This window comes from Pseudomonas luteola NBRC 103146 (assembly GCF_002091675.1).
Taxonomy (GTDB): domain Bacteria; phylum Pseudomonadota; class Gammaproteobacteria; order Pseudomonadales; family Pseudomonadaceae; genus Chryseomonas; species Chryseomonas luteola.
This window is the reverse complement of record NZ_BDAE01000023.1, coordinates 1-57228: the sequence shown is the minus strand read 5'-3', so window position 1 is coordinate 57228 and position 57228 is coordinate 1. Positions and strand designations below refer to the sequence as shown.

Below are 57228 nucleotides of genomic sequence, written 5' to 3'. Positions count from 1 at the left end.
GTCTTGACAGACCCTGTATATGGTGGTGTTTCGGCAAGTCTTGCCATGTTGGGTGATGTGATTGTTGCTGAGCCCAAGGCACTTATCGGATTTGCAGGCCCTCGCGTCATTGAACAGACTGTGCGTGAAAAGCTTCCGGAAGGTTTCCAGCGCAGTGAGTTCCTGCTTGAGCATGGTGCGGTGGATATCATTGTGCCGCGCGCTGAGCTGCGCAGTCGTCTCTCCAAGTTACTGGCTACCCTGCAGAACGTTCCTAGCCCGGCGGCCTGATGAACAACAAGTCCCTGGCCGATTGGCTGAGTTACCTCGAACAACTGCATCCCACTGCCATTGACATGGGCTTGGACCGCTCGCGCAAGGTGGCTCAGGCACTTGCGCTGGGGCGTCTGGCGCCTCGAGTCGTTACGGTTACAGGAACAAACGGCAAGGGATCGACATGTGCGTTCCTGGCTCGACTGTTACGTGCCTCGGGGTTGCGTGTCGGGGTTTACAGTTCGCCGCATCTGTTGCGCTATAACGAGCGTGTCTCCATTGATGGGCAGGACGTAGACGATCAGACGTTATGTGAGGCATTTGCTGCCGTTGAGGCGGCACGTCAAGACACCTCGCTAACGTATTTTGAAATGGGCACGCTTGCTGCCTTCTGGCTGTTCGCGCGTGCGGAGCTCGATGCGGTCATTCTCGAGGTTGGGCTTGGCGGTCGCCTGGACGCAGTTAATCTGGTCGACGCTGACTTGGCACTTGTCACCAGCATTGGGTTGGATCACGCCGAATGGCTCGGTAACACGCGAGAAAGCGTTGCGTTTGAAAAGGCGGGTATTTTTCGTTCGGGAAAACCTGCCCTCTGTGGCGACCTTGATCCGCCTGTTCCACTGCTGGAGCAGGCGGAGCGTCTGAATGTTCCGCTGTTTTGCCGGGGTAAAGACTTTGATCTTCTTATGGAGCCCCATAGTTGGTTTTGGAAGGGCGTAGCCGCTGATGGCGAGGTGTTGACATTGCCCGGCATCCCTTTCCTTGATCTTCCTATGGAAAACGCTGCGCTGGCTTTGCAGGCGTATGTGTTGCTAGATATCGAGTGGGTGCCTGAAAAGATAGTCCAGGCTCTTGTGGACACAGCCGTAGTAGGGCGGCTGGATCGCCGTCAGGTAAGTATCGATAACAAGCAAATTCACTTGCTTCTGGATGTGGGGCATAACCCCCACGCAGCAGAGTATTTGGCTCGGCGATTATCTGTACGCAAACCCAGCGGGCGTCGCCTAGCTGTATTTGGCCTGCTTTCTGACAAGGATTTGCACGGCGTTATTACCCCACTGCTTGCAGTAATCGGCGAATGGTTTGTGGCTGAGCTGCCAACGCCTCGGAGCCGTTCTGCGCAAGAGCTACATGCTGCGTTGCGCAATCAGGGGCAGGCCGTGCATTGTCACGACACTATAAGAAATGCATTAAGTGCAGCGGCTGAAATGGCTACGGAAGACGATGAAATCATCGTATTGGGTTCTTTCTACAGCGTGGCAGAGGCGCTAGGCTGGTTGCATAGCCAAGCACAAGGGGAATAAAAAATGGATCGAGTGCTCAAGCAGCGTATCGTTGGTGCCTTGGTGCTGGTTGCCCTGGCCATTGTATTCATACCAATGCTTTTTACTCGTCAGGATGAGACCCGCCAGGTGGTTGTAGAGCCAGCACCTCGACCCCAGGCCCCTGCAATGCCTGAAGTAGCTGTAAAGCCGGTAGAGACGCCAGAGGTGATACCGGACAAGCCTGAAAATGCAGCTTCGTTACCCAGTGCGCCAATTGCATCCGTGCCGGAGATTTCCAATGCTGATGCGCCAGTTGCTCAATCTTCACAACCCAATGCTCCTGCCTCTCAGGCCAGCGCACCTGCTGTAGCGCAGGCACCCCAGGCCAAGGCTGCACCAGCGGCGCCTCCGTCTACGCAGCCAGCGCCCGCCGCTCAGCCGGAGAAGCGGCTGGACAACAACGATCTGCCTGTAAGCTGGTCCGTGCAATTAGCCAGCCTGTCTAACAAGGCTCGTGCAAATGAGCTGCAAAACACGCTGCGCAGTCAGGGTTACAATGCGTATGTACGCAGTGTGGATGGGATGAATCGCGTGTTTGTAGGTCCTGTCGTTGACCGAGGGGAGGCAGACCGCTTACGTGACCAGTTAAGCCGTCAGCAAAAGGTAAATGGCTTTGTAGTGCGTTTCCAGCCGGAACGCGGTTAACCAAATCGAAAGGCTCTGCTAATATGCAGGGCCTTTTTTAGTTGTGGGTCTCACCGTGGGCTTCACCTGGGCGGATTGGGCGATCATTGGCGTTATCGCTATTTCCAGTTTGATTAGCTTGAAGCGTGGCTTTGTAAAGGAAGCGCTTTCATTGCTGACATGGATAGTGGCAGGTGCTGTAGCATGGCTGTTCGGCGGTGCGCTGTCTCAATACTTCAACGACTATATCCAGATTCCTTCAGGGCGTATCATTGCTGCATGCGCGCTGCTATTCATTGCTACGTTGATGGTCGGTGCTCTGGTCAATTTCCTGTTGGGAGAGCTGATTCGGGTCACCGGGCTTTCAGGTACTGACCGTTTTCTCGGAATGGCTTTCGGGGCCGCACGTGGCGGCTTGTTGATCGTGGTACTGGTAGGGCTGCTGAGCCTGGCTCCAGTACAGCAGGATCCCTGGTGGAAGCAATCCGTATTGCTTCCCCATTTTCTTTTGGTGGCTGACTGGTCCAAGAACTTCATGTTGGGGTTTGCAGGGAACTGGATGACTCAGGCAGCCGTGCCGCACACGCTTAATGAGCTGGGTGGTATTGCCAAGTAAACGATGCGTTCACGCATCCAATCGAACTAGTCTTAACAGTGGGGTTCCGTCACATGTGTGGCATCGTTGGCATTGTGGGCAAATCAAACGTCAACCAGGCGTTGTATGACGCGCTCACCGTCCTACAACATCGTGGTCAGGATGCAGCTGGCATAGTGACCAGCCTGGACGGAAAGCTCTATCTGCGTAAGGACAACGGGCTGGTTCGGGATGTGTTTCAACAGCGACATATGCAGCGTCTAGTTGGCAACATCGGTATCGGCCACGTCCGTTATCCCACTGCCGGCAGTTCATCCTCTGCTGAGGCCCAGCCGTTTTACGTCAATTCGCCCTACGGTATTACACTGGCGCATAATGGCAACCTGACCAATGTGGCTCAGCTCTCTCAAGAGATCTATGAGTCGGATTTGCGTCACGTAAACACCAATTCCGACTCGGAAGTGCTGCTCAATGTTTTTGCACATGAGCTGGCAGTGCGTAACAAGCTGCAACCCACTGAAGATGATGTATTTGCTGCCGTCTCTGGCGTACATGAGCGGTGCCGGGGAGGGTATGCCGTTATCGCCATGATAACCGGGTATGGCATGGTAGGTTTCCGGGACCCCCATGCCATTCGGCCAATCGTGTTTGGGCAGCGTCATACCGAAAAAGGCGTCGAGTACATGATCGCCTCGGAAAGCGTATCGCTGAATGTACTGGGGTTCACCCTCATTCGTGACCTGGCTCCTGGCGAGGCGGTTTACATTACGGAAGACGGTCGCTTGTTCACGCGCCAGTGCGCGGCAAATCCCAAATATGCGCCGTGCATTTTCGAGCATGTTTACCTGGCTCGTCCGGACTCCATTATCGATGGTATTTCTGTATACAAGGCGCGGTTGCGCATGGGTGAAAAACTGGCTGAGAAGATTCAGCGGGAACGCCCTGATCATGATATCGATGTAGTTATTCCCATTCCGGATACGAGCCGCACTGCAGCACTGGAGCTGGCGAATCACCTAGGCGTCAAGTTTCGTGAAGGCTTCGTCAAGAATCGCTATATCGGCCGCACGTTTATCATGCCGGGGCAGGCTGCACGCAAGAAGTCGGTTCGCCAGAAGCTGAACGCCATTGAGCTGGAGTTTCGAGGCAAGAATGTCATGCTGGTTGATGACTCCATCGTTCGGGGTACTACTTGCAAGCAGATTATTCAGATGGCCCGTGAAGCTGGCGCAAAGAATGTATATTTCTGTTCAGCGGCGCCTGCGGTGCGGTATCCCAATGTCTATGGTATCGATATGCCCAGCGTCCATGAGCTGATCGCACACGGTCGCTCTACAGAAGACGTTGCACGCTTGATCGGTACGGATTGGCTCATCTATCAGGATCTCAATGATCTAGTCGATGCCGTTCGTGGTGGCAATCCAAGTATCGAAAACTTCGACTGCGCAGTGTTTGATGGTCAGTACATTACAGGCGATGTCGATGAGGCATACCTGCTCAATATCGAGCAGGCCCGTAATGATGCCGCTAAAACCACGTCACATGCGGTGCATGCCATCATCGACCTGTACAACGACTGAGGAGCTTTTGCATGAGTCATGACTGGGACGCCGGGCGGCTTGATAGCGACCTGGACGGTGTAGGTTTCGATACCCTTGCCGTTCGCGCAGGCTATAACCGCTCGCCTGAGGGTGAGCATGGTGAGGCGCTGTTTTTGACATCGAGTTATGTCTTCCGAAGTGCAGCCGATGCGGCCAAACGTTTCGCTGGCGAAGTACCGGGTAACGTTTACTCGCGTTACACCAACCCTACGGTACGGACCTTTGAAACGCGAATTGCAGCGCTTGAAGGGGCAGAGCAGGCGGTAGCTACCGCTTCCGGTATGTCGGCCATTCTGGCGTTGGTGATGAGTCTGTGCAGTGCAGGTGATCACGTGCTGGTCTCGCGCAGCGTGTTTGGCTCCACCATTAGCCTGTTCGAGAAGTACCTCAAGCGTTTTGGTGTTGAGGTGGATTATCCGCCGTTATCAGATATCGAGGCATGGCGTGGTGCCTGCAAGCCGAACACTAGGCTTTTCTTTGTCGAGTCACCTTCTAACCCGCTTGCCGAGTTGGTCGACATCGCAGCGCTCGCTGAAGTAGCCCATGCCCAGGGTGCACTATTAGCGGTCGATAACTGTTTCTGTACGCCCGTACTGCAGCAGCCGTTGGCGTTGGGCGCTGATATCGTGGTGCATTCAGCAACCAAGTATATCGACGGACAGGGTCGTAGCATGGGGGGGGTGGTCGCAGGACGTGCCGAGCACATGAAGGAGCTGGTGGGCTTTTTGCGTACAGCAGGCCCCACGCTGAGTCCTTTCAATGCATGGCTGTTCCTCAAGGGACTTGAAACGCTGAAGATTCGCATGCAGGCGCACAGTCAGTCAGCACTGCAGCTGGCGCGCTGGTTGGAAGCGCAGCCCGGTGTTGAGCGAGTGTTTTACGCTGGCCTGGAAAGTCATCCACAGCATGAACTCGCCAAGCGCCAGCAAAGCGGCTTTGGTGCCGTGGTCAGCTTCGAGGTGGCAGGTGGCAAAGAGGCCGCATGGCGTGTCATTGATGCTACGCGCATGATCTCCATAACCACTAATTTGGGCGATACCAAAACGACCATTGCTCATCCTGCTACCACGTCGCATGGTCGTTTATCGCCAGCTGAGCGGGCCAATGCGGGTATCAGCGACAGCTTGATTCGCATTGCCGTTGGGCTGGAAGACATTGAGGACATCAAGACCGATTTGGCTCGAGGTATAGCAGCGTTGTGAATGAGGCATATCAAATGTTGACCGGTAGCAAGGTAGCGCTGGTTACAGGGGCGGCGCGTGGTATTGGGCTGGGTGTCTCGGCTTGGCTCATTACCGAAGGATGGCAGGTGGTTCTGGCTGATATCGACCGTAGCCGTGGGACGCGTGTGGTGGAAGCGCTTGGCGATCGTGCCTGGTTCATGGAAATGGACGTGGCGAACGAAAGTCAGGTGGAGGCCGTCATTGCCGAGGTGGTGGGTCAGTTTGGCCGATTTGACCTTCTGGTGAATAATGCCGGCCTCTCCGACCCCCATAACGAGCCGTTGGAAACACTGACATTGGCACGCTGGAATCAGGTGCTATCGGTTAATCTGACGGGCGCTATGCTGACAGCTAAGTATGCCGCTCCCTATCTTCGTGCCAATCGTGGTTCCATCGTCAATGTGGCATCGACGCGCGCGCAGCAGTCAGAAATATCCACCGAAGCCTATGCTGCCAGCAAAGGAGGTCTTGTTGCACTTACCCATGCGCTGGCCATGAGCCTTGGGCCAGATATTCGTGTGAACGCTGTCAGCCCTGGCTGGATTGATTCCCGGGATCTTTCTCAGCAACAGGCTGAGCCGTTGACGGAGCTGGATCATGAGCAGCATCCGGTAGGAAGGGTAGGCACCGTAGAAGATGTGGCAGCGCTGGTAGCCTGGCTTGCATCAGAGGAAGCTGAATTTGTTACCGGTCAGGAATTTACCGTTGACGGTGGAATGACCAAGAAAATGATTTATTTGGATTAAATGATAAATAAATCTTGACGGATCAAAGAGGTATGCGCAAAATGCGCGCCATCCAAGAGGGTGACCTCTTGATTCTTCCGGGCGTTAGCCCGACCGACGCGCAGCGGTAGTTCAGTCGGTTAGAATACCGGCCTGTCACGCCGGGGGTCGCGGGTTCGAGTCCCGTCCGCTGCGCCATTTTATCTTTGCTCTCATTAACATCCTTGTGCCATCTCCGAGCAACTCGAAGCATGACATGCCACTTGGATGATTATCTCAAAAGCTTGCTTCGTTAACTGTCAGGTTTAGTGAGCAAGCACTACTGCAAACATAAACGCTTAACCTTCCTTGCGAATAGCTTTGCGGAAATCTCCTGGAGTCAGGAGTGTCCAACGCTTGAACGCTCGCTGAAACGCAGCGGCAGAGGCAAAGCCAAGCACGTACGCCACTTCTCCAAAGCTTAAATCTGTATCGCGAATATAGCTTATAGCAAGCTCTCGACGCGTATCGTTCAAAATATCCAGATAACGTGTTCCCTCATCTGCCAGCTTTCGTCGCAGTGTCCAGGCAGGCATCTGTAGACGCTTTGCAATTTCTTCAAGCGAAGGTTCTCCGTTTTTTAGCAGAGGGCCGAGTATAGATACGATACGCTCGGTTAGACTGTGTTGCCGTGTAATCTGCTGCAGCTCAGTTCTGCAGATGTCCAGAAGCGCTTTCCAGGTGCCTGGAAAATAACTAAGACCTGGAAAGGCCAACGTCTTGGCATCAAGCATGATTGCATTGGTTTCTGCACCGAACTCCACCATGCAGCCAAAGCGTTCGTCGTAAGATGCCGTGCAGGAGGGGCGGGGATATTCGATCAGGACCCTGGTTGGCCTTACAGGATTACCTGTGATGTTTCCTAGCATTGCGATCCATCCAGACAGTACTTGGTCTACCACGAATCGGTTGTAATCGTTGTAAGGACTGATGGAGTAGAAATGCATCCAGGCATGGCTGTCTTGGCGAGTGAAGCGAGACTGTCCACGGTAATTGCTGCCGTACAACAATTCATAATCCAGCAGCGTACGAGCGGCGTCTCCCAGTGTTGGTGCATGCAGGCTGGCTATGCCGGCAAGGCCCAGATGGACAGGCAGGCTCTGCTGGCCGATATCCAGTCCTAGAGCAGGCTCCTGGGTAAGTTGAATGGCAGCATGTCCCAGTCGCATGTATCGGGGAATGGACAGGCGTGCATTTGGTGTTGCAAACGTCGAGTCATCAATGCCGAAGCGGAGCAACAGCGTCGTTGGATCGTGGCCTCTGGCACGTACCGCGTTGGCCAGGGCGTGGACAAATCCTACTGATAAATCACCCAGGCGCAGGCGCTTTCGATTCATAGCCAGAGGTTTAGCAACTTGGCGCCGCCCTGTGGGGTATCGAGTGGCGTGAGAATCGGTTGCTCCTTGAGCATAAGCTTGCTCTGAGGCGTTGAGCGAAGCCCCCATGCTTGACCGCTGGCAAACACCTGAACGCCAGCATGCGCCCCGGTAGCCTGAAGTGCCTGGCGTATGTCCAGCGTGCTGCGCTCGCTCAGGGCGGGTATGACCAAAAGGTCCGTCTTTACGTTCGCCTGCATGTCAATTGAGTCGCTGCCTAGGATGACGCCTAGCTTACCGGCAGCAGTTTCGATGACTTGTGGCGTGATGCCAGGATGTTCTTTGCCGGATAGCCAGGGGCTGCGATACGGTTTTGCCAGTGGATGGCCCGTTGGATCAAACACTACGCAGGTGTTGTAGAGCTTACCTGTGCCAACCCGTAACAGGCCTTCCTTCATGCGTGGAGAGGGTAGAACGATCGAGCCCGCCACAACAGTAACCGAAAACTGGCGAGCCAGCCCGCCAAACAGGATCTGATAATTTCCTGCCATATCCCAGGCTTTCATTCTCAGCAGGGCTTCATCGAATCGCTGATCGCTTTTTGATGCAAGCCAGGCACGGGTGAACTTGACGGGGTTGCTGAGGGCTAGCCACTGGCGAGCTTCGTTTAGCTGGGCAGTGTTGTAAACGATAGGTTTCTCGCCAGTAAGCATAAGCCCTGTTCCAATATGCTCGGGGAATACCACAATCGTCTTGTCATTGAGCAATCCCTCGCGCTGGGCTTTGGCGAGGTAGCCTTCAAGCTTCAGTCGCAGACGCTCAGGGGTCTGGTAGTCGAGTGCAAACAGCTCCGGCTGAATCGCCAGCAGGTTGCCGTGGCCCTTGGCTTCGCCTGCATTGATTGCCAGCTCGCTTCGCAAATCCGATAAATAATGAAAGGTCGGCCGTTGGGCTATCCAGCCTGCGACTGCAGCGAAGATGCAGATGATGAATAGAAATACAAACTTGCGCATTAAAGCTCCGCGTTGAACCAGGCGTGCCCAAGGGCTTGAACACTCTGACTGAAAATTCCACGTCAGGGTAGGGAAAATGCCTTTAAAAGCCAAGCCGGGGGTGTGCACCATGGTTAATGAGTTGTCATTTACGGTGATTGAGTCTGCGGGACAGGCAGCTTATGTTTTTCCCATAACGTCCATAACAGGCTTTTAGCCATTGGCCTTGGAGATTCCCGTGACTGCTATTCATTACCCTCACTTGCTTGAGCCGCTAGACCTGGGTTTCACCCAGCTGCGAAACCGAACACTAATGGGATCCATGCATACAGGGCTTGAGGAGCGGCCGGATGGCTTTGAGCGCATGGCGGCTTATTTTGCCGAGCGTGCCCGCGGTGGAGTTGGTCTGATCGTGACTGGAGGGATTGCGCCCAACGAGGAGGGTGCGGTGTATAGCGGTGCGGCCAAGCTTACTACTGAGGAAGAGGCTTACCGCCACAAAACAGTCACTCAGGCGGTTCATGACTGTGATGGAAAGATCTGCCTGCAGATTCTTCATGCAGGACGTTATGCCTATACCCCAAAGCTTGTCGCCCCTTCGGCTCTTCAGGCACCTATCAACCCTTTCAAGCCAAAGGCACTGACTACCGAGGAAGTCTACAAGCAGGTCGATGACTACGTCCGGTGTGCCCGATTGGCTCAACTCGCGGGTTACGACGGTGTAGAGGTGATGGGGTCGGAAGGATACTTCATCAATCAGTTTATCGTGGCGCGAACCAACCACCGTGAGGATGAGTGGGGCGGATGCTATGAGAACCGTATCCGCCTGGCTGTAGAAGTGGTACGGCAGATTCGAGAAGCAGTGGGTGAGGCGTTTATCGTAATCTTCCGTCTGTCTATGCTGGATCTGGTAGAGGACGGCAGTGGTCCGGAAGAAATTGTGCAACTGGCCCAGGCGATCGAGCGGGCTGGCGCCACGCTGATCAATACCGGCATTGGCTGGCATGAGGCGCGCATTCCCACGATTGCGACACTGGTGCCAAGGGGAGCATTCAGTCAGGTAACTGCTCAGCTGAAGGGTAGAGTGAATATCCCCTTGATAGCTACCAACCGCATCAATATGCCGGATATGGCAGAGCGCATACTGGCAGAAGGGCAGGCGGACATGGTCTCCATGGCGCGCCCGTTCCTGGCTGATCCTGAGTTCGTTATAAAGGCTGCTACAGGACGGGCAGATGAGATCAACACGTGCATCGCCTGTAACCAGGCCTGCCTGGATCATACCTTTGCGGGCAAACTGACCAGCTGTCTAGTCAATCCAAGGGCGTGCCATGAAACCGAGCTCAACTACAGCCCTGTCAGTAAGACCAAGCGTATCGCAGTCATTGGTGCAGGGCCGGCGGGTTTGGCGGCAGCCACCATAGCAGCACAGCGGGGCCATTCAGTGACTCTGTTTGAGCGCTCCGAAATTATCGGAGGGCAGTTCAATGTTGCCAGGCGTATACCGGGCAAGGAGGAGTTCAACGAGACGCTTCGCTACTTTGGTAAACGTCTTGAGCTTACAGGCGTTACCGTAAGGCTGGGGCACGAGGTACGGGCTGAAGAGCTGATTCAGGGAGGCTATGACGATATCGTTTTAGCGACAGGAATCGTACCGCGTACGCCATCCATCCCGGGTATTGAGCATCCGTCTGTCATCAACTATCTGGACGCCATATACGGACATAAGAACATTGGTGCACGGGTAGCGGTTATTGGTGCGGGAGGAATAGGATTTGATGTGGCTGAATTTGTCACTCATCAGGCGCATCTGGATACCTTGAGTCCGACAGCCTTCTGGCGAGAATGGGGAATCGACACGACCCTACAGGCCAGAGGGGGAGTTACAGGTATTTCGCCTGAGCCTACACCCCCTGCTCGAGAGGTTTATCTGTTGCAGCGTAAAGCGACCAAGATGGGCGAAGGCTTGGGCAAGACAACAGGTTGGATTCACCGCACCAGCTTGAAACACCGTCAGGTAAGAATGCTGAACGGGGTGGAGTATCTCCGTATTGATGATCAAGGGTTGCATATCCGGATTGGTGAAGACGTTCGGGTTCTGGCCATTGATACCATCATTGTCTGCGCTGGGCAGGAGCCCAAACGAGACCTGATGGATGCCCTGTCTTCGGCTGGACAGCGTGTGCATGTTATTGGAGGGGCGGATGTGGCTGCAGAGCTTGATGCCAAGCGGGCCATCAATCAGGGTGCCCGCCTGGCAGCGATGTTATGAAACCTGACTGCATGCACTGAAACAGCTTGCCAAACAATAATGTGCATAGGTGCTGAGTCGTTCACATAAGCCACCTAGTCTTTTAACTGAAAGGCCCTAGACTGTAGCAATGGGTTTAGGGCCGATGTGCCTTAAATAAAAGTGTTGTGCTGTCCGGTTGTACGTCCGGTGCCAAGGCGCCTATGAGTCATGCGCTTTTCCAATGGGTCGAGGACTGCCCCATGAATACATTGAATAAGGCTCAACGAGCCGAAGCGGTGCTGTTCTTTGATGAAGAAGGATCAGTCATCAAAGAAATGCTCTATCACGAATTCGAAGCATTGCTGGATGCTTTCTTTGCATTGCCCCAATTCGCCCAGCGGCGAGTTCGGCTGGCCTATGTGACGATCGATCTACAGCTGTGCATCCGATCAGGTGTCTTTTTCTATCTGGATTTCACCCGTACGGGGGCTGCAGATCCCAATTGGAACATTCCGCTACGCGAAATGGCCGAGCGCGCCGGGCGTGGCCCGGATCTGGGTGCAGGACCTATCAGGCTTGCCTGTCGCAGTCAGTGTCCGATTTCCTGGCATCAGCCCAGCCTGTGGGACCCTGAACTTGTCGCAGGTCGAAATGACCTGATTGAGCTTCGAGAATGCATCAAGCGTAATCAGCTTGGGCTGGCCCGTACCGAGGCTGTCGTTGACGAAGTCAAACCTGAACAGCTTCATATGGCAGAAGAGCATCAGTGGTATGTTCAAGAGCCCTCTGCGTCGACTGTACATGTTGATCTGGCCAATCTCGAACAAGAGCATCAGGCAAAGATGGACCACCTTGTGCGCCAGCAGCGGCTGCGTATCCTCGCCCTGACGCGCAAGCATGAAGAGGAGCTGGTTCAGCTCAAGCAGGAAGCCGAGCACCTGCAGACTGCCTTGGCTGAGCAGGAGCGGATGAACGGTATGCTGATGAAAAAGCTGGAGCAGGAGGCCAGTCAGTATCGTTCGACTCGAAATGAGCTGACTCAGCAATTGCGAGCCCTGGAGAAAAACAGCGAATACAAGCTCGAGGCGTTCAAGATTCAATTCGAGGCCGAGCAGCAGGCCCGTATCGAAACGGCAGTAGCCGACTACAAGGAACAATTGGCCATCCGAGAAGTTGAGCTGGCTTATCGGGAGGAGCTGGATTCGCAATTGGAAGAAGAGCTCGAGCAGCTCAAGGCGAAATGTGCACGGCTTGAAGCGGGGAGTGGCAGCAAGCTGCTTGAAAGAATGGCAGACAGTGGCGTCATATTCGTGACTTACCAGCCTGGTGCAGGGCACATGACACTGTCACGCACGGATGTCATGCGGTTTGTTGAAAGCCCATTGGCTTACACAGCTATGCACTGCCGGGTGACACAACCGCATTACGAGCAATGGCTCTCTCATTACAAGCATCCTGTTTGCCAAAGGGCATTACCGGGTGGCATGCCGTGTAGTAAGCCGCTCCAACGTGTTGATTCACCTAGCCAGTTCATTCGAGGCGAGTCTGACTGCTGTCTTCAGCATCAAACAGCGGCGTTTCTGAAAAACCAGGCAGGTTAACATTGGACTTGTTGTTAAAAAGTCCACCGCTGGAAGAAGTTGCAACCACATGGCTGAGCAAGGCGGGAGTCCGATTGGCACTGCTTCGCCTTGATGAAGTAGACCCTCTGGTTTCCGGCAACAAGAGTTATAAGCTGACGGCTTACCTCCAGCAGGCGCATATCGAACAGGCTTCAGGGTTGATTAGCCTCGGTGGCTCGCACTCTAATCATCTGCATGCACTTGCAGCTACCGGACAACGGCTCGGCTTGAAAACTGTAGGGCTCCTGAGAGGCGAGCCGCAGGATACGCCAACAGTTGATGACCTGCGCAAATGGAAAATGGAGTTGCACTGGTTGGGTTACGGAGGTTATCGGGCCCGACGCGATGACGAGTTCTGGGGTGAATGGCTGGCACGTTATCCAGGCTATTTGCCAATTCCCGAAGGGGGCGGCGGCTCGCTGGGCATGCAGGGGTGTATACCTCTGGTTGCTTATATCAGAACGCAGCTAAACACGATTGGTTGGTCTGATTATGATGCGCTGTGGGTGGCTGCCGGGACGGGCACGACGCTGGCCGGTCTGGCTGTAGGAGAGTCTGGCAGACATCCTGTTATCGGGACGCTCTCTGTCCCGCTGCGCTACAACGTTCCCGAGCAGGTCGCGCGTTGGCTGCGCGAGGCGGGTCAATCTGATGCTGATGTCCGTTGGCTCGATGCGAGCCTGGGAGGATTTGCACGTATTGATGCCGCATTGGCCAACTTTATGGCCTCGTTCGAGGCCGAAACACAAATACCGCTTGAACCACTTTATACAGGCAAGCTATTGCTGGCGCTTCGCGATGCGGTTGAAGCAGGAGACATTTCAGCCGGACAACGCATCATAGCCCTGCATACGGGCGGATTACAGGGGCGTCGGGCCATGCAGAACAACCTGTCAAAGCTGTTGAAGTAATAGATCAGTGTTTGGCCTTCTCCGGTATAAAAGGCCATGTTTCAGGTACCCAGAATAAACGGCGATCTTCCTGCCCGTCTTTGTCAAAGTGCACAAGCAGCCGGGGCCAGTAAGGCTCGACGTTGAAGTCGAATGGAGCATGTCCATCACCCAGGTGTGCAGGTGCAAGCCAACGCTGCTTGGGAAGTAGTTTCCATACGGTTTCCTCTTCGGGTTTCGCTTTACCAAAAGGTTGCCAAAGACCCCGCAGATGGTTTGGGGAGCAGCTGGGAAACGGTGTGGCACCCGAGGGTGGGTAAAAGAGATAACCGCCCATCCATAGCCAGGACTGGATAGACGCGATATCGAGCGTTTTAAACAGAACGCGTGCTTCCGATGATTGCGATAGGGGCAACTGCCGTTTCAGGAAATGACTTAGCTTGCGTTCGAGTCGATCTTCGCCTCCCGGCCCCAGCCATTCCGGTGATTGCGGAAGGCCTGTTGCCAGATAATATTTAACTGCTACTTCAAGATGATGAACGCCTTCATCATCGCGGATCAGGAGATCAAGTTCACCCAGCGTATGAGTCGCCGTACGGAGCGGCAGATTGGCCCCTAGTAACTCAACCCCAGGGGCATGGGTGAGAACAAATTGCCAGAGTAATTCGTAGTACCGTCCAAGGCGACGGTCGCTTCCCTGGGTAAGCCAGCCTGTCAGCATTGCAGGATTTCGATCAAGTTCATGGAGCCAGGCGGCTAATTTGCCAGGGTTTGCTGTCCAATCGCTTGCAGCCAAGGGATGACGTTGTTCGGCTCGGTCCAGGATGGGGGGAGAGATGATTACCCAGGCCAGATCACGCACCGCGGGATGGCGAAGCGTATAAGGCAGTACGGCCAGTGCTTGGAATGGATTGCTCATTACTCAAGCATACGCCGAGTTGGACAAGGGCGTACGGTTTGCTGTGCCTTGCCGCTTGCCCGCATAATTTATCGACATTCCTGCCATAGAAGGGCTACGGCCGCGTATGGACTCTTTTCAGAAAATCGGCATTATCGGCCGTCTGGGCAGCACTCAAGTGCTGGATACCATTCGCCGGCTCAAAACATTCTTATTGGCGCGGCGCCTGCATGTGATCCTGGAAGATATCATCGCCGAGGTCATGCCCGGTCACGGTCTGGAAACCTGCTCGCGTAAAACCATGGGCGAGATCTGCGATCTGGTTATTGTGGTAGGAGGCGACGGCAGTCTGCTGGGGGCGGCACGTGTACTGGCGCGCCCGCGTGTACCTGTTCTGGGTATCAACCGTGGCAATCTGGGTTTTCTGACCGATATTCGCCCGGATGAGCTTGAGACCAAGGTAGCCGAGGTGCTTGAGGGGCAGTATATCGTCGAGACACGTTTTCTTCTGGATGCTTTTGTCTGCCGTGAGGGAGAAACGATTGGTCAGGCCGATGCTCTGAATGATGTTGTCCTGCATCCGGGCAAATCGACCCGCATGATCGAGTTTGCCCTGCATATCGATGGCAAGTTCGTCTGCGCTCAGAAGGCCGATGGGCTTATCGTCGCGACACCCACAGGCTCGACAGCCTACTCGCTGTCAGCCGGAGGGCCCATCATGCATCCCAAACTGGATGCGATTGTCATCGTGCCGATGTACCCACATACCTTGTCCAGCCGCCCCATTGTAGTCAGTGGCGACAGCGAGCTGAAAATCGTGGTCTCGCCGAACATGCAGATCTATCCGCAGGTCTCATGTGATGGACAGAATCATCTTAATTGCGCGCCTGGTGACGTCGTAACCATCCAGAAAAAGCCGCACAAACTGCGACTCATCCACCCACTGGATCATAACTATTACGAGGTTTGCCGGACGAAGCTCGGCTGGAGCAGCCGTCTGGGGAATGATTGATGCTTGACCCTGATCGTGGCTATGACCTGATAGGCGATATTCACGGCTGCGCTCATGTGCTTGAACGTTTGCTGGACCAAATGGGCTATCGCCGACACAACGGTGTCTGGCAGCATCCGCGAAGGATGGCGCTCTTTCTAGGGGACATCCTTGATCGTGGGCCTCATGTGCGAGAGTCGCTGCACTGCATTCGTGACATGGTGGAGGCAGGCCAGGCAATGTGCCTGCTGGGTAACCATGAAATCAATGCCTTGAGCTGGCACACGCCGGCGCCGCCAGAAAGTCACAAGCGATACGTTCGTGAGCATACCTCTCGTTACGAGCGGGTGATCCAGACGACCTTGGTGCAGTTCGATCACCATTCTGCGGAGTGGAATGACTTTCTCACATGGCTGTATGAGTTGCCCTTGTATATCGATGCCGGACGTTTCAGGCTGGTACATGCCTATTGGGATTCGTCCCTGATTGCTGCCATTGATGAGGTCTATCCGGGTGGGTATATCGATGAGCGATTCATTCAGCAGTCGGCCATTCCGGGGAGCCTGGCTAATCGCGCCTGCTCTCGGCTGCTCAATGGCGTTTCCCTGCCGCTGCCCAACGGCATGAAAATGACGGGGCGTGATGGCTTCACACGCGGTCGGTTCCGAACCAAATTCTGGGAGGAAGACCCGCAGACATACGGCGATATTGTCTTTCAGCCAGATGGTTTGCCGGATGATGTGGCCTGCGAGCGGCTAAGTGAAACCGAGAAGTCCAGCCTGATGTGTTATGGCATCGATGAGCCGCTGCTGTTTGTAGGGCATTACTGGCTCGACGGTCATCCTGAACCGATACGGCCTAATCTCGCCTGTCTGGATTACAGTGCCGTGAACAACGGAAAGCTGGTGGCGTATCGGCTGGATGAGGAGCATCGTCTGGATCCAAAGAAATTCGTCTGGGTCGATGTGCCGTTAACAGGAGGTGCGGAATGAATGCACAGCCTGCGTTACGTGTAGGGCTCGAAACGGACCTGCTAGGGTTTACGCAACTACTCCGTCGTCTGCATATTCCTCACCGGGTGACTGAAGAGCGTGATGCACAAGTGGTGTGGGTTAATGATCCGGGACTGGTAGACGAGGTGCGTAACCTGTATGCACGCTATCCGCAGGGGGACGCGGCCGGTGAGATCTCTGATGTTCGGCCTGCTGTAACTCGGCCTGGCTTCAAGGAGCAGCTACGGGCAAGTCCTGTAACTGCAGGCGTCCTGATCATCACACTGGTCGTGGCTGCGATTACCTTGTTGGGCGATCGTTATGAGGCTGTTCGCTGGCTTACCTTTCTGGACTTTCGGCTTTACGATACGTACATCGAGTTCTATCCCATCTCCTATACCCTTGAACAAAATCAGTGGTGGCGGTTTGTTTCACCCATGTTTCTGCATTTTGGCGTTTTGCATCTGGCCATGAATTCCCTGTGGTATTGGGAGCTGGGGCGCCGCATTGAGTTTCGTCAAAAGGGGTGGATGCTATTGGCGTTAACCGTCCTCTTTTCACTGGCAGCCAACCTTGTGCAGTACTGGTGGAGTGGCCCGGCACTGTTTGGCGGATTGTCAGGTGTGCTCTATGGCCTGCTGGGCCATTGCTGGTTATTCCAGCTGTTGGCACCCACCCCGGCGTATCGAATGCCAAAGGGCGTTGTCATCATGATGCTTGCCTGGCTGGGTATATGCCTGACCGGCGCCATTGATGTGCTTGGCTTTGGTGCCATTGCTAATGGCGCTCATGTAGGAGGTCTGCTGGCCGGCTGTGTAACGGGCGTTCTGGGTGGCCTGATTGCCAGGACGCGCCGCTAGACTGGACGAGTGCATCTGACGTTTCGTGGGCAGAGCTGCAAGGCTACACTATGCCGCTGAAAAGGAGCCCTAGATGACCGAATCCCGTTTACGCACTCTTCGTGACTATATCCGTTGGGCGGTGAGCCGCTTCCACGCCGAAGGGCTTTATTTTGGCCATGGCACCGACAATGCGTGGGATGAAGCCAGGCAGCTGGTGTTAGGCGCCTTGCATCTGCCTTGGGAAATGTCTGACAGCTACCTGGATTGTCGGTTGGAAGATGATGAACGCTACGACTTGAGCGTCCTGCTTCACCGACGGATTCAGGAGCGCATTCCGACGGCTTATCTGTTAGGCGAAGCCTGGTTTTGTGGGCTGCCGTTTATGGTTGATGAGCGTGTGTTGGTGCCAAGGTCACCGATTGCCGAATTGATCGATGCCCGCTTTGCGCCTTGGCTACCCCATGAGCCTGCTCGAATCCTGGACCTCTGTACCGGCTCGGGATGCATTGGTATTGCCTGTGCTTATGCGTTCCCTAATGCAGAAGTCGCGTTGGCCGATCTCTCCTTTGATGCATTGGAGGTCGCCTGGCAGAACATAGAGCGGCATGACCTTGAAGACCGGGTTTATACCGTGCAGGGGGATGGGTTTGCTGGATTGCCAGGGCAGCGTTTCGACCTGATCGTGTCAAATCCACCTTATGTGGACGCAGAAGATTTTGCCGATATGCCGGCTGAATATCACCACGAGCCGGAAATGGGCCTTGCCTGTGGCTCAGACGGGCTGGATCTGGTGCGCCGAATGTTGGCTGAAGCCGCGGATCACCTCACTGACACCGGCACGTTGATCGTTGAGGTGGGCAATAGTCAGGTACACGTCGAAGCGCTTTATCCTGAAGTCGACTTTACGTGGCTCGAGTTCGAGCGGGGCGGTCACGGGGTCTTTCTGCTGTCTGCCAAGCAGTGCCAGGAGCATCAATCGCTGTTCCAGAGCCGCCTCTAGTAGGCGGCTCGAATACCTAAGCTGCCTGCGTCTTCTCGACCAGGCGCTCCAAAAACATGAGCAGGGCGACTTCCTCTTCGCGAAGTCCCTTGCGTTTGCGCGGCTTGGGTAGCGAGCCGAGTTCGCCAGCTATAAATGCATCCATGACGCCCGGGTGGATATAACACTTGCGGCATACTGCTGGTGTGTTGCCCAGCATACTGGATACTTGCTTGACCATCTCCTGAAGGTGCTTTTTGGCTTCAGTTTGAGTTTCGTAGCGCAGTGACTTGAGCGTAGAAAGAGCCAAGGCGCTGCCTGCCCAGGTGCGGTAATCCTTGGCAGTAAAATCGGCACCACTGAGTTCGTGCAGGTAGGCGTTTACGTCTGACGAAGTGACTGTATGCCGATCGCCATCTTCATCCAGATACTGAAACAAGTGTTGGCCGGGTAGCTCAAGGCAGCGCTTGACAGTACGTGCAAGCCTTGGATCTGTCAGCTTGATGTTGTGCTCGACGCCGCTTTTGCCGCGGAAGTGAAAGCGAATCGTATTGCCGGTAACGTCTGCATGTCGGTTACGCAGGGTTGTCAGGCCGTACGATTTATTGCTTTTGGCATATTGCTGATTGCCTACGCGAATCAAGGTGGCGTCCAGCAGGCTGATAACGGTCGCCATGACCTTTTCCCGGTTCAGCTTGCGTTGCGCCAGATGCTCTTCTATCCGCTTGCGCAGTTTGGGAAGGGCATTGCCGAACTCCAGCATCCGTTCGTATTTGTCAGTGTCTCTGATTTCGCGCCAACGTGGGTGATATCGATATTGCTTGCGTCCTCGGGCGTCCCGCCCCGTTGCCTGTAAATGGCCACAAGGATCGGCACAGATCCAGACATCCGTATAGGCGGGTGGAATGGCCAGTTTGTTGATGCGGTCAATTTCAGCCTGATCGCGAATACGTTCGCCTTGGGCATCCAGGTAGATAAATTTCCCGCGCAGCTTTTTTCGCCGCAGGCCCGGCTGCGTGTCATCCACATAGTGAAGGTCCGAGGGTAGCGGGGGGCACAGGGCTGTACCGGTATCGTCGCGCTCGTCTCCAGGGGCGGGCAGCGTACCCTCGGCGGTCGGGGGAATAAATGAGGCACTCTCTGACATGAAAACACCGGCTGTGGACTGCTTTCTATGAAGACCGCAGGGCTAGTAGCCGGTTCGTCGCTCTAGACGAGAGGCAATATCTGATCCTTTAACCGACCGCTTTCGGCAAGCTCCAAAAACTCATCACCTAGCCGCTGGCTTTCCGCCATGGCTGTATACCAGTGACGTTGCCGTGTGGCAGGGTCGGTTGCATAACGGGTGAAATCCTTGCGGTCGGGAAGCTTTCGACCAGGTAGCCGCTCAAGGTAAGACCGTGAGGGTGCCAGTAGCACCACATTTCGCAGGTTATGTGTATTGGCCTTGCGCCAGAAGATGCTCTTGTCGAACCACCCAGGAATGATGCGATCGATAAAATGTGGATAGAGCACAATGTCATTCCCGCGATAGGGAAGATCCAGATGGTAATCGAGCAGTCCCCCGTCACGGTAAGTACCGGAGCCAAAGCCAGGGATATCTGTTACGCCCTCCATGACCAGTGGAATGGAGCCTGACGCCAGCAACGACTGGCGAAGGTTGTCGGGGCGAAGCGCATGGTACTGCGTTGGGAAATCATTCAGTTCATCCAGCGGCGGCGCCTGGCGCAAATCATGGGCCACGATACGGCTGAAATGGCGAATCAGACGAGACCGTGCTATCAGGTTGTCGCGGATCACAGCGCCCAGGCCAAGGCTTAATGTTCGGCGCTGGTCACTGGCCAGAGGGCCCAATGCCTGAACAATCATGATGTTCAGGCGATAGCCTGGTGCGGTCAGAATCGCCTCGTCACGCCCTCCCAGCAGTTCATCCAGCATGCTTTCGCAAATCTGACTGATCTGCCTGATTCCAATACCTTTGGGAAAATGCGATCCGGTATAGAGGTCGCCCAGCCGGCGTAATGAGTCTGCCGGATCCGGTAGGCAGACACATGCGGAGCGCCAGGCCCCAATGGATGCGCCAACCAATGCGCGCACCCGTGGTGAGCGAGGCAGCCATTCACCAAACAGCGCGATGTCTAGCCCTTGCAAGCCTAGTGCTTTCGGGCCGCCTGCTGCGCCTGGGATAATACCTACGTCTGCGGGTGACAGGCCCTGTTGGCGAATATTCGCCAGCGCCTGCGTGCCCGCGCGGATAACGAGGGAAGGAGATTTGATGTGAATAGCTGTCATGAGGACTCCATACGGACAGCCAGTATACAAACGCACCGCCGCAATGCGAGCAGGTATGGCATTGATTGCGAAAGACCGTTGGGCTGACCATGTAGTTCCAAAATGAGATTAAGGCTGAATTAAGGCTGCCTCGTTAAGGTGAACTCACTGAATAACCCGTGAGGACATACACATGAAAGCACTGACTACATTGATTGCCGCTGCCAGCCTGACCGCCCTGGCCGGTGCGGCCCAAGCCCGCGACCTGGGACCTGACGAAGCGCTCAAGCTGCGTGATGCAGGTACCATCAAATCCTTCGACGTATTGAACAAGGCGGCTATCGCCAAGCATCCTGGCTCGACGACTCACGACACTGAGCTGGAAGAAGAATATGGACGCTATATCTATCAGGTTGAGTTACGTGACCAGAAAGGTGTGACATGGGATCTGGAACTCGATGCCGCAACGGGCGAAGTGCTCAAGGATGTACAGGACGATTGAGCCTGGGTAGCAGCATGATGAAAGGCCTGCTGGTATTGACATTGCTGTCAGCCAGCGGGCTTTCAATCGCTCGCGACCTTGACCAGGATGAGGCGTTGCGGCTTCGTCAGGAAGGAAGAATTCGTCCTCTTGAGCAGCTTATCAACCAGGCTTATGCGCGCTATCCAAAGGCAACATTGCTGGAGGCGGAGCTTGAGGAGGAAGATGGTGTTTATGTCTATGAGATCGAGTTTCTGGTAGACAAGGGCGTTGTGCGCGAGCTGGAAATCAGCGCCACTGACGGTACGATTTTGAAGGACGAGGTAGACGACTGATGCGTCTGTTGTTGGTAGAGGACAGTGTTCCCCTGGCGGATGAGTTAATGGCTAGCCTGACACGACAAGGCTATGCCGTAGACTGGCTGGCTGATGGCCGTGATGCGGCATACCAGGGGGCAGTCGAACCTTATGACCTTATCGTACTTGATCTGGGACTGCCGGGGCGTTCTGGGCTGGATGTGCTCAGAGAGTGGCGCACGCAGGGACTTTCTACGCCGGTACTGATTCTGACGGCGCGCAGTGGTTGGGCCGAGCGTATCGATGGGCTCAAGGCTGGCGCCGATGATTACCTGACCAAGCCGTTCCACCCTGAAGAGCTTTCCTTGCGGATTCAAGGATTATTGCGGCGTGCCCGCGGGCTGGTGAATCAGCCGACATTGCAGGCTTCCGGTCTGAGCCTGGATGAGTCACGGCAATGTGTTAATCGCGGGGATGAAAGCATCGAGCTGACCGCCGCAGAGTTCAGGCTGCTGCGGTATTTCATGTTGCATGCAGGGCAGATCCTGTCCAAAAGTCATTTGGGTGAACATCTCTACGACGGTGAAAGCGAGCGTGACTCCAACGTCATCGAGGTGCACGTGAACCATCTCAGGCGTAAATTGGGGCGCGATATTATCGAGACACGGCGAGGACAGGGCTACCGCTTCGGGAAATCTGCATGAAGTCCATTCAGCAGCGATTGGGCATTGGCTTGGCCTCCGCTCTGCTGATATCCGGACTTTTATTGATACTGGGCGCACGCTGGCTGGTTGATACGGCGCTACGGGATTATCTGGGAAGCGGACTTCAGACAGAGAGCGAAAACCTCCTGGTGGCTATTGCGCGGGGGCCAAACGGGCTGCAGCTGGATGAGCAGCGCCTTAATCCCGCCTATCAACGGCCATTTTCCGGGCGTTATTTCGAGATCGACATAGGAGAACCTCGCTGGCGCTCCCGGTCGCTATGGGATCATGTGCTTGAGAGACCTACGCACGTAGGGCTGACCGGACATCTCGTCAATGGCCCCGAAGATCAGCGCCTCCTGGTCTATCGCGCGGATTATCAGCGGTTGGGGCAAAAGCTCAGCATTGTCGTTGCACAGGATTACAACCCGCTCCTGACCAGTTTCAGTCGAATGCTACGTATAGGTGCCGGTATTGGGCTGGTTGCGTTAATCGTAATCCTTTTTCTACAACGGATTACGGTAAGGCGCGCCTTAAAGCCACTTGAACGGGTCCGGCAACAAGTGGCTCAACTGCAACAGGGGCAGCGCAGCCAGCTGGATACGCAGGTTCCCCAAGAGCTTGAGCTGCTGGTGGAGCAGATCAATCATCTGCTGCGTCATACCGAGGATAATCTCAAGCGTGCCCGCCATGGCATCGGTAATCTGGGGCATGCGCTAAAAACGCCTCTGGCCGTGCTGGTAAGTCTTGCGGAGCGGCAAGAACTGAGTGCGCATCCTGAACTGCAGAGCATCCTGCGCGATCAGCTTGAGCAGATCCAGCAGCGTCTTGAGCGGGAGCTGCGCCGTGCTCGACTGGCCGGTGACCAGCTTCCCGGCGTCTATCTGGACTGCGAGGCTGAATTGCCTTCGCTCTGCGCCATGCTCAAGCAGATCCATGACAACGACCTGACGATCTCCTGTCATGTGCCTTCCGGTTTGAAACTGCCCTGGGATCGCGAAGACCTGCTTGAATTGCTGGGTACGCTGTTGGATAACGCCTGTAAATGGGCGAGCAGCCAGGTAGAGCTGACGGTACTGAAGAAAGATGCCTGTTATGAGATCAGTATTGATGATGATGGGCCAGGTATCGCGCCTGAATCCAGGCAGGATATTCTCGAGCGAGGCGCGCGTCTGGATGAGCGAGTCATGGGACATGGCTTGGGCCTTGGTATTGCGCGTGATATTGTGGACAGTTGCGCAGGTACGCTCAGCCTGGAAAGCAGTTCCCTGGGCGGGCTGAAAGTTTTGGTCCGGCTGCCGCTCCGAGCCTCCCGATCTGCTCCCGGTGATTGAGACCATACGGATAGAGCACTATCGATCGACCTTCATTTTCGTTTCGCTTGGCCGAAAACCTACTTAGATAACAACCTAAGAGGTCTCAGTGATGAGTTTAAAAGCTAAGGTGCTCCTGCTGGCGCTCCTACCTGTTGTAATTACTACCCTGATCATCAGCGGTATTTCCTATGTGATGCTGAGCAATAAAGCCGAGCGCGATATACAGACAACGCGTGATCGCTTGATGGAGCAAAGCAACGTAACCCTGAAGAATTACGTGCAGGTTGCCCTGACAGCGGTCAAGCCGCTCTACGATGCTTCAGCCGACGGTGATCAGGCGGCCCGCGCCGAGGCAATCAGGATTTTATCTGGCATCACCTATGGCAAAGATGGCTATATGTTTGGCTATGACTCAAATGTCATCCGCCTTTTCAAGGGAAACGACGCTGAAGGCATAGGCAAGAGCTTTCGTGATAACAAGGATCCGAACGGCGTTTACCTGAACCAGGAACTGGTCCGGGCAGGCAAGGATGGCACTCATTATGTCCGCTATTCCTCTACATTGCCTGGCAAAACTACCTTGGTTCCCAAGTTGAGCTATACCGAGTACCTGCCCAAGTGGGACATGGTCCTGGGCTCTGCCATCAACCTGGATGGCGTTGAGGAGCGGCTGGGCAAGATCGAGGCCGATGTACGTGCGCAGACCTTGACTCAGCTGTTCTCCATCATCGGCGTCTCGCTAGTAGTGCTGGTCATCATCGCCATTGCGGCTCATCTATTTGCCATGCGAGTGTTGCGTCCGCTTGAGCTCATGCGTGCAAACCTTGATGACATTGCTGATGGCGAAGGCGATCTGACACGTCGACTGCCGGTGCAGAGTAACGACGAGTTGGGCCGGCTTGCTGGCTCGTTCAATCGATTCGTTGGCAAGATTCATGGAACCGTACAGCAAGTAATCGACATCACTCAGCAGCTCACCGGTTTGCTGGATGAGGTGGCTGCCCAGGCTCGTCGTACCGAGCAGGCCATGCAGCGCCAGCGTAGCGAAACCGATCAGGTTGCCACGGCTATCAACGAGATGTCCGCAGCGGCTCATGAAGTAGCGCAAAGTGCCCAGCAAGCGGCAGAAGCTGCCCGTGAGACCGATGAGCAAGGGCGTGTAGCCAAGCGTGTGGTTGAGGGTAGTGTGGCAGGCATCCATTCTCTGGTCGATGAAGTGCGTGACAGCGGCATGTCGCTCGACAGTCTGCAGCAGGACGTACAGTCTATTGTCAGCGTACTGGATGTTATCCGTTCCATTGCCGAGCAAACCAACCTGCTGGCCTTGAACGCTGCTATCGAGGCGGCTCGGGCTGGTGAGGCGGGTCGTGGTTTTGCGGTCGTGGCCGACGAAGTTCGTGCCCTGGCAAGCCGTACTCAGCAGAGTACCCAGGAGATCCAGGGAATGATCGATCGCCTGCAACAGGGTACGCAAAAGGCGGTTGAGTCGATGCGTCGCTCTGGTGCGGCAGGTGAAAGTACGACTGTCCAGGCCAGTCAGGCAGGCGCCTCGCTCGATACCATCAGCCAGCTGATCGGTACGATTAATGCCATGAACGCCCAGATAGCCAGTGCAGCCGAAGAGCAGACGGCGGTCTCCGAGGAAATCAACCGTAGCGTCCACGAGATTGCTGGCGCGGTTGAAACCATGACGGCAGGGGCTGAGCAGAGTGCGACCACTACCCAGGGGCTAGTCTCGCTAGGGGATCGCCTCCACGGCCTAGTCAAGCAGTTCCGCGTTTAAATCGACATTCCTGAGGGCTCTGGCTGAGCCCTCAGGAACAAGTGCGTGGTATCCAGTGTTCTAACCAAAAGCGACGCTCGTTGCTCTTGAATGGACTTTGGAACCCTGATGAAAAGCACGCGACTTGAAAATAGAACATTTATCTTTCTTCTGATTATTGTCTCGATCGCATTTGCCTGGATTCTGTTGCCCTATTACGGCGCGGTATTTTGGGGAGCGATCCTGGCGATTATTTTCGCCCCTATGCAGCGCTGGTTTCTCAGGCGCTACAACAATCGTAAAAACCTTGCCGCGCTGAGCAGCTTGGGTGTTTGTTTACTCATCGTGATTCTGCCGGTCACAGCGATTAGTATTTCTCTTGTTCAGGAAGGCAGTGCGCTGTATCAGCGAATCAACAGCGGCCAGCTGAATTTCGGCGAATATTTTCAACACATGTGGCAGGCACTACCGAACGGTATCAAAAGTGTACTGCACCGATTCGATATCACTGACCCAGAAAGTATTCGCGAGCGCCTGACGCAAAGCGTTGCCCAAGGTAGTCAGGCATTGGCAAGCAGGGCCTTGTTGGTAGGGCAGGGGACGTTTCAGTTAGTCATCAGCTTTGGCATCATGCTGTACCTGCTGTTTTTCCTGCTTCGAGACGGGCAATACCTCGTAGGGCTGATCCGCAAAGCCATTCCCTTGAGCGAGATTCACAAGCGCAGCCTGCTACGCAAGTTCACGGCCGTTATCCGGGCCACTGTCAAAGGCAACATTATCGTGGCCGTTGTTCAGGGTGCGTTGGGTGGATTTATCCTGGGAGTACTCGGTGTTGAGGCTGCTGTTCTCTGGGGCGTAATAATGGCGTTCCTGTCGTTGTTGCCGGCAGTAGGCGCTGGGCTGATCTGGGGGCCGGTTGCGGTTTACTTCCTGCTGACAGGCTCGATATGGCAAGGGGTTGTATTGATTCTGTTCGGCGTTATCGTCATCGGCCTGGTAGATAACATTCTGCGCCCTATCTTGGTAGGCAAGGACACCAAGCTACCCGACTACGTGGTACTGATTTCCACACTAGGCGGAATGGCACTGTTTGGTCTCAACGGGTTCGTCATTGGCCCATTGGTGGCGGCGCTCTTCATGTCGGTATGGGACCTCTTCATGCACCGTGAAGAGGAATAAAAAGTTCAGGCAATAAAAAAGCCCCATCACTGGGGCTTTTTTATGAGAGACCCTTACAGGCCTGTATGTTGAAGCACTTGCAACAAGGGCTGCGGGTAAACACCCAACAGCAGCGTCAGGGCTGCAATGGCGATAAGCATGATACCGCCGGCACGCTCACCCCAGTTCATGGGTGCATCGTGACGGCTCAGACCTGGTTGTACCAGATACATCGTTACCATGACACGCAGGTAATAGAACAGGCCGATGGCGCTACCAATAACGACCGCCGCGGTCTGCCACCACAGATGGGACTCGACACCCACCGTAATAATGTAGAACTTGCCGATAAAGCCCGCCGTCAGCGGAATACCTGCAAGCGACAGCATCATCACTGTTAGAACGGCGGTCAGATACGGGCGTCTCCAGAACAGTCCGCGGTACTCAAACAGCGCATCGGCATCACGTGTGCCATTGCTTGGGCTGGACATAAGCACGATCACGCCAAAGGCTCCCAGGCTGGTAACGACATAAGTCGCCAAGTACACCCCAATCGCCTCTACCGCAATACCATTGCTGGCAGCGAGGGCTACGAGCAGGTATCCAAAGTGTGAGATGGAAGAGTAGCCCAGCAGACGCTTGAGGTTGCTTTGCATCAGGGCCAAGAGGTTGCCGACCAGAATGGAGATGATGGCGATGAAAGCGATCAGGTTATGCAGCCATGTATCGTTCAGCGCAGCGGGCATGGTCTGGAACAGACGAACCACGACAGCGAAAACGGCAACCTTGCTCGCAGTAGCCAGATAAGCGCCCACCGGTGCCGGTGCGCCTTCATAGACATCTGGCGTCCACAAATGGAAGGGTACCAGCGACAGTTTGAAGCCCAGACCTACGATCATCATGCCGATACCGAGTTCCAGCAGCAGGCCGGCCGAGGCTTGCTGAGTCAGCTGCGCACCGATTCCGCTAAAGCTCAGGGTGCCGGACTGTGCATACAGCAGGGCCATGCCAAACAGCAGAATGGCCGAGCCGGCAGCAGATAGCACCAGATACTTCATGCCAGCCTCAAGGGAGCGGCGATTGAAGTAGGAATAGGCCACCAGGCCATACACCGGTACGGACAGCAGCTCGAGGCCAATGAACAGCGAAGCCAGATGCTGCGAGCTTACCAACACGATACCGCCCGTACAGGACAGTAAAAGCAGTAGGTAAAGCTCCTCACGGTTGCTGGAGTATCCCTCCATGTAAGCATGCGACAGCGTCATGCATGCCAACGTGGTAATCAGGATCAGTGCGGTATAGAAGTAGGTGTAGCCATCCATGCGCATGAGGCTGGTGACGTCGATATCGACGACCCGCATCGAGTACACAATGGACAGCAGGGCCAGGTTCAATCCGATTACCGACAGTGTCGGAATCACGGTGTGGTTGCGCCGCCAGGCTATCGCCAGCATCACCACGACGGCGGTCAGACCGGTGATGAGGAGCGGCAGAAGTGCGATGAGATGTTCCGTTGTAAAGGTCATGGCGCTACTACCGGGCAGAAACAATGGAAGAGAAAGCTGTACCCAGCCACTGGTGTACACCACTCATGCTGGCTGCCGACGTATCCAGAATGGGCTGCGGATAAACACCCAGGAGGATCAGCAGACCGACCAGAAGCAGTACCATGGACAGCTCGCGTGCATTGAGCCCCGGCAATTCCCCTTCAGACTTCGCAGGACCGAAGTACGCACGGTGGATCATGATCAATGAGTACACCGAAGCCGCAACCAGACCGAATGTAGCTATCACAACGGTCAGCGGCACCATTGGGAACGCACCCATTAGAATCAGGAACTCGCCTACGAAGTTACCGGTACCCGGCAGGCCCAGAGACGCCGAAGCGAAGAACAGGCTGAGGGCCGGCAGGTAGGGGAGGCGACCCCAGAGTCCACCCATCTCACGCATGTCGCGTGTATGCAGACGCTCATAGAGCTGACCGCACAGAATGAACAAGCCTGCTGCCGAAAGACCATGGGCGATCATCTGTACCACGACACCCTGCAGTGCATGCTGGCTGCCGGAGTAGATACCGATTAAGACGAAGCCCATGTGCGAAACGCTGGAGTAGGCCACAAGACGCTTGATGTCAGTCTGTGCGAAGGACAGGAACGCACCGTAGAAGATTCCGATGATCCCGAGCCACATGGCAATGGGCGCAAACTCGGCCGAGGCATTGGGAAACAGCGGTACGGCAAAGCGCAGAAGACCGTAAGCGGCTGTTTTCAATAGAATACCGGCAAGGTCTACGGAACCGGCTGTTGGTGCCTGTGCGTGTGCATCGGGAAGCCAGGAGTGAACCGGCACGGCAGGCAGCTTCACGGCAAAGGCAATGAAGAAGCCCAGCATCAGCAGGTATTCAGTCGTTGGATCCATCTGCGTTTTCAGCAGGTCTTCATATTCAAAGGTCAGCACACCAGTTGCGCTGTAGTGCACCAGCACTAGGGCCACGATGGCCACCAGCATGATCAAGCCGCTGGCCTGGGTGAAAATGAAGAACTTGGTAGCAGCGGTAATTCGGCTCTTCTTGCCGTCGGCGGAGCTATGACCCCAGAGTGCGATGAGGAAATACATCGGCACCAGCATCATCTCCCAGAAGAAGAAGAACAGGAACAGGTCGACAGCCAGGAACACACCAACCACACCACCTAGAATCCATAGCAGGTTCAGGTGGAAGAAGCCAACATGCTTCTGGATCTCGCGCCAAGAGCAGACAACAGCCAAAAGACCCAACAGACCAGTCAGCAACACCATAAGCAGCGATAGGCCGTCCATGGCGAAGTGCAGGCTGATACCAAAGCGTTCAATCCAGGGATACTGGAATTCAACGGTCCAGTTCTGCTCGCTACCCGGAGCGGGGGCCAAGCTGAAGTCACCGTGCCACCAGACCCATAGGCCAAGCACCAGCTCCAATAGCATGGTTAATAAAGCAATCCAGCGTGGCAGGAGATTGCCGGAGCGATCTCCCAGCCAGCACAGCAGACCGCCTATGAAGGGGATCAGGATTAGCCAAGGCAGAATCATGACGGGCTCAATTCCTTTCGTAGATTCAAGTCAGGCCAGAAGCAGTGCGGCCAGAAGCAGCACTGCACCACCCACGATGGAGGCAGCATACCAACGCAGGCGGCCGTTCTCTGTAAGGCTCAGCGTGAGGTTACCGGCACGCGCGAGGATCGGGACAATCAGGATCGCCTTGTCGATCGGATCGCTACGCAGCAGTCGGGTAATCGCCAGGTAAGGCTTCACGAAGATCCAGTTGTAGAGCCAGTCGAAGCCCCAGGCGTGATACCACCAGGTACCAAAGAATCGACCCGGAGCACTCTTGGCAAGTGCACTGACAAAGCGACGCTTGCCCAGGAAGAGCAGGGCCGCCAACAGGATGCCGGCCAATGCAATGGCGCCTGAGGCAATTTCCAGACTGTGCTTGGCTTCGCCACCTGCATGGCCAGCCGACTGAGGCAGTACACCCGACAGCGGTGGTGTGATCCAGGCGCCGATAAAGGTGGACAATACGATCAGTACGATTAGTGGCAAGTGATGTGCGATCCCATGACCACCATGGGCCTCAGTCTTGGCTTCACCGTGGAACACGATAAAGATCAGGCGGAAGGTGTAGATCGAGGTCAGGAAGGCACCTACCAGGCCTGCAATCAGCAGATTCTGATGACCGCTGGCAAAGGCTTCCCAGAGGATCTCGTCTTTTGAGTAGAAGCCAGCCGTAATCAGCGGTAGCGCTGCCAGCGCTGAACCACCAACCAGGAAGCTTGCATAGGCCAGCGGAATTTTTTTCCACAGACCGCCCATCTTGAAGATGTTCTGCTCGTGATGGCAGGCCAGGATGACCGAGCCGGATGCAAGGAACAGAAGCGCCTTGAAGAACGCATGGGTCATCAGGTGGAAGATCGCACCGCTCCAGGCGCCTACACCCAGGGCTAGGAACATGTAGCCGATCTGACTCATGGTGGAGTAAGCAAGGATACGCTTGATGTCGGTCTGTACCAGTGCTGCAAAGCCTGCCAGAACCAGCGTAACCGCACCCACGATACCCACTAGATGCAAAATCGAAGGCGTCAGCTCGAACAATCCATGACAACGGGCGATCAGGTATACGCCGGCAGTCACCATGGTCGCTGCGTGGATCAGCGCCGATACTGGGGTCGGGCCTGCCATCGCATCGGCCAGCCAGGTTTGCAAAGGCAGCTGGGCAGATTTACCTACCGCACCACCCAGCAGCATCAGCGTAGCCAGCATCAGCAGTGGATCGTTCATCGTGAACACATCTGGCGCACGAGCCAGCAGTTCCTGGATATCCAGCGTGCCCAGTGTCATGAACAGGATGAACAGACCGAAGGCCATGAACACGTCACCCACGCGGGTCACGATAAAGGCCTTGAGTGCTGCATTACCGTTGGCACGCTCGCTGTAGTAGAACCCGATCAGCAGGTAACTGCACAGGCCTACACCTTCCCAACCAAAGTAGAGGAAGAGCAGGTTATCGCCCAGTACCAGGAACAACATGCTTGCCACGAACAGGTTGGTATAGGCAAAAAAGCGTGCATAGCCTGCTTCACCGCGCATGTACCAGGAGGCAAACAGGTGAATCAGAAAGCCTACACCGGTGACCACACACAGCATGGTTACCGAGAGACCATCCAGGTACAACGCGATGTTGGGTGCAAAGCCATCAACGGTCATCCAGTTCCACAGCACCTGGGTGACAGCGCCGGAAGGCGGCGGGCTGGACAGGAACTGCCAGCTAACCAAGGCGGCTGTAAGCGCAGATAGCCCGATCGAGCCTACTCCAATCAGGGCAGACAGGTTTTCGGACCAGCGGCTACGGGAAAACGCCAGCAGCACAAACCCGATAAGGGGAAAGACGAAGGTAAGAGGTAACAGGTTCATCCGCGCATCTCGCTGGCAGCATCGACATCGAGGGTTTGGAAACGGCGATACAGTTGCAGCAGGATCGCCAGGCCAATACTCGCCTCGGCAGCAGCAAGGCTCAGTACCAGAATGAACATCACCTGACCATCCGGTTGCCCCCAACGGCTGCCACCGACCACAAAAGCCAGGGCGGAAGCATTCATCATGATTTCCAGACTCATCAATATGAACAGGATGTTGCGCCGTACCATCAGGCCAACCAGACCCAGGGCGAACAACGCGCCGGCAAGTGCCAGACCATGTTCCAGAGGTATCGCATTCATAGGTCCATTCCTTAACGAGTTACTCGCCGACGCCTTTGACGTCTTGTTGCCGGCCTAGGTGATAGGCCGCAACCAGCGCAGCCAGGAGCAGCATCGACGCCAGTTCGACCGCTAGCAGATAGGGGCCGAACAGGCTGATACCAACCGCTTTTGCATCAACCGTGGTATGACCGATACTTGCACCGCCGGGCATTCTGCCCAGCACCAGCAGCAACTCGACCAGCAACGCGATGGAAAGAATCGAAGGGCCAACCCAGATGCCAGGCGTTAACCACTTGCGTTCCTGCTCAACCACGGCAGGGCCGAGGTTGAGCATCATCACGACGAATACGAACAGCACCATGATGGCGCCAGCGTATACGATGACCTCAAGCGCACCGGCGAATGGAGCGCCAAGGCTGAAGAAGGTCATCGAGACCGCTAGCAGCGAGATGATGAGGTAGAGCAGGGCATGTACCGGATTACGGTTGGTAATCACCCTGAACGTGGCCAGTACGGCGACACCGGCAGCGAAATAGAAAGCAAATTCCATCTTTCCGTCCTTACGGCAGCAGGCTCTTGACGTTGATTGGCTCGGCCTCGTTCTTCGCAGCACCCTTAGGTTTGCCCGCAATGGACATACCGGCGACGCGATAGAAGTTGTAGTCCGGGTACTTGCCGGGTCCGGAGATGAGCAGATGCTCCTTCTCGTACACCAGGTTCTGACGCTCGTACTCGCACATCTCAAAGTCCGGTGTCAGCTGGATAGCGGTGGTAGGACAAGCCTCTTCACACATGCCGCAGAAAATGCAGCGGGAGAAGTTGATACGGAAGAACTCCGGATACCAGCGACCGTCTTCTGCTTCGGTTTTCTGCAGGGAAATACAGCCTACCGGGCACGCTACCGCACACAGGTTGCACGCCACGCAGCGCTCCTGCCCATCGGGATCACGGGTCAGGACAATCCGGCCTCGATAACGAGGCGGCAGATAAACCGGCTCCTCGGGGTACTGCAGGGTGTCGCGCTTTCTAAAGGCATGGGAAAAGATCATCAGCACGCTTCGTAGCTGAGTCCATGTGCCATGCACGACATTGACTATTTCTTTGAACATGGCGGCTCTCCTCAGTGAACCACGGCCGGGGTGGCGTTATACAAAACCACCGCACCGGTAACGAGCAGATTGATCAGGGTCAGCGGCAGACACACCTTCCAGCTGAACGCCATCACCTGGTCATAGCGCGGACGTGGGATAGACGCACGCAGCAAAATGAACAGCATGATGAAGAATGCAGTCTTCAGGGCGAACCAGATGAAGGGTGGCAACAGCGGACCATGCCAGCCACCAAAGAACAGCGTGACGAGCAGGGCAGACACCAGCACGATGCCAATGTATTCGCCTACGAAGAACATGCCCCACTTCATGCCGGCATATTCAACGTGGTAACCATCTGCCAGCTCCTGTTCTGCCTCCGGCTGGTCAAAGGGGTGGCGGTGAGTCACCGCAACGCCTGCGATCAGGAAGGTACAAAAGCCGAAAAACTGAGGGATGATGAACCACAAGCCCTGATGCTGCGCTTCAACAATATCTCGCATGTTGAAAGAGCCGGTCACCGCGACGACGCCCATGAGCGAAAGCCCCATGAACACCTCGTAGGAGACGGTTTGGGCTGAAGCGCGCATGCTACCCAGCAAGGCGAACTTATTGTTGCTAGACCAGCCTGCGAACAGCACTGCATAGACTGCAAGGCCAGCCATCGCAAAGAAGAACAGAAGACCAATGTTCAGGTCCGCCACACCCCAGGTAGGTGTGATCGGTACCACGGCAAACGCGATCAGCAAGGCGCTCATCGCAATGACGGGTGCCAGCATGAACGTCGTCTTGTCCGCGAACGGTGGCGTCCAGTCTTCCTTGAAGAACATCTTGATCATGTCGGCGCCCAGCTGGAAGGCACCGAAAGGACCGACACGGTTTGGCCCGTGACGATCCTGCCAAAGGCCAAGCAGACGGCGCTCGACCCAGCTAAGCAGCGCGCCGCAGATAACGACGGCCAACAGGATCACGATGGCCTTCACGACGGCCAGGATAATGGCGATGACGGAAGGGGTTAACCAACTCATTGCGCAGCCTCCTGGACGCGATCGATGGTAAGACCCGCCAGGCGGGCTGGGATGCCTTCAAACCCCACCGGCAAGCCGATCAAGCCAGCAGCCAGACCAGGTTTGACCATCAGCGGCAGGCTCAGCGCCTGACCAGCAACCGTAACGCTGACCTTGGCACCAGGATTGACGCCCAGACGGTCTGCATCAGCTTTTGCAAGCGCGACGTAAACTTCGGGGATACGCTCCTGGAAAGTCTCCGAGCGAGCCGAGGTCTCTTCACTGCCGAACAAATGATGGATCGGTACGGCTTTCCACTGGTTCGCCTGAGCGGAATAGGCTGCCGGAATGGCGTTGAACCAGCTCAGGCGATCGCCAGAAGACTCAATCAGACGAATACCAGGATCGCCCGCACGCAGATGTCCGCCTACCTCGTCCTGGAACTTGTTCCAGGCTTGCGGCGAGTTCCAGCCAGGAGACCAGGCAAATGCGATCTGCTGACGGGGTTCGGCGCTGCCGTAATAGCCTTCCATGGAGAAGGCGAAGGCAGAGTCTATATCCTGTGGCGTACGCGGCTCGTGAACGCTGATATTGGCGCGCATTGCGGTACGACCGCTGTAACGGTGAGGCTCACGGGAAAGCTTCTGGCCCTTGATACGGAACGATGCGCTGGGCGCTGCATCCCGAATGCCAGCCAGGCTCGGATGGCTTGCTGCACACGCCTCGGTAACCTGGTCCAGCTGCGTCCAGTCCACGGCCTTGCCCTGCAAGGTGCTGTGCAGTGCATGTAGCCAACGCCAGCCTTCACGAATCAGGCTGCTCGGATCGTAATAAGTAGGCTCGTACACCTGGAAGAAACGCTGGGCACGGCCCTCCTGGCTTACCAGGGTGCCATCACCTTCCGCAAAGCTTGCGGCTGGCAGGATCAGGTCGGCACGCTCTGCCGTAGCTGTACGCTGATGGTCCAGTACGATCAACGTTTTGGCTGCCTTGAGTGCTTCTTCTACGCGTGCAGAGTCGGCGCGACGGAACAGGTCGTTTTCCAGCACGACCAGCGCGTCGGCTTTACCCGCTGTCAGCGCGTCGAACGCATCATCTACCGACTCGCCGCCAAAAATGGCCAGGCCCATGCTGTTGGCTTCGGGAACGACAAGGCTCAGCGAGCCGTTCTTTTCCTTCAGCGCCAGTGCCTTGGCAATGTTGGCAGCAGCCTCGATCAGCGCGCGTGATCCCAGTGAAGTACCCGAGATAATGAGCGGACGCTTGGCATTGAGCAGGGTGTCGGCCACCAACTTGACCTGCTGCGCTACTTCATCGCTCAGACCTTCTACTGCCGGAGCGGAAGCGTCGAGAGCGTTGGCCAGTGCAAAGCCGAAGCGAGCCAGATCTTCCGGCGCACCGTGGATAGTCTGCGCAGCGATGTCATCCAGACGTGTCTCAGCCAGGCTGGCCAGAAACACGGGGTTTTTGCTGGATTGCCCGATGGTCTGGACAGCCGCCTTGTGCCACTCAGGAATACGAGCTGCCGCTGCAATATCGGTTGCCTTGCCTTTGGCTGCCTGACGGACTGCCAGGGCGACACGGGCTGCGGTCTGGGTCAGGTCTTCGCCTAGCACCAGCACAGCGTCATGGTGCTCGATGTCGCGGATGGTGGGTACAGGAAGAGGGCTGTTACGCAAGACATCCAATACAAGGCGGACATGTTCAAGCTCATGCTTGGCCATGCCGCTGTAATAGTTTTCTGCACCTACCAGTTCACGTAGTGCATAGTTGCTTTCCAGGCTAGCACGGGGAGAGCCGATACCGATTACCCTACGCCCACGCAATAGCTCGGCAGCCTTATCCAGTGCAGCATCTACCCCTGCGTTGAGCGAGCCGTTACGCAGCAGCGCCTGGCGAGGGCGATCCTTGCGGTTCACATAGCCATACCCGAAGCGGCCACGGTCGCACAGGAAATAATGGTTAACCGAGCCGTTGTAACGGTTCTCGATACGACGAAGCTCGCCATAGCGCTCACCGGGGCTGATGTTGCAACCAGACGAGCAGCCATGACAGATGCTTGGTGCAAACTGCATGTCCCACTTGCGGTTGTAGCGCTCGGAGTGGGTCTTGTCGGTAAAGACGCCGGTTGGGCAGACTTCGGTCAGGTTTCCAGAAAACTCGCTTTCCAGCGTGCCTTCCTCGACGCGGCCAAAATACACATTGTCGTGGGCGCCATAAACGCCCAGATCAGTGCCGCCCGCGTAATCCTTGTAATAGCGCACGCAGCGGTAGCAGGCGATACAGCGGTTCATCTCATGGGAAATGAACGGGCCCAGGTCCTGGTTCTGGTGGGTGCGCTTGGTGAAGCGATAACGGCGCTTGTTATGACCTGTCATCACGGTCATGTCTTGCAAGTGGCAATGACCGCCTTCCTCACAAACCGGGCAGTCGTGCGGATGGTTGGTCATCAGCCATTCAATGACACTACTGCGGAAGTCTTTGGCTTCCTGGTCATCAATGGATATATAGGTCTTGTCCGTCGAAGGCGTCATGCAGGACATGACGAGGCGACCACGGGTGTCGTTCTCATCAGCAAACTGCTTGACCGCACACTGTCGGCAGGCACCGACGCTACCGAGCGCCGGGTGCCAGCAGAAATAGGGAATATCGAGACCGAGGGACAGGCAAGCCTCCAGGAGGTTGTCCGCACCGTCGACTTCGTACTCTTTGCCGTCTACGTGGATAGTGGCCATGGTTCTTCAGTCTTCGTTTGCCGGGGGACCTGGACAGGCTTTAGCCTCTCCATAGCCTTACCGCGGCGTGGCTATTGGAATCACGGTGTCGCCGTCTTTACACATGCGTTCAGGCGGCGACAGTGGCCAGCTCAGCGAGCCGGCACACAAATCAAATGACTGTTTCTACAACGGAAGGCTGGGGCTCGCTGGGAGCCTTCTTCACGCCCGCCTCGAATTCGCTGCGGAAATACTTGATTGCGCTGGCCAGTGGCTCGACCGCACCAGGGGCATGAGCACAGAACGTTTTGCCTGGGCCAAGGAAGGTGCATAGCTGCAGTAGCGTCTCGATATCGCCGCTTTGACCTTCGCCTTTTTCCAGCGCGCGCAAGAGCTTGACGCTCCATGGCAGACCGTCGCGGCAGGGCGTACACCAGCCACAGGACTCACGGGCAAAGAACTCTTCCATGTTGCGCAGCAGCGAAACCATATTAACGGTATGGTCTACCGCCATGGCGAGGCCGGTACCCATACGGGTACCCACTTTGGCGATACCGCCGGCAAACATAGGTGCCGAGAGATGCTCCGGCAGCAGAAAGCCCGTGCCTGCACCACCTGGCTGCCAGGCCTTCAGGGTATAGCCTTCGCGCATACCGCCAGCATAGTCTTCGAATAGCTCTTGAGCGGGTATGCCAAACGGCAACTCCCACACCCCGGGATTCTTGACCTTGCCGGAGAAGCCCATGAGTTTTGTACCCATGTCTTCGCTTCCCTCGCGCGCCAATGATTTGTACCAATCAACGCCATTGGCGACGATGGCTGGCACGTTGCACAGGGTTTCGACATTATTTACGCAAGTCGGCTTGCCCCAGACGCCAACAGCAGCAGGGAAAGGCGGTTTGGAACGCGGGTTGGCCCGGCGGCCTTCAAGCGAATTGATCAGGGCGGTTTCTTCACCGCAGATGTAGCGGCCTGCACCGGTGTGAACAAACAGCTCGAAGTCAAAGCCACTGCCAAAGATGTTTTTGCCAAGGTAGCCAGCGGCCTTAGCTTCCTCGATGGCGCGATTCAGGTTGTGTGCGGCATCGACATACTCACCACGAAGAAAGATATAACCGCGGTAGGCCTTCAAGGCCCGTGCGCTGATGATCATGCCTTCTACCAGGAGGTGCGGCAGCTGCTCCATGAGCAGGCGGTCCTTCCAGGTGTTAGGTTCCATTTCGTCAGCGTTGCACAGCAGATAACGAATGTTCAGACTTTCATCAGCAGGCATCAGGCCCCATTTGACGCCGGTCGGGAAGCCCGCACCACCGCGGCCCTTGAGGCCCGAGTCCTTGACAGTCTGAACGATATCCGTAGATGCCATGTCAGCCAGCGCCTTGCGCGCAGCGCTATAGCCGTCTTTGGACGTATATTCCTCAAGCCAGACCGGCGCGGCATCGTCACGCAGACGCCAGGTAAGCGGGTGAGTTTCAGGTGTACGAGCGATTTTGTTCGCAGGACCCACGGAGGTAAGCGTCATACATAACCCTCCAGCAATTTGGCGACACCGGACGGCTGGATATTGCCGTAAGTGTCCTCATCGATCATCAGGGCAGGGGCTTTGTCGCAGTTGCCAAGGCAGCATGTCGGGAGCAGGGTAAAGCGACCATCAGCGGTCGTCTGGCCCAGGCCGATACCTAATTGCTCCTGGATTTGTCCCAGTACGGATTCATGGCCACCGATATAGCAGACCATGCTGTCGCAGACGCGGATGATATGACGGCCGACGGGCTGACGAAAAATCTGGCTATAGAAGGTAGCTACGCCTTCCACATCGCTTGCAGGAATGCCGAGGATTTCACCGATGGCATAGATAGCGCCATCCGGGACCCAGCCACGTTCCGTTTGAACGATTTTCAGTGCTTCGATAGATGCCGCACGGGCATCCTCGTAGTGATGCATTTCATGTTCGATGGCAGAGCGTTCGGTTTCACTCAGCTCGAAACGATCAGTTTGAATCAGTGTACTCATGATCAGCGGTCCACATCGGCCATGACGAAATCGATACTGCCCAGGTAGGCGATCAGGTCCGCCACCATGCTGCCTCGGATCACCGAGGGGATCTGTTGCAGATGCGGGAAGCTGGGCGTACGAATGCGAGTCCGGTAGCTCATGGTGCTGCCATCGCTCGTCAGGTAATAACTGTTCAACCCTTTGGTCGCCTCGATTATCTGCATGGATTCGTTGGCCGGCATGACCGGTCCCCAGGAAACTTGCAGGAAGTGAGTGATCAGGGTCTCGATGTGTTGCAGCGTGCGCTCTTTAGGCGGCGGCGTCGTCAGCGGATGGTCTGCCTTGAAGGGGCCTTCAGGCATGTTCTTCAGACACTGATCGATAATGTGCAGGCTCTGACGCATCTCTTCGATACGGACCAGGCAACGATCATAGGCATCGCCGTTATGCGCGATAGGCACTTCGAATTCGAAGTTCTGATAACCCGAATAAGGCCGTGCCTTGCGCATGTCGAAATTCAGGCCGGTGGCTCTCAAATTCGGGCCGGTTACGCCCCAACGCAACGCTTCTTCAGTGTTGTAATGAGCTACACCTACGGTACGACCTTTTAGGATGCTGTTCCGAATGGCTGATTTTTCGTATTCATCCAGACGCTTGGGTAGCCAGTCAACGAACTCCTTGACCAGCTTGTCCCATCCTCGAGGCAGGTCATGGGCCACACCGCCAATACGGAACCATGCCGGGTGCATCCGGAAGCCGGTAATGGCTTCTACCACCTTGTAGGCGCGCTGACGATCCGTAAAGGCGAAGAAGACCGGTGTCATGGCGCCCACGTCCTGAATATAGGTACCCAGGAATAGGAGATGACTCATGATGCGGAAGTATTCACACATCATGATTCGAATCACCTCAACCCGTGCAGGGACTGTAATTCCGGCAAGCTTTTCAACGGCCAGTACGTAGGGGAGGTTGTTCATGACACCGCCCAGGTAGTCAACCCGGTCGGTATAAGGAATGTAACTGTGCCAGGATTGACGTTCGCCAGTTTTCTCGGCTGCGCGGTGGTGATAGCCGATCTCGGGAACGCAGTCGACAATCTCTTCGCCGTCCAGCTGAAGAATGATACGGAAGGCACCGTGGGCGGACGGGTGGTTCGGACCCAGGTTCAGGAACATGAAGTCAGACGTGTCGCTCTGCTGCTTCATGCCCCATTCTTCAGGCTTGAAGCGCAGGGTTTCCTGCTCCAGATCCTGCTTCGCCGCGTTCAGGGCGTAGGGGTCGAATTCCGTCGCGCGGGCTGGATAGTCCTTGCGCAGCGGGTGGCCTTGCCAGCTGTCAGGCATCAGCATCCGCTTGAGCAGGGGATGGCCGTCGAACCGGATGCCGAACATGTCCCAGACTTCACGCTCGTACCAGTTAGCGTTCGGCCAGATATCAGTCACGGTGGGCAAGTTCAGGTCGTTCATCGACAGCGCGACCTTGATCATCACATCGCTATTCCGCTCGATGGACATCAACTGATAGAACACAGTGAAGTCGGCCGGCGGCAGGCCGCGGCGCTGGGTACGCAGCCGTTCATCCATGCCGTGCAGGTCGTACAGCATGACGTACGGACGCGGCAGGTTACGCAGGTAGGTCAGTACTTCTTTAAGCTTTTCACGGGGCACCCACACTACGGGCATGCCCGTACGAGTGGTTTGAACAGTTAGCGCATCCGCGCTAAAGCGTGCCTTGAGTTCACCCACCACGCCTTCATCTTGGGCAGCGTGCAGGGGTGCGGACAGAACAGTGTCTGCAGTCATGATTATCCGTCGCTATCGGTCAACGTCACGTGTGAGCCTGAGGGCTCACACTTCGTCGGGGCTGCGCAGGTTGGTTACCTGAATACGCTGTTCGCGTCGCTGCTCTCGTTGGGCTGGCATCTCGGCACGATAAATACCTTGCTCACCAACAACCCATGAGAGTGGACGACGCTCTTCGCCAATCGAGTCCTGCAAGAGCATCAAGCCTTGGAGGAATGCCTCGGGGCGAGGAGGGCAGCCCGGAATATAGACGTCTACAGGCAGGAACTTGTCCACGCCCTGGACTACCGAGTACACGTCGTACATACCACCGGAATTAGCGCAGGCGCCCATTGAGATGACCCACTTGGGTTCGAGCATCTGTTCGTACAGACGCTGAATGACCGGAGCCATCTTTATAAAGCAGGTACCTGCCACCACCATGAAATCCGCCTGCCGCGGTGAGGCCCGAATAACTTCAGCACCAAAGCGGGCAATATCGTGCGGCGCGGTAAACGCTGTGGTCATTTCCACATAGCAGCACGAGAGACCGAAGTTGTAAGGCCAGAGGGAGTTCTTACGCCCCCAATTGACGGTGTTGTGCAGGACGTCATCGAGCTTGCCCATAAAGATGTTCTTATGGACTTGCCCTTCAGTCGGATCGGAAACGGTTTCCCGTGTCCCGGCCGGATAGCGTTCTACGACCGCATCGGGATCGATCCTGGTAAGTTTGTATTGCATCGCCAAAGCCTCATTGTTTTAGCTTCGCCTGCCGCTTACGGCGGCCTTCAGGAGCCCAGTCGAGCGCCCCGATCCGCCATAGGTAAACAAGACCCGCCAACAGAATTGCTATGAAAACTGTAACTTCGATGAATCCAGCCCATCCTGATTCACGGACGGATACGGACCATGCGAAGAGAAAGAGCGCTTCGACGTCAAAGATCACGAACAGCATCGCGACCAGATAGAATTTAGCGGAGAGGCGCAGTCGCGCTCCACCGGTAGGAACGATACCCGACTCGAAGGGATCGTTTTTACTACGGCCAACAGCACGGCTGCCTAGCAGGCTGGAAACGCCGAGCATGAATCCTATAAGACCGACTACACCCAAAAGGAAAATCGCAAAGCTCCAATTGTGAGCTAGAAGACCGGTCGTATCAGGCATGCTCATGGTCCTTATCGTTTTTGCTAGTAAAAATCCTGCCTCATCCTGCGACATGACGTCGCAAGCGGCGGTGGAATTCTATTCCTGAATAACGCGTGTGTAAAATTTTTGACGAAAAAAGATTTGTTTAAATGATTTCCGTCAATCGTATTCAAGTAAAGTGGATTAAATCTTTGTTTATTAAGATTTATTCTCAACTAAATTCGCTGTTTGGACGCTCTAATAATTGAGTGATTTAGTTGGTTTTATACGTGCAAATCGCTCTTGTTATTAGCGTAGCAGGCTCACTCTCAATTGCTAGAAGTATTGTTCTTTATAAATAAACTGCGTAAGTTGAGCGTTTTAATATGAAGGGTCCAGGTAATATCTTATTGATATCACCTGGATTCGAATATGTCAGATGAAGCGTGTTGTGAAGTGCAGTCAGCGCATGGACGCTAGTGAGATATGTGCGTCTTGAAGGTTGATACGCCAGGGTGTTTTTAGTCGAGAAGGTCCACCTTGACCCTGAGTTGGGTATCCTGACTGCCCCGGGTTGAATATTCATACAGAATTCCGTCCTCAGAACGTGAAGCATTCTGTGAAAAACCACTCAGCGTAATCCATTCACCTAGCCGGCCGCTGACGCGGGTGCTGGTGGATTGAGTATTGATAGTGTTGGGCTGATTTCTGTCCAGGCTGTTGTTGCCGCCATCTATTGTCAAATGTACAAGATTGCCTGTAAGGCTGGCAGTAACGTAAAAGCCACGGTTGAGATCGCGATACTCGGTACGGGTATAAGGGCGACCGTAAGGGTCGATTTCAGTGGTGGAAATAGGCACGCTTTGACCAATCTTGACCAAGGCAGGAGAGCCTTCCGTTGCCTGTACCTGCTGTGTGCCGTCTTGCTGTGTGCCGGTGCTGTTACTGATGATGCGAACCTGCGTGTCTGGATGATTACCCAGTCGTCCGTTAACCGAGTAACCCTGCTCATCGCCCTCATCTGCATCGCGTGTATCGACAGTAATCAAAAGGCGATGCGGCTCTGTATCCAATTGAGATAACAGGCTTTTGATTTCAGTGATTTTGTTCGACTCAGCATTAACGATGAGTTGATTGCCATAGGTACTGACTTTGCCTTCTGAGCCCAAAGTGGATTGCACGATAGGCAGCAGTTCATCGGCGGTTCTGTAATTAAGGGGAATCACTTCAGTACGAGGTGCCGCCTGTGCTGCGAAAGCAGTCATCAGCATGGACAGAAATAAGGCCAAGTACGCGCGATAGGGCTTCATAACACCATGCTTCTCACGTTAGGGTCCGATTGGCTGGTTTGCCAGATGCTGTCAAATCGGCTCTGTTGCAAGCGAACAGTGGCTCTCGCGTTGTAATAGGCCGTGCCGGTATATAGCTGTGGGTTGTTGCGAATCACCAGGCCCTGATCGTCTATCAGTACGTAAGCGGTGTCGTCTGCCGGATAATCAGGCGAGCGCCTGCGAATTAAAAAGTTACTGGTCAGGCGTCGTGCCAGATTGATGAGTCGATGGCTCTGACGTACAGCTTGGCCTGAGTCCTTGAGCAGTACGCGCAGGCGATTGCGAGGGTGCGCCAGTAAAAAACGTGTAATGGCGTGCTCTACATCGCTGCGGTTGTAGAGTTGTGGTTCAAAGTCTGGACTATAAATACAGATGCTGCGTCGGGCCTGGGAAAGCAATTCAACGATATGGAGAGCAGCAGCATCAGGAGTCTCGAAGCGCATCTCACGCTTTTCATCGGCTGCTACGGCCTCTGTTTGCTCCAGCGTAGAGTGTCTGGTCATGTCGACATGGGCGATACCCGCCTCCAGATATTCATCACCGGTGACAGTAAACCCCAGGCGCTGATAAAACGGAATGGCCTGGATTTGTGCGCTTAAAACCTGACGGTGTAATCCGCGTCGCTCGGCCTCGGATATCACTGCATGCATGATGGTTGAGCCAACATTGAGGCCGCGCCAATCGCGTAAAACCGCAACGCGACCTATGCGGCCATCCTCCAGTAGGCGAGCAGTGCCTACTGGATAAAGACCCTCTTGAGCCAGAAAGTGTATGGCATGCTCATCTTCCGAGTCCCATTCCATTTCTGGCGGTACAGCCTGCTCTTGGATAAATACGGTTTCTCGTATATGTCTCAGGGCCTCGTTGTCACGCTTCCAGTCTGCGACGCGGATAGAGAGATCACTCATCAGCAAATACCAGGCTGCCTTGTTCAATGAGTTCGCGTATCAGTTCCCGGCCGGCTTCATCCTCTAGCCAGTTGCCCAGGTTTTCTTGATGCAATGCGTCAGCTGAGCATACCAGCGCAAGCAAGGGTTGAAGGTGGCCGGAAAGTAATCTGCTTTGACCGCTCGCGAAAATCATCACATCGTCGCCCATTTGTGACCAGGCCAGTCGTGCGCTGGGGTTGCGTATAAGGCAGGCGCCATCTTCCAGAGCTTGGACCAGATCACCTTCTAGAAGAGACTCGCCGCTGATCAGCTCAGGGTAGCGCGGCTCGGTCATGTATTGGCCAAACCAGGCCAATAGCATCCGCTCATCATTGATGTGTTCTTGTATAAGGGCTTTAAGGCGATCTACAGCGTCTTGCTTGATCTGGCCAGAGTCTACTGCCTGCACAGGTTCAGTGCCTGCATCACTATAGCGCTCTTCTTCCGGGATGAACTGAGTCAAAAAGTCGGTGAAGTGCGTCAAGACCTCTGAGGTACTGGGTGCGCGAAAACCTATCGAATAGGTCATGCACTCATCCTCGGCAATGCCATCATGGGCAAGCTGAGGGGGTAGATACAACATGTCGCCGGGTTCCAACACCCATTCATCGGTCTGCTCAAATTCCGCCAGGATCTTGATGTCCGGGTTGTCCTGTAAAGGACTTTCACTGGTGCAACGCTGACCGATCTTCCAGCGACGTCGACCATAACCTTGCAAAAGGAATACATCGTAGTTGTCGTAGTGGGGACCAACGCCGCCGCCTGGTGCTGCATAGCTGATCATGACGTCGTCGATGCGCCAGCTTGGCAGGAATTTGAATGGCTCGACCAATTCGGCTACTTCAGGAACGAACTGGTCAACCGCTTGAACGAGCAGTGTCCACTCACGCTCAGGCAGGGTAGAAAAGTCTTCTTCCTTGAAGGGACCTTGGCGTAGCTGCCATGGGCCTTGTTCTCCGGGCGCGATGATGCGTGATTCAACTTCTTCCTCAAGGGCGAGGCCAGCAAGTTCGTCAGGAGATAGCGGTGTTTCGAAATCCGGGATGGCCTGACGGATCAACAGGGGTTTGCGCTGCCAATAGTCGCGCAGGAATTCTCGAGCCGTCAGGCCGCCCAACAGTTGCAAAGGAGTGTCTGCGTTCATGTCTGTCTCTGAAATAAAAAAGCCCGGCGCAGCCGGGCATAAGAATAGGCTCGGTATTCAAATACGCTTGGCTTGCTCTATAGCATTACCAATATAGTTGGCAGGTGTCAGCGCCTTGAGTTCTGCCTTGGCCTCTGCAGGAATGTCCAACCCTTCAATAAAAGTTTGCAGGGCTTCGGCGCTGATGCCTTTGCCGCGGGTCAATTCCTTGAGCTTTTCATACGGATTAGCTACGCCGTAACGACGCATGACGGTTTGAACCGGCTCGGCCAAGACTTCCCAGCAGTTGTCCAGATCGTCAGCGATACGCTGCGCATTCAGCTCCAGCTTGCTGATGCCCTTGAGCGTGGCTTCATAGGCAATAACACTATGGGCGAAGCCGACACCCAGATTACGAAGCACCGTCGAGTCGGTCAGGTCGCGCTGCCAGCGAGAGATAGGCAACTTGCTGGCAAGGTGCTGCAGAAGTGCATTGGCAATACCAAGGTTGCCTTCGGAGTTCTCGAAGTCGATCGGATTGACCTTATGTGGCATGGTCGAAGAACCGATTTCGCCCGCAACGGTTTTCTGCTTGAAGTAGCCTAGCGAAATATAGCCCCAGATATCCCGATCAAAATCGATCAGGATGGTGTTGAAGCGAGCAATGGCATCGAACAGTTCCGCAATATAGTCATGCGGCTCGATTTGCGTAGTGTAGGGGTTCCAGGTAAGACCCAGGTCATTCTCGACGAAGGCTTGTGCGTTCGCCTCCCAATTGATTTGGGAATAGGCCGACAGGTGTGCGTTGTAGTTACCTACGGCGCCGTTGATCTTGCCAAGCAGCTCGATACCAGCAATCTGCTTGATCTGGCGATCCAGGCGATACACCACGTTGGCCAGTTCCTTACCCAGTGTAGTAGGGGAGGCTGGCTGTCCGTGAGTGCGCGACAGCATCGGGACGTCGGCAAAACGGTGTGCCAGCTCGCGGATGGCGCCCGAAATATTACGCATCAGTGGTAATAGAACGGTATCACGACCTTCGCGAAGCATGAGTGCATGAGAAAGGTTATTGATATCTTCTGATGTGCAAGCGAAGTGGATGAATTCGCTGACGGCATTGAGCTCAGGCAGTGCTGCAGCCTGCTCCTTCAGCAGATACTCAATAGCCTTGACGTCGTGGTTGGTCGTGCGCTCGATTTCCTTTACCCGTTCTGCCTGCTCCAGGCTAAAACTGGTTACCAGCTTTTCCAGAATCTCATTGGCCTGCGTGGAGAAGGGCGCTACTTCGGGAATGGCATCATGCGAGGCCAGACGCTGGAGCCAGCGAACTTCAACCATGGCGCGGAAACGGATCAGACCGTATTCGCTGAAAATCGGGCGCAGGGCTTGGGTTTTGCTGGCATAGCGGCCGTCAATAGGCGAAACCGCGGTAAGCGAGGAAAGCTGCATGGGGCATTCTCGACAGTCAATGAGAGGAAAAAGGCGCGATAGCATACACCAAAGCGCCATGTTTGGCTGAGCGCGAGCGAGATGGCTGATCAGCTGTTCAGGAGAGGATAGAGCTCATCAAGCATCTTGCGCCGACTAAAGACCATCTGCCAGCGGTGTCCGCCCAGTTGTCGCCAGAGACGGGCAGAACGAATGCCGGCCAATAGCAATGCTCTCACCTTGGCGGCGTTGGCTGGTATCTGTAGGTAACGCATCTCGCCATGCACTTGAATACGCTGGCGAAATGTACTCAGTGTGTCTTCATAGATACTGCCAAAGCTGGCAATGACGTTTTCATGCGTCAAACCAAAGTGTTGAACCTGCTGCTGCACCTGATCAAGGCGCTTGCCAATCAGTTCCAGCATATCTTCGCGCCGGTCTAGCCGTCGTTCCAGAGCAATCATCGACAAGGCGTATTTAAGAGGCTCTCGCTGCAGGCTTGAGGGGTTGCGCTCCAGGGCGCTGGACAACGCCCTCATGCCATCGCGCAGGTCGATACTGTCTCCGCCATAGACCTCAAGTGTGGTTTGTGGGTTTGTAGCCAGCAGGCTGCCCAACATGCAGGCCAGTGGCGCCTCGCTGATCTGTCCCGTCTTGGCCAGGCGATCAACCAGAAACGCGGCCTCGAAGACAGCACCCAGTGCTACCAGTTGCTCATGTATCGACGTCATGCTGCAGGGCTCTCCCTATATGCAGGCTCAGCGTCTTCGATAACACCACCACCCAGGCAAATCTCTCCATCATAGAAAACAACAGATTGACCTGGGGTGACAGCCCTTTGTGGCACTTCAAAGACAGCACGATAACCGGTGGCTGTTCTTTCAAGGCGGCAGGCCTGATCCTGCTGGCGATACCGTACTTTGGCTTTCAGCTTGAGAGGGGACGTCAAATCGACCGGGTTGACCCAGTAAATAGTGTTGACGGTCAACGCTTGAGAATACAGCCAGGGGTGTTCGTTACCCTGACCAACGATCAGAACGTTACGCTTCAGGTCTTTGCTCAGGACGTACCACGGGTCATCTCCGGAATCCTTCATGCCACCGATGCCCAGCCCCTGCCGCTGGCCAATGGTGTGATACATCAGTCCATGATGTTTGCCGATGATCTTGCCTTCGGTGGTTTCGATATTGCCGGGCTGAGCGGGCAGGTACTGCTTGAGGAAATCGGCAAAGCGGCGCTCGCCGATAAAGCAGATACCGGTAGAGTCTTTTTTGCGTGCTGTGGCCAGTCCGTATTTTTCGGCAATCGCGCGAACTTCGGGCTTTTCCAGTTCGCCTACCGGGAACAATGTCTTGGCCAGCTGTTCGCCACCCACCGCGTGGAGGAAATAGCTCTGGTCCTTGTTGGGATCCAGGCCTTTTAGTAGCTGGGTCTGGTCGTTTTCGTCCCGACGGCGAACATAATGACCCGTGGCGATAAGATCGCCCCCCAGCATCAAGGCGTAGTCAAGAAATGCCTTGAACTTGATTTCCCGGTTACACAGGATGTCTGGATTGGGCGTTCGGCCTGCCTTGTACTCTTCCAGGAAGTGTTCGAAGACGTTATCCCAATATTCGGCTGCGAAGTTGGCCGTGTGCAGCTTGATACCAAGCCGGTCGCACACTGCCTGGGCGTCAGCTAGGTCTTCTTTGGCTGTACAGTATTCAGTGCCGTCATCCTCTTCCCAGTTTTTCATGAAGAGGCCTTCGACCTGGTATCCCTGTTCCTTCAGGAGCAGCGCTGAAACAGAGGAGTCCACTCCGCCTGACATGCCGACAATGACGCGTGTTGAAGAGGGCGTATGCATATGCAGAAGTATTCAGGAAAAAGCACAGTTTAACAGGGTAAGGCAGGGCACGGCGACCTAGAGACGGATCACTTCCAGGGGGAAGGAGCCAGTGCTGAGATAATCATCAACGCAGCGCAGGACCAATTCACTGCGCCAGGAGGTCTCATTTGCAACCAGTTCCTCCCGGGTCATCCATTTAGGGCCGATAATGCCCACGTCGAGTGGGTGCTCGGGTAGGTGGCGAAGCGGACGCGCTGAAAAGCAGACGCGCTGGTAGGTCACACCATTGCTAGGAGCGGTATACAAGTAAATGCCTGTGACACCTGTAAGCTCAACCTCCCAACCGGTTTCTTCGAGGGTTTCTCTACGTGCGGCATCGAGCAGACTTTCATTGGCCTCAAGGTGCCCGGCCGGCTGATTGAGGCGTGGCTGGCCATCAATCAGTTCTTCGGTAAACAGAAAACGTCCCTGATCTTCAATAACGGTTGCGACGGTGATATGGGGTTCCCATTTCATAAGAGGCCCTGTTTTCAGTGAAGCATAGAGGTGAAGGCTGAAAGCAGAACCCCGGCACTGGGCCGGGGTTCTGTAAGCACTAGCGTGTCATATTAGGACAGCGTGGCCAGGGCTTCGTTAAGGGTCGCGCTTGGACGCATTGCCTTACTGGCGAGTTCTGCGTTTGGGTGGTAATAACCCCCAATATCCACAGGCTTGCCCTGTACTTCGTTCAATTCGGCAACGATCTTGGCTTCATTGTCGGCAAGCTGCTTGGCCAGCTTGGAAAACTTCGCCTGCAGTTCGCCATCCTCGGTTTGCTCAGCCAGTGCCTGAGCCCAGTAAAGGGCTAGGTAGAAGTGGCTGCCACGGTTGTCCAGTTCGCCTACCTTGCGTGAAGGCGACTTGTTGCTGTCCAAGAACTTACCGTTGGCTTGGTCCAGTGTCTTAGCGAACAGACGGGCCTTGGCATTATTGGTCGCATGGCCGTAGTGATCCAGCGATTCGGAGAGTGCCAGGAACTCACCTAGAGAGTCCCAACGGAGATGGTTTTCCTGTACGAACTGCTGAACGTGCTTGGGTGCAGAGCCGCCCGCGCCAGTCTCGAACAGACCGCCACCGTTCATGAGCGGAACGATGGACAGCATCTTGGCACTGGTACCAAGCTCCATGATGGGGAACAGGTCGGTCAGGTAGTCACGCAACACGTTACCGGTAACGGAAATCGTGTCCTTGCCTGCACGGATGCGCTCAAGGGACAGGCGAGTTGCCTCAACCGGAGAGAGGATCTGGATGTCCAGGCCAGCGGTGTCGTGATCTTTCAGGTAGGTCTGTACCTTTTTGATCAATTGGGCATCATGGGCGCGTGCAGGATCCAGCCAGAACACTGCCGGGGTGTTGCTGGCACGTGCGCGGTTAACTGCCAGTTTTACCCAGTCGCGGACCGGAGCATCCTTGGTCTGGCACATGCGCCAGATATCACCTGCCTCGACAGTATGCTCAAGAAGAACATTGCCGTTGGTGTCAGTAACACGAACCACGCCGTCGGCGGGGATCTTGAACGTCTTGTCGTGGGAGCCGTATTCCTCGGCCTTCTGAGCCATCAGACCTACGTTAGGTACGCTACCCATGGTAGCCGGATCGAAAGCGCCGTTTTGCTTGCAGTCTTCGATAACCGCTTGATAGACACCGGCATAGCAGCGATCAGGGATCATGGCCAGGGTATCGTACAGCTTGCCATCGGCGCCCCACATCTTGCCTGATTCACGAATCATGGCGGGCATGGAGGCATCGACAATCACATCGCTTGGAACGTGCAGGTTGGTAATACCCTTGTCAGAGTTCACCATGGCCAACTGGGGGCGCTGCTCGTAAACGGCTTTGATATCCGCTTCGATTTCTGCCTGCTTGTCTTCCGGCAAGGTTTTGATCTTGGCGTACAGATCACCAATACCATTGTTTAAATCAACACCCAACTGATTCAACGTGTCAGCGTGCTTTTTGAGCGCATCAGCATAAAACACCGAAACTACGTGACCAAACATGATGGGGTCAGAGACCTTCATCATGGTTGCCTTGAGGTGCAGGGACAACAGAACGTCGCTGTTCTTTGCGTCAGCAATGGCGGCTTCGATAAAGCTGGCCAGAGCCTTCTTGCTCATGACTGATGCATCGATCAGCTCGCCAGCTGTTACGGATGTTTTTTCCTTCAGTACCTGCGTGCTGCCATCGTTAGTGGTCAGCTCGATCTTGACCGTGCCTGATGCTTCGATCAGCGCAGACTTTTCGCTGCCGTAGAAGTCGCCCTCATTCATGTGCGCGACCTTGGTCTTGGAGTCTGCGCTCCAGGCGCCCATTTTATGGGGATGCTTTTTGGCGTAGTTCTTGACGGAAAGAGGTGCGCGGCGGTCAGAGTTACCCTCGCGGAGAACCGGGTTAACAGCGCTGCCTTTGATCTTGTCGTAGCGAGATTTGACGTCTTTTTCCGTGTCGTCTTTTGGCTCGTCCGGGTAGTTCGGTAGTGTGTAGCCTTGATCCTGAAGTTCCTTGATAGCTGCTTTCAGCTGAGGAACCGAGGCGCTGATGTTAGGCAGCTTGATGATGTTGGCTTCGGGAGTAGTAGCCAGTTGGCCCAGTTCAGCCAAGTGGTCAGAAATCTTTTGGTCTTCGCTTAGATATTCAGGAAAAGTAGCGATGATGCGGCCAGCTAGAGAGATGTCGCGGGTTTCAACAGCAATGCCTGATGATTCGGTAAACGCTTTGACGATAGGAAGCAGGGAATAGGTGGCAAGGGCAGGTGCTTCGTCTGTAAGCGTATAGATGATCTTCGACGTTGTAGACATTTGTTACGTTAACCTCTCTGTATCATAGCGATTGCGCCTATTTGAATGGCACCGAACCAGCTAGTTCACCGACAAGGCACCGGTAGACGCAGATGAAAACGCGAGATTTGAGAACAATTCCGGGCACTTGAGCAGGCCAGAAAGGTTTGCCGTTAACGACGCGCCGGGTTTCAAGCCTGCACACACTGAGGCAGGCCCGACCGGACCCGTCCCGGATTGATCTCGGGCTTCTAGGGCCCAAAAATCGTCACGGAGTATATCAGCTAGGGAGGTCTTTCGCATTGCCGGGTTTGTTTGAATAACTACACAAATCTTTATAAGTGAAGTGATTACCTTTCAAATGTTTATTTTCTGAACAATTGGCTCTTTAAAAGAGCATAGTTCCTGCTTGGGGCTTGGCTAATTTATTGGTTTTAATAAATTAGTTTTTAAACGAATAAAGTCTTTTAACTGCTGCGTAATAAAAAGCCCCGAGCAGGTCGGGGCTTTTTATTTGATTTAGCGTTGTTGGCGCAGTAGCGCCTCTATACGCTCCTCCAAAGGAGGGTGGCTCATGAATAGACCAGCAAAGCCATGGCCCTTGCTGCTCTTGATACCAAAAGCGGTCAGGGTGTCTGGCATTTGTCCTTGAATGTTCTGTTCCGCACGCAAGCGCTGCAGTGCAGAAACCATTGCATTTGTACCTGCCAGGCGTGCGCCTGCTTCGTCGGCACGGAATTCGCGAAAGCGCGAGAACCACATGACGATGATAGTCGCCAGGATGCCCAGAACCAGTTCAGCGACGATACTGGTAATGTAATAGGCGGGCCCATGACCTTCCTCTGTCTTGAAGACGGCCTTGTCGATGAAATTGCCGAATATGCGAGCAAAGAACATGACGAAGGTGTTCACGACGCCTTGGATCAGGCTCAGTGTCACCATGTCGCCGTTGGCTACGTGACCAATCTCGTGCGCCAGGACGGCGCGCACTTCTTCAGGTGAGAAGCGCTCAAGCAAACCCTGGCTTACCGCAACCAGTGCATCATTCTTGTTCCAGCCCGTTGCAAAGGCATTCGCTTCATAGGCAGGAAAGATGCCGACCTCAGGCATCCGGATGCCCGCCTCGCGAGACAGATCCTCAACAGTTTGCAGTAGCCATTGCTCGTGACGAGTCCGGGGCTGACTGATGATTTCGGTTCCGGTACTCATCTTGGCCATCCACTTGGAAATGAATAGCGAGAATAGCGAGCCGGCAAAACCGAAGACGGCACAGAAAATCAGAAGACTTCCGTAGTTCTGGCCTGTAAAACGATCTACTCCCAGCACTTTAAGCGTAATGCTGGCGATCAGCAGTACGGCCAAGTTGGTGCCAAGGAACAGCAGAATTCGCATCATGGTGTAAAGCTTCTCCTAACAACCGGAAGACTATTTCCTAGCGGCGTATATAAGGTCCGGTTGTTAGGGTTTCAATCAATCGACTATTTCAAACTATGTCGTTTTGTTGGCAGGCCTGAGTAAAAGACGCGTCAACAGCACCACTCGTTCGCTATCGCTTTCTGCCAGAGCGTCCCGTAGATGCTGGGCTAGGGTAGAACGTTGGCGTCTCACGCTAGGCGGAAGCGCTTCTGCTTCCTTGAGTAAATGGGCGTGACTCGCTGAAAGACGTAGAAACGCTTTTTCGGTCAGGATGGCCTGGTCAAGTGCATCATAACCAAGGTTAGTGGTGTAGCGCAGATAGTCCTCTTCAGCCAGCCAGAGCAGCGCGCTAAAACAGCTCTGATGTCTAACACTGGGAAGCCCGAACTGGTCGGGTTCCTCTCGTCCAATCAGATCTTCGACATAGAGCGTCGCCTTGCGTGGAAAGCTTTGATAAAGCGCCAGCAGGCCTTTCGCTGCATCCTTGTAGAAGTCTTCGATATGGAGGTCCATGGGACTACTGCCGGTAATGTTTGAGGAAATTGCCAATTCGGCCAATAGCCTGTTCAAGGTCATCCACGCGTGGCAGGGTCACTACACGGAAGTGGTCAGGCCAAGGCCAGTTGAAGGCGGTGCCTTGAACGATAAGCAGTTTTTCCGAAAGCAGAAGATCCAGAACAAACTTTTCATCATTGTGGATTGGGCAAACCTTTGGATCGATCCTGGGGAAGGCATATAGCGCCCCCATAGGCTTTACGCAGCTTACGCCAGGGATGTCGTTCAATAGCGCCCAGGCACGGTTGCGCTGTTCCAATAAGCGCCCGTTGGGCAGTACCAGGTCATTGATGCTCTGGTAACCGCCCAGAGCGGTCTGAATGGCATGCTGGCTGGGCACGTTTGCACATAGGCGCATGTTGGCAAGGATATCAAGCCCTTCGATATAGCTCTGAGCTTTATGTTTAGGGCCGGAAATGGCAACCCAGCCCGAACGGAAGCCTGCCACGCGGTAGGATTTCGACAGGCCGTTAAACGTCAGGCACAGGACATCGGGCGCAAGCGAAGCCGTTGAAATATGCACTGCTTCGTCGTACAGGATCTTGTCATAGATCTCGTCCGAAAAAATGACAAGGTTATGCTGGCGCGCCAGCTCCACGATATCTTCCAACACCTCTTTGGAGTACACGGCACCCGTAGGATTGTTCGGGTTGATCAGCACCAGTGCCTTGGTATTGGAGGTGATTTTGCTGGCCATGTCTGAAAGGTCCGGAAACCAGTCCGACTGCTCATCGCATAGGTAGTGGACAGGTTTGCCGCCCGCCAGGCTGACAGCTGCAGTCCAGAGGGGATAATCTGGCGCCGGGATCAAAACCTCATCACCGTTGTTGAGCAGGGCCTGCATGGCCATGACGATCAGCTCGGATACACCGTTACCCAAATAGATGTCTTCAATGCCAACGCCCTCTACCTGCTTTTGCTGGTAGTACTGCATGACTGCCTTGCGCGCGCTGAACAGGCCCTTGGAATCGCTGTAACCTTGTGCGGTAGGCAGGTTGCGGATCACATCCTGAAGGATTTCTTCAGGTGCTTCGAAACCGAACGGTGCGGGGTTGCCAATGTTGAGTTTGAGGATGCGGTGGCCTTCCTCCTCCAGACGCTTGGCATGCTTTAACACTGGCCCACGAATGTCATAGCAGACGTTGGCTAGCTTGTTCGATTTACTGACCTGCATGTGTAACGGATCCCGGTTGGTAATAGCGAAGAGCGACCTGCGAAAGGTGCATGGTCGATGTCTGACTGAAGGTAGGCGTGCCTATCGGCTTGGCAGCGCCCTCAACGAGTGACAGACTGGAAGCAGATCATACGACTGCCCCTGCGTTTTCAAAAGAGACAGATGGGGCCTTTTCCATGGCGGAGGTGTTCATCCTATGGATAAAGTCATCAAATCCGAAGATGTTTGGCGTGACCAGCTGGATAATGACCAGTTTCGGGTGTGCAGGCTAAAGGCGACGGAAGCGCCGTATACAGGTAAGTACTGTGATACCAAGACGCCTGGGGTGTACCAGTGTGTCTGTTGTGGGCAAGCGCTTTTCGACTCGGAGACCAAATACAGTTCAGGCTGTGGCTGGCCCAGCTTTTATCAGCCTATCTCGAATGATGCTTTGCGAGAGGAAGAGGATTTTAGTCATGGGATGCATCGTATAGAGGTGCTTTGTTCGCGTTGCGATGCGCACCTGGGGCATGTGTTCCCGGATGGTCCACGACCGACGGGTTTGCGTTACTGCATAAACTCCGTTGCGCTGGATCTTGTCCCGCGTGATGAATAAAACAGACGCTCAAGCTGCGGAAGGCAAAAGCCTTTTGCAGATTCCGTTTACATTGATGAATGGGAAAGTGTGCTGCCTGGCTGATCTTTCTGCGCAAGCCTATCTGTTGGTCAACACTGCCAGTCGCTGTGGATTCACGCCTCAATACGAGGGGCTTGAGACGTTGTGGCAGGCTTACAAGGCTCAAGGGCTAGTAATTGTGGCCTTTCCATGTGATCAGTTCGGTCATCAGGAGCCTGCTGACAATGGTGAGATCGAACAGTTTTGCAAGGCCCGCTTTGGTGTCTCCTTTAACGTATCTCAAAAGATAGAGGTCAATGGTGCCGATGCCCATCCTTTATTCGAGGTACTAAAGGCGAAGGCGCCGGGGGTGCTAGGTACGCAGCGTATAAAGTGGAACTTCACAAAGTTTCTGGTTAGTGGTGATGGTGAAAAGATCAAACGCTTCGCGCCGCTAGTGAAGCCTGCGTCGCTAAAGGGACAGGTAGAGCGGTTTCTTTCGCTGTGACTCGAATGTCATGCTGAATCTTGCGGCTCTCGCTATATATAAAGGTGAGTCGCCGTTTTTGTGTAAGGATAAGTACGTGGAATCTAGACTCGATACATTTCTGGCACGTGCGGAAGGCGTGCTGGCCCGTTTGGAGCCTTTATTGCCAGCACTGCGCGAGCCGATTGATTGGTCTCAAACCGTTGCGGCTCGCTGGCGTCGTGAAGGGCAGGGAGGCTATCTGCAGCCTATTGAAGTCAATCTGGATCTGCGATTATCTGATTTACAGGGCGTTGATAGACAGCAGGTCCTGCTTGGGCAGAATACGCAGCAGTTTGTAGACGGCATGCCGGCCAATCATGCTCTGTTATGGGGCGCTCGCGGTACAGGCAAGTCATCCCTGGTCAGAGCATTGCTCGCTGAGTATGCACAGCGCGGATTGCGACTGATAGAGATTGAGCGTGATCATCTGACAGATCTGCCACGTGTGGTTGCGCAAATCAGTAAACAGCCTCAGCGGTTTGTGTTGTTTTGTGATGATTTGTCGTTTGATGCCAGCAACGATGATTATCGAGTGCTGAAAAGCGTACTGGATGGCTCGCTTGAGCAGGCGCCTGATAACGTTCTGCTTTATGCAACTTCAAATCGCCGGCATTTGGTGTCTGAGCGACAAAGCGATAACGCTGACTGGGAGCGAAGTGCGGATGGCGAGCTACACCCTAGTGAGGCGGTAGAAGACAAGATCGCGCTCTCGGATCGATTTGGGTTATGGCTTTCCTTTTATCCTTTTACCCAGGATCAGTTTCTTCAGGTAACCAAGCACTGGGTCGAGGTATTGGCTACCCGCGCGCAGCTTGTGTGGCAGTGGAGTGAGGAAACTGAAAAGGAAGCTATTCGCTGGGCGCTTGGCCGAGGTAATCGAAATGGCCGCTGTGCCTATCAATTCGCCCGTCATTGGGTTGGTAAACAGCTTTTGGATGTCGCAAATGCGTGATTTGAGTGAAGTGGGAAACGATCTGGGTGGCTATGAGCTACTAGCGGCACAGTTAGAAGCGCTTCTTTCTGGCGAAAACGATTTCATCGCCAATGCCTCGCAGTGTTCTGCCTTTCTTTTCCATGAGTTGCCTGACTTAAACTGGGCGGGCTTTTATCTGTGCAAAGACAATGAGCTTGTGCTTGGTCCGTTCCAGGGCAAGGTTGCTTGCGTTCGCATACCCTTTGGGCGTGGTGTCTGTGGTACGGCGGCGCAAACGCGCGAGACGCAGCGCGTTGAGGATGTACATGTATTCGCGGGGCACATTGCTTGTGACAGTGCGTCAAACAGTGAACTTGTTATCCCATTGATAAAGAATGAGCGTCTGATTGGTGTGCTGGATCTTGATAGCCCCAAGCTAGGTAGGTTCAGCCTGGATGATCAGAAAGGTATCGAGCGATTGGCAGCAATACTGCTAGCCGCAAGTGATTGCTGATAATAAAAGCGCAGCCCCTTGGGGCTGCGCTTTTATTGCTATTAGTCGTAGAGTGACTTCATAGGGGCATCTTCCTTCTCCATCTCCTCTAGCCCCTTTAATAGTTGCGTAGGTTCGCGGACCGGTTGCCCTGCACCAATTTCTCCCTTGATGACGCTGACTTGTTCATCAAGGTACTGAAGATGTTCATTGAACTTGTCTGAGTGAGGCTGTTTACGGATATATTGAGCGGCTTTCTCGAATGCCTGTCTGGCAGGAGCCAGTTGTCCCTGATCAATAAACTGACGGCCCAGGTGATCAAAGAATTCGAAGTGAAGTAGCGTCATTAGCGCTCTTATTTCCTCGTCCCAATAACCAGCCTCTTTAGCCTCGATCAGTCCATTCTGGATGGCGTAGGTGATTTGTGCGTGTAAATTTTCAAGCTGCGCACGAACCTGCTTTGCCTTGGCTTCATTCGCGATAACCTGGGCTGCGTTTGTGATCTCGATTTGATCACCCTTGGCCAGCTCAGCTTCCAGATGATTCATGCGTGCAGCCAATACGGGAGTCTTCTCCTTATTAGGCATGCGCTGAAGAAGTGTCAGTTCAAGCCTTGATAGTAAAAGCTTGAGGGCAGGGGTCATCCATTGCCCCGGTAACGTGTCGGACAGCTGCTCATAGCGTCGGATGCGGTTAACCAGCTCCGCTTTCAAGCGTGTCTTTTCAAGCTGATGCGCTTCAAGCTTCTGGTTGAGAAAGCTGATGAAAATCAACAGCACAGCTCCCGTCACAACCAAAATGGCAATTATAGATACAGACATCAAGGCCTCCTGCTGGCCTGCGAGTCAATAAAACAAGTACTACTATATTGGCAGCGCGACCATCTTCTTTAATGGCAAAGTCATTGATTTAAAAAAATTTAAATAGGTGTTGACGGATCTCGAATGTCTCTCTAGAATGCGCGCCACTTCAGACGCAAAGCTGAAAGCGAAGCGAAAGAGGTAGGAACTGTTAAAGCTCCAAGGCTGC

General features: G+C 54.8%; 53 protein-coding genes, 1 tRNA gene and 3 pseudogenes (1 of these 57 only partly in view). 26 read left to right on the top strand and 31 right to left on the bottom strand.

Annotated elements, in window-relative coordinates; translation table 11 throughout:
- The 8 genes from accD to PLU01S_RS20240 form a co-directional block, all read left to right on the top strand.
- Nucleotides 1-270 carry the 3' portion of an acetyl-CoA carboxylase, carboxyltransferase subunit beta gene (gene accD, locus PLU01S_RS20275; protein ID WP_010794939.1) on the top strand. 600 nt of this gene lie to the left of the window's left edge, so the window shows 270 of its 870 coding nt (coding positions 601-870); its start codon lies beyond the left edge, outside the window; its stop codon occupies nt 268-270.
- Nucleotides 270-1556, top strand: a complete 1287-nt coding sequence (gene folC, locus PLU01S_RS20270) for a bifunctional tetrahydrofolate synthase/dihydrofolate synthase (RefSeq protein WP_074823861.1) — start codon at nt 270-272, stop codon at nt 1554-1556. Before accD ends, folC begins: the two co-directional genes overlap by 1 nt.
- Nucleotides 1557-1559: 3 nt before the next feature.
- Nucleotides 1560-2222 (top strand): SPOR domain-containing protein, encoded by a 663-nt coding sequence (locus PLU01S_RS20265; protein WP_074823864.1) that lies wholly within the window; start codon nt 1560-1562, stop codon nt 2220-2222.
- Between the two features lie 55 nt (nt 2223-2277).
- Nucleotides 2278-2817, top strand: a complete 540-nt coding sequence (locus PLU01S_RS20260; RefSeq protein WP_037030388.1) for a CvpA family protein — start codon at nt 2278-2280, stop codon at nt 2815-2817.
- 53 nt (nt 2818-2870) lie between these two features.
- Nucleotides 2871-4376 carry an amidophosphoribosyltransferase gene (purF, locus tag PLU01S_RS20255; RefSeq protein ID WP_010794935.1) on the top strand — a complete coding sequence of 502 codons (1506 nt, stop codon included), beginning with the start codon at nt 2871-2873 and terminating at the stop codon, nt 4374-4376.
- Between the two features lie 11 nt (nt 4377-4387).
- On the top strand, nt 4388-5599 hold the full coding sequence (locus tag PLU01S_RS20250) for an O-succinylhomoserine sulfhydrylase (RefSeq protein ID WP_019365767.1): 1212 nt from the start codon (nt 4388-4390) through the stop codon (nt 5597-5599).
- A gap of 14 nt (nt 5600-5613) precedes the next feature.
- Entirely contained in the window at nt 5614-6366 is a 753-nt protein-coding gene (locus PLU01S_RS20245) for an SDR family oxidoreductase (RefSeq protein WP_074823866.1), read from the top strand.
- A gap of 100 nt (nt 6367-6466) precedes the next feature.
- Nucleotides 6467-6543: transfer RNA gene (locus tag PLU01S_RS20240), tRNA-Asp, on the top strand.
- Between the two features lie 140 nt (nt 6544-6683).
- Here PLU01S_RS20240 and PLU01S_RS20235 read toward each other — a convergent pair.
- On the bottom strand, nt 6684-7721 hold the full coding sequence (locus PLU01S_RS20235) for an AraC family transcriptional regulator (protein ID WP_010794932.1): 1038 nt from the start codon (nt 7719-7721) through the stop codon (nt 6684-6686).
- Nucleotides 7718-8713: a carbon-nitrogen hydrolase family protein gene (locus PLU01S_RS20230; RefSeq protein ID WP_010794931.1), complete on the bottom strand. Its 996-nt coding sequence runs from the start codon at nt 8711-8713 to the stop codon at nt 7718-7720. Before PLU01S_RS20230 ends, PLU01S_RS20235 begins: the two co-directional genes overlap by 4 nt.
- A 217-nt stretch (nt 8714-8930) precedes the next feature.
- Between PLU01S_RS20230 and PLU01S_RS20225 the strand changes: the two genes are divergently transcribed.
- The 3 genes from PLU01S_RS20225 (at nt 8931) to PLU01S_RS20215 (ending at nt 13458) form a co-directional block, all read left to right on the top strand.
- Nucleotides 8931-10964: an NADPH-dependent 2,4-dienoyl-CoA reductase gene (locus tag PLU01S_RS20225; RefSeq protein ID WP_074823869.1), complete on the top strand. Its 2034-nt coding sequence runs from the start codon at nt 8931-8933 to the stop codon at nt 10962-10964.
- Nucleotides 10965-11185: 221 nt separating this feature from the next.
- The gene (locus tag PLU01S_RS20220) at nt 11186-12526 is read left to right on the top strand and encodes a hypothetical protein (RefSeq protein ID WP_074823871.1); all 1341 of its coding nucleotides are present in this window, start codon (nt 11186-11188) and stop codon (nt 12524-12526) included.
- A 29-nt stretch (nt 12527-12555) separates the two neighbouring features.
- A complete protein-coding gene (locus PLU01S_RS20215) occupies nt 12556-13458 on the top strand; it encodes a 1-aminocyclopropane-1-carboxylate deaminase/D-cysteine desulfhydrase (RefSeq protein WP_074824390.1) in 903 nt (300 codons plus the stop codon).
- 4 nt (nt 13459-13462) lie between these two features.
- Here the strand turns inward: PLU01S_RS20215 and PLU01S_RS20210 are convergent, their stop codons facing one another.
- On the bottom strand, nt 13463-14356 hold the full coding sequence (locus PLU01S_RS20210) for a DUF1853 family protein (protein WP_074823875.1): 894 nt from the start codon (nt 14354-14356) through the stop codon (nt 13463-13465).
- A 106-nt stretch (nt 14357-14462) separates the two neighbouring features.
- Between PLU01S_RS20210 and PLU01S_RS20205 the strand changes: the two genes are divergently transcribed.
- From PLU01S_RS20205 to prmB, 4 genes are all read left to right on the top strand, one after another.
- A complete protein-coding gene (locus PLU01S_RS20205; protein ID WP_019365775.1) occupies nt 14463-15347 on the top strand; it encodes an NAD(+) kinase in 885 nt (294 codons plus the stop codon).
- Nucleotides 15347-16318 carry a metallophosphoesterase gene (locus PLU01S_RS20200; protein ID WP_074823878.1) on the top strand — a complete coding sequence of 324 codons (972 nt, stop codon included), beginning with the start codon at nt 15347-15349 and terminating at the stop codon, nt 16316-16318. The genes PLU01S_RS20205 and PLU01S_RS20200 overlap by 1 nt, the downstream gene beginning before the upstream one ends.
- Nucleotides 16315-17178: a rhomboid family intramembrane serine protease gene (locus PLU01S_RS20195; RefSeq protein ID WP_074823882.1), complete on the top strand. Its 864-nt coding sequence runs from the start codon at nt 16315-16317 to the stop codon at nt 17176-17178. The genes PLU01S_RS20200 and PLU01S_RS20195 overlap by 4 nt, the downstream gene beginning before the upstream one ends.
- 73 nt (nt 17179-17251) lie before the next feature.
- A complete protein-coding gene (gene prmB, locus PLU01S_RS20190) occupies nt 17252-18160 on the top strand; it encodes a 50S ribosomal protein L3 N(5)-glutamine methyltransferase (RefSeq protein WP_074823886.1) in 909 nt (302 codons plus the stop codon).
- A gap of 16 nt (nt 18161-18176) precedes the next feature.
- Here the strand turns inward: prmB and PLU01S_RS20185 are convergent, their stop codons facing one another.
- On the bottom strand, nt 18177-19286 hold the full coding sequence (locus tag PLU01S_RS20185) for a DNA topoisomerase IB (RefSeq protein ID WP_074823889.1): 1110 nt from the start codon (nt 19284-19286) through the stop codon (nt 18177-18179).
- A 62-nt stretch (nt 19287-19348) separates the two neighbouring features.
- Nucleotides 19349-20431: a patatin-like phospholipase domain-containing protein gene (locus PLU01S_RS20180; RefSeq protein ID WP_074823891.1), complete on the bottom strand. Its 1083-nt coding sequence runs from the start codon at nt 20429-20431 to the stop codon at nt 19349-19351.
- A gap of 172 nt (nt 20432-20603) precedes the next feature.
- On the opposite strand from PLU01S_RS20180, the gene PLU01S_RS20175 reads away from it, so the two are divergent.
- The 7 genes and pseudogenes from PLU01S_RS20175 to PLU01S_RS20150 all read left to right on the top strand — a co-directional run bounded on the left by PLU01S_RS20175 (nt 20604) and on the right by PLU01S_RS20150 (nt 26148).
- A complete protein-coding gene (locus PLU01S_RS20175; protein WP_019365781.1) occupies nt 20604-20912 on the top strand; it encodes a PepSY domain-containing protein in 309 nt (102 codons plus the stop codon).
- A 14-nt stretch (nt 20913-20926) separates the two neighbouring features.
- Nucleotides 20927-21226 carry a PepSY domain-containing protein gene (locus PLU01S_RS20170; protein WP_374940317.1) on the top strand — a complete coding sequence of 100 codons (300 nt, stop codon included), beginning with the start codon at nt 20927-20929 and terminating at the stop codon, nt 21224-21226.
- Nucleotides 21226-21891: a response regulator transcription factor gene (locus PLU01S_RS20165; RefSeq protein ID WP_010794918.1), complete on the top strand. Its 666-nt coding sequence runs from the start codon at nt 21226-21228 to the stop codon at nt 21889-21891. The genes PLU01S_RS20170 and PLU01S_RS20165 overlap by 1 nt, the downstream gene beginning before the upstream one ends.
- Nucleotides 21888-23225: a sensor histidine kinase gene (locus tag PLU01S_RS20160; RefSeq protein WP_074823894.1), complete on the top strand. Its 1338-nt coding sequence runs from the start codon at nt 21888-21890 to the stop codon at nt 23223-23225. Before PLU01S_RS20165 ends, PLU01S_RS20160 begins: the two co-directional genes overlap by 4 nt.
- Nucleotides 23226-23316: 91 nt before the next feature.
- A pseudogene (locus PLU01S_RS26705) lies at nt 23317-24132 on the top strand (cache domain-containing protein); the annotation flags it as partial.
- 102 nt (nt 24133-24234) lie between these two features.
- Complete coding sequence (locus tag PLU01S_RS26700) at nt 24235-24990, top strand: methyl-accepting chemotaxis protein (RefSeq protein WP_372238912.1); 756 nt, start codon at nt 24235-24237, stop codon at nt 24988-24990.
- Between the two features lie 108 nt (nt 24991-25098).
- Nucleotides 25099-26148: an AI-2E family transporter gene (locus PLU01S_RS20150; RefSeq protein ID WP_010794915.1), complete on the top strand. Its 1050-nt coding sequence runs from the start codon at nt 25099-25101 to the stop codon at nt 26146-26148.
- Between the two features lie 53 nt (nt 26149-26201).
- Here the strand turns inward: PLU01S_RS20150 and nuoN are convergent, their stop codons facing one another.
- The 25 genes and pseudogenes from nuoN to PLU01S_RS20030 form a co-directional block, all read right to left on the bottom strand.
- On the bottom strand, nt 26202-27653 hold the full coding sequence (nuoN, locus tag PLU01S_RS20145) for an NADH-quinone oxidoreductase subunit NuoN (RefSeq protein WP_010794914.1): 1452 nt from the start codon (nt 27651-27653) through the stop codon (nt 26202-26204).
- Nucleotides 27654-27660: 7 nt separating this feature from the next.
- Nucleotides 27661-29193, bottom strand: a complete 1533-nt coding sequence (gene nuoM, locus PLU01S_RS20140; protein WP_010794913.1) for an NADH-quinone oxidoreductase subunit M — start codon at nt 29191-29193, stop codon at nt 27661-27663.
- 30 nt (nt 29194-29223) lie between these two features.
- The gene (gene nuoL, locus PLU01S_RS20135) at nt 29224-31071 is read right to left on the bottom strand and encodes an NADH-quinone oxidoreductase subunit L (RefSeq protein WP_074823901.1); all 1848 of its coding nucleotides are present in this window, start codon (nt 31069-31071) and stop codon (nt 29224-29226) included.
- Entirely contained in the window at nt 31068-31376 is a 309-nt protein-coding gene (gene nuoK, locus PLU01S_RS20130) for an NADH-quinone oxidoreductase subunit NuoK (RefSeq protein WP_010794911.1), read from the bottom strand. Before nuoK ends, nuoL begins: the two co-directional genes overlap by 4 nt.
- Before the next feature lie 19 nt (nt 31377-31395).
- Nucleotides 31396-31908, bottom strand: a complete 513-nt coding sequence (nuoJ, locus tag PLU01S_RS20125; protein ID WP_010794910.1) for an NADH-quinone oxidoreductase subunit J — start codon at nt 31906-31908, stop codon at nt 31396-31398.
- A gap of 10 nt (nt 31909-31918) precedes the next feature.
- The gene (gene nuoI / locus PLU01S_RS20120; RefSeq protein WP_010794909.1) at nt 31919-32467 is read right to left on the bottom strand and encodes an NADH-quinone oxidoreductase subunit NuoI; all 549 of its coding nucleotides are present in this window, start codon (nt 32465-32467) and stop codon (nt 31919-31921) included.
- An 11-nt stretch (nt 32468-32478) separates the two neighbouring features.
- Nucleotides 32479-33474 carry an NADH-quinone oxidoreductase subunit NuoH gene (gene nuoH, locus PLU01S_RS20115; protein WP_074823903.1) on the bottom strand — a complete coding sequence of 332 codons (996 nt, stop codon included), beginning with the start codon at nt 33472-33474 and terminating at the stop codon, nt 32479-32481.
- Nucleotides 33471-36188, bottom strand: coding sequence for an NADH-quinone oxidoreductase subunit NuoG (nuoG, locus tag PLU01S_RS20110; RefSeq protein WP_074823906.1), 2718 nt, complete (start codon nt 36186-36188; stop codon nt 33471-33473). Before nuoG ends, nuoH begins: the two co-directional genes overlap by 4 nt.
- A 151-nt stretch (nt 36189-36339) precedes the next feature.
- Entirely contained in the window at nt 36340-37689 is a 1350-nt protein-coding gene (gene nuoF, locus PLU01S_RS20105) for an NADH-quinone oxidoreductase subunit NuoF (RefSeq protein WP_074823909.1), read from the bottom strand.
- On the bottom strand, nt 37686-38186 hold the full coding sequence (gene nuoE / locus PLU01S_RS20100; protein WP_173869050.1) for an NADH-quinone oxidoreductase subunit NuoE: 501 nt from the start codon (nt 38184-38186) through the stop codon (nt 37686-37688). Before nuoE ends, nuoF begins: the two co-directional genes overlap by 4 nt.
- Complete coding sequence (gene nuoC, locus PLU01S_RS20095) at nt 38183-39964, bottom strand: NADH-quinone oxidoreductase subunit C/D (RefSeq protein WP_074823910.1); 1782 nt, start codon at nt 39962-39964, stop codon at nt 38183-38185. The genes nuoE and nuoC overlap by 4 nt, the downstream gene beginning before the upstream one ends.
- 45 nt (nt 39965-40009) lie before the next feature.
- Complete coding sequence (locus PLU01S_RS20090) at nt 40010-40684, bottom strand: NuoB/complex I 20 kDa subunit family protein (protein ID WP_010794903.1); 675 nt, start codon at nt 40682-40684, stop codon at nt 40010-40012.
- Nucleotides 40685-40694: 10 nt separating this feature from the next.
- Nucleotides 40695-41108: an NADH-quinone oxidoreductase subunit A gene (locus PLU01S_RS20085; protein WP_010794902.1), complete on the bottom strand. Its 414-nt coding sequence runs from the start codon at nt 41106-41108 to the stop codon at nt 40695-40697.
- A gap of 482 nt (nt 41109-41590) precedes the next feature.
- The gene (locus PLU01S_RS20080; RefSeq protein WP_074823913.1) at nt 41591-42379 is read right to left on the bottom strand and encodes a secretin N-terminal domain-containing protein; all 789 of its coding nucleotides are present in this window, start codon (nt 42377-42379) and stop codon (nt 41591-41593) included.
- Nucleotides 42376-42816 (bottom strand): annotated as a pseudogene (locus PLU01S_RS26755) (DUF7931 domain-containing protein); the annotation flags it as partial. The gene PLU01S_RS20080 and the pseudogene PLU01S_RS26755, both read right to left, overlap by 4 nt.
- Nucleotides 42817-42888: 72 nt before the next feature.
- Nucleotides 42889-43308, bottom strand: a pseudogene (locus PLU01S_RS26230) (GNAT family N-acetyltransferase); the annotation flags it as partial.
- Nucleotides 43301-44473, bottom strand: a complete 1173-nt coding sequence (locus PLU01S_RS20070) for a ribosomal protein uL16 3-hydroxylase (RefSeq protein WP_074823918.1) — start codon at nt 44471-44473, stop codon at nt 43301-43303. The pseudogene PLU01S_RS26230 and the gene PLU01S_RS20070, both read right to left, overlap by 8 nt.
- A gap of 57 nt (nt 44474-44530) precedes the next feature.
- Nucleotides 44531-45901, bottom strand: a complete 1371-nt coding sequence (purB, locus tag PLU01S_RS20065) for an adenylosuccinate lyase (protein ID WP_074823921.1) — start codon at nt 45899-45901, stop codon at nt 44531-44533.
- A gap of 89 nt (nt 45902-45990) precedes the next feature.
- Nucleotides 45991-46611 carry a high frequency lysogenization protein HflD gene (gene hflD / locus PLU01S_RS20060; protein WP_010794897.1) on the bottom strand — a complete coding sequence of 207 codons (621 nt, stop codon included), beginning with the start codon at nt 46609-46611 and terminating at the stop codon, nt 45991-45993.
- Nucleotides 46608-47726 (bottom strand): tRNA 2-thiouridine(34) synthase MnmA, encoded by a 1119-nt coding sequence (gene mnmA, locus PLU01S_RS20055; protein WP_074823927.1) that lies wholly within the window; start codon nt 47724-47726, stop codon nt 46608-46610. Before mnmA ends, hflD begins: the two co-directional genes overlap by 4 nt.
- Before the next feature lie 57 nt (nt 47727-47783).
- Nucleotides 47784-48224 (bottom strand): NUDIX hydrolase, encoded by a 441-nt coding sequence (locus PLU01S_RS20050; RefSeq protein WP_074823930.1) that lies wholly within the window; start codon nt 48222-48224, stop codon nt 47784-47786.
- A gap of 92 nt (nt 48225-48316) precedes the next feature.
- A complete protein-coding gene (locus PLU01S_RS20045; RefSeq protein ID WP_074823932.1) occupies nt 48317-50545 on the bottom strand; it encodes an NADP-dependent isocitrate dehydrogenase in 2229 nt (742 codons plus the stop codon).
- 498 nt (nt 50546-51043) lie between these two features.
- Nucleotides 51044-51919, bottom strand: coding sequence for a protease HtpX (htpX, locus tag PLU01S_RS20040; RefSeq protein WP_010794893.1), 876 nt, complete (start codon nt 51917-51919; stop codon nt 51044-51046).
- 93 nt (nt 51920-52012) lie between these two features.
- Entirely contained in the window at nt 52013-52453 is a 441-nt protein-coding gene (locus tag PLU01S_RS20035) for a hypothetical protein (protein WP_010794892.1), read from the bottom strand.
- A gap of 4 nt (nt 52454-52457) precedes the next feature.
- On the bottom strand, nt 52458-53669 hold the full coding sequence (locus PLU01S_RS20030; protein ID WP_010794891.1) for a pyridoxal phosphate-dependent aminotransferase: 1212 nt from the start codon (nt 53667-53669) through the stop codon (nt 52458-52460).
- Between the two features lie 196 nt (nt 53670-53865).
- On the opposite strand from PLU01S_RS20030, the gene msrB reads away from it, so the two are divergent.
- The 4 genes from msrB to PLU01S_RS20010 all read left to right on the top strand — a co-directional run bounded on the left by msrB (nt 53866) and on the right by PLU01S_RS20010 (nt 56220).
- Nucleotides 53866-54264: a peptide-methionine (R)-S-oxide reductase MsrB gene (gene msrB / locus PLU01S_RS20025; RefSeq protein ID WP_010794890.1), complete on the top strand. Its 399-nt coding sequence runs from the start codon at nt 53866-53868 to the stop codon at nt 54262-54264.
- Nucleotides 54257-54772, top strand: a complete 516-nt coding sequence (locus tag PLU01S_RS20020; RefSeq protein WP_010794889.1) for a glutathione peroxidase — start codon at nt 54257-54259, stop codon at nt 54770-54772. Before msrB ends, PLU01S_RS20020 begins: the two co-directional genes overlap by 8 nt.
- Before the next feature lie 76 nt (nt 54773-54848).
- Entirely contained in the window at nt 54849-55745 is an 897-nt protein-coding gene (locus PLU01S_RS20015; protein WP_019365804.1) for an ATP-binding protein, read from the top strand.
- Nucleotides 55738-56220, top strand: coding sequence for a GAF domain-containing protein (locus PLU01S_RS20010; protein WP_010794887.1), 483 nt, complete (start codon nt 55738-55740; stop codon nt 56218-56220). Before PLU01S_RS20015 ends, PLU01S_RS20010 begins: the two co-directional genes overlap by 8 nt.
- A 41-nt stretch (nt 56221-56261) precedes the next feature.
- On the opposite strand, the gene PLU01S_RS20005 is transcribed toward PLU01S_RS20010, so the two are convergent.
- Nucleotides 56262-57020 carry a hypothetical protein gene (locus PLU01S_RS20005; protein ID WP_010794886.1) on the bottom strand — a complete coding sequence of 253 codons (759 nt, stop codon included), beginning with the start codon at nt 57018-57020 and terminating at the stop codon, nt 56262-56264.
- Nucleotides 57021-57228: the final 208 nt, after the last annotated feature.

Bases quoted from the DNA above. Each gene is read 5' to 3' on its own strand.
- folC (WP_074823861.1), top strand. From the start codon at position 270: ATGAACAACAAGTCCCTGGCCGATTGGCTGAGTTACCTCGAACAACTG.
- PLU01S_RS20265 (WP_074823864.1), top strand. From the start codon at position 1,560: ATGGATCGAGTGCTCAAGCAGCGTATCGTTGGTGCCTTGGTGCTGGTT.
- purF (WP_010794935.1), top strand. From the start codon at position 2,871: ATGTGTGGCATCGTTGGCATTGTGGGCAAATCAAACGTCAACCAGGCG.
- PLU01S_RS20250 (WP_019365767.1), top strand. From the start codon at position 4,388: ATGAGTCATGACTGGGACGCCGGGCGGCTTGATAGCGACCTGGACGGT.
- PLU01S_RS20245 (WP_074823866.1), top strand. From the start codon at position 5,614: ATGTTGACCGGTAGCAAGGTAGCGCTGGTTACAGGGGCGGCGCGTGGT.
- PLU01S_RS20235 (WP_010794932.1), bottom strand. From the start codon at position 7,721: ATGAATCGAAAGCGCCTGCGCCTGGGTGATTTATCAGTAGGATTTGTC.
- PLU01S_RS20230 (WP_010794931.1), bottom strand. From the start codon at position 8,713: ATGCGCAAGTTTGTATTTCTATTCATCATCTGCATCTTCGCTGCAGTC.
- PLU01S_RS20220 (WP_074823871.1), top strand. From the start codon at position 11,186: ATGAATACATTGAATAAGGCTCAACGAGCCGAAGCGGTGCTGTTCTTT.
- PLU01S_RS20210 (WP_074823875.1), bottom strand. From the start codon at position 14,356: ATGAGCAATCCATTCCAAGCACTGGCCGTACTGCCTTATACGCTTCGC.
- PLU01S_RS20205 (WP_019365775.1), top strand. From the start codon at position 14,463: ATGGACTCTTTTCAGAAAATCGGCATTATCGGCCGTCTGGGCAGCACT.
- PLU01S_RS20200 (WP_074823878.1), top strand. From the start codon at position 15,347: ATGCTTGACCCTGATCGTGGCTATGACCTGATAGGCGATATTCACGGC.
- PLU01S_RS20195 (WP_074823882.1), top strand. From the start codon at position 16,315: ATGAATGCACAGCCTGCGTTACGTGTAGGGCTCGAAACGGACCTGCTA.
- prmB (WP_074823886.1), top strand. From the start codon at position 17,252: ATGACCGAATCCCGTTTACGCACTCTTCGTGACTATATCCGTTGGGCG.
- PLU01S_RS20185 (WP_074823889.1), bottom strand. From the start codon at position 19,286: ATGTCAGAGAGTGCCTCATTTATTCCCCCGACCGCCGAGGGTACGCTG.
- PLU01S_RS20180 (WP_074823891.1), bottom strand. From the start codon at position 20,431: ATGACAGCTATTCACATCAAATCTCCTTCCCTCGTTATCCGCGCGGGC.
- PLU01S_RS20175 (WP_019365781.1), top strand. From the start codon at position 20,604: ATGAAAGCACTGACTACATTGATTGCCGCTGCCAGCCTGACCGCCCTG.
- PLU01S_RS20170 (WP_374940317.1), top strand. From the start codon at position 20,927: ATGATGAAAGGCCTGCTGGTATTGACATTGCTGTCAGCCAGCGGGCTT.
- PLU01S_RS20165 (WP_010794918.1), top strand. From the start codon at position 21,226: ATGCGTCTGTTGTTGGTAGAGGACAGTGTTCCCCTGGCGGATGAGTTA.
- PLU01S_RS20160 (WP_074823894.1), top strand. From the start codon at position 21,888: ATGAAGTCCATTCAGCAGCGATTGGGCATTGGCTTGGCCTCCGCTCTG.
- PLU01S_RS26700 (WP_372238912.1), top strand. From the start codon at position 24,235: ATGCAGCGCCAGCGTAGCGAAACCGATCAGGTTGCCACGGCTATCAAC.
- PLU01S_RS20150 (WP_010794915.1), top strand. From the start codon at position 25,099: ATGAAAAGCACGCGACTTGAAAATAGAACATTTATCTTTCTTCTGATT.
- nuoN (WP_010794914.1), bottom strand. From the start codon at position 27,653: ATGACCTTTACAACGGAACATCTCATCGCACTTCTGCCGCTCCTCATC.
- nuoM (WP_010794913.1), bottom strand. From the start codon at position 29,193: ATGATTCTGCCTTGGCTAATCCTGATCCCCTTCATAGGCGGTCTGCTG.
- nuoL (WP_074823901.1), bottom strand. From the start codon at position 31,071: ATGAACCTGTTACCTCTTACCTTCGTCTTTCCCCTTATCGGGTTTGTG.
- nuoK (WP_010794911.1), bottom strand. From the start codon at position 31,376: ATGAATGCGATACCTCTGGAACATGGTCTGGCACTTGCCGGCGCGTTG.
- nuoJ (WP_010794910.1), bottom strand. From the start codon at position 31,908: ATGGAATTTGCTTTCTATTTCGCTGCCGGTGTCGCCGTACTGGCCACG.
- nuoI (WP_010794909.1), bottom strand. From the start codon at position 32,467: ATGTTCAAAGAAATAGTCAATGTCGTGCATGGCACATGGACTCAGCTA.
- nuoH (WP_074823903.1), bottom strand. From the start codon at position 33,474: ATGAGTTGGTTAACCCCTTCCGTCATCGCCATTATCCTGGCCGTCGTG.
- nuoG (WP_074823906.1), bottom strand. From the start codon at position 36,188: ATGGCCACTATCCACGTAGACGGCAAAGAGTACGAAGTCGACGGTGCG.
- nuoF (WP_074823909.1), bottom strand. From the start codon at position 37,689: ATGACGCTTACCTCCGTGGGTCCTGCGAACAAAATCGCTCGTACACCT.
- nuoC (WP_074823910.1), bottom strand. From the start codon at position 39,964: ATGACTGCAGACACTGTTCTGTCCGCACCCCTGCACGCTGCCCAAGAT.
- PLU01S_RS20090 (WP_010794903.1), bottom strand. From the start codon at position 40,684: ATGCAATACAAACTTACCAGGATCGATCCCGATGCGGTCGTAGAACGC.
- PLU01S_RS20085 (WP_010794902.1), bottom strand. From the start codon at position 41,108: ATGCCTGATACGACCGGTCTTCTAGCTCACAATTGGAGCTTTGCGATT.
- PLU01S_RS20080 (WP_074823913.1), bottom strand. From the start codon at position 42,379: ATGAAGCCCTATCGCGCGTACTTGGCCTTATTTCTGTCCATGCTGATG.
- PLU01S_RS20070 (WP_074823918.1), bottom strand. From the start codon at position 44,473: ATGAACGCAGACACTCCTTTGCAACTGTTGGGCGGCCTGACGGCTCGA.
- purB (WP_074823921.1), bottom strand. From the start codon at position 45,901: ATGCAGCTTTCCTCGCTTACCGCGGTTTCGCCTATTGACGGCCGCTAT.
- hflD (WP_010794897.1), bottom strand. From the start codon at position 46,611: ATGACGTCGATACATGAGCAACTGGTAGCACTGGGTGCTGTCTTCGAG.
- mnmA (WP_074823927.1), bottom strand. From the start codon at position 47,726: ATGCATACGCCCTCTTCAACACGCGTCATTGTCGGCATGTCAGGCGGA.
- PLU01S_RS20050 (WP_074823930.1), bottom strand. From the start codon at position 48,224: ATGAAATGGGAACCCCATATCACCGTCGCAACCGTTATTGAAGATCAG.
- PLU01S_RS20045 (WP_074823932.1), bottom strand. From the start codon at position 50,545: ATGTCTACAACGTCGAAGATCATCTATACGCTTACAGACGAAGCACCT.
- htpX (WP_010794893.1), bottom strand. From the start codon at position 51,919: ATGATGCGAATTCTGCTGTTCCTTGGCACCAACTTGGCCGTACTGCTG.
- PLU01S_RS20035 (WP_010794892.1), bottom strand. From the start codon at position 52,453: ATGGACCTCCATATCGAAGACTTCTACAAGGATGCAGCGAAAGGCCTG.
- PLU01S_RS20030 (WP_010794891.1), bottom strand. From the start codon at position 53,669: ATGCAGGTCAGTAAATCGAACAAGCTAGCCAACGTCTGCTATGACATT.
- msrB (WP_010794890.1), top strand. From the start codon at position 53,866: ATGGATAAAGTCATCAAATCCGAAGATGTTTGGCGTGACCAGCTGGAT.
- PLU01S_RS20020 (WP_010794889.1), top strand. From the start codon at position 54,257: ATGAATAAAACAGACGCTCAAGCTGCGGAAGGCAAAAGCCTTTTGCAG.
- PLU01S_RS20010 (WP_010794887.1), top strand. From the start codon at position 55,738: ATGCGTGATTTGAGTGAAGTGGGAAACGATCTGGGTGGCTATGAGCTA.
- PLU01S_RS20005 (WP_010794886.1), bottom strand. From the start codon at position 57,020: ATGTCTGTATCTATAATTGCCATTTTGGTTGTGACGGGAGCTGTGCTG.